Raw genomic sequence first — 41,399 nt, forward strand, 5'->3', positions numbered from 1 at the left:
CTGATAATACTGCACCTTTCAGGTGTGGAAACGTAGGTCTCTGCCAGCTCTTGAGTTTTGTTTTTACTTTTTACTAAGCCTTTATCTATAACAACTTTTCTCTTGTTATTGATATGGGCTTTTTTTTTATACCACTTTCTTATCCCCTTTTTTCTTTTTCCCATTACTTTTTATTTTTTTAGTCTTTTTTATTTCATTTCTTTTTTATATAATATTTGATTAATTTATTAAATTATTACATTTTTATAAGTTTTATATTATATAATCATAGACTTTGTTTTAAGGAAATATATGTTAGGTATGATTAGGAATAAAAAGATTAAATTTTCAATAAAGCATTCTGTTTCGAAATTTATTCTTTCTTTTATAATTGCTTTTTTTATTGCAATAGTTCCAGAATATGTTGGACTATCTAAAGAGGCATCTTTAATGCTATTTATTTTGTGCTTTTCTGCACTATTGTGGATGACGGAGGCAATACCAACATTTGCTGTTTCATTTCTTATTATAGTTTTGGAAATATTCCTTTTAGGTTATCATGATTTTAATTTTGATAGTAATTCTAAAGATTGGATGTATTATTTAAAACCATGGTCCTCACCATTAGTATTTTTATTTTTATCAGGATTTATTCTTGCAATTGCTGCATCCAAAACAAAACTAGATTTATGGTTAGCAAAAAAAGTAATATTTTATTTTGGTTCTAAACCACACAATATATTAAGTGGATTAATGCTTATTACATTTGTTTTATCAATGTTTATTTCAAATACTGCTACTACAGCAATGATGATGACAATGTTATTACCATTATTGAAAAATATGAAAGATGATAACCCTTTTCAAAAAGCTATTTTATTAGGTATTGTTGTTGCTGCAAATATTGGTGGGATGGGTACAATTATTGGAACTCCTCCAAATGCAATTGCAATTGGAATATTAGGAGATAATGCCCCTTCTTTTGTAGAGTGGATGATGCTTGCTCTTCCTCCTAGTATTATTATTGTATTTATATTAAGATTTATACTTTTAAAAAAATATCCTTCAACAGAAGAGAAAATTAATATAGATAAATTAAAAAAAGTTTCACATTATGATGATACAACAACTGATTTTAATAAAATACCATCTATTCCTAGTTGGAAAAAGTTACTCGTAATTGCAGTATTTACATTTACTATTTTACTTTGGCTTACAGGTCCATTTCATCATATTCCAACTCCTGTTGTATCACTATTGCCAATTGTAATTTTTACTATTTTTGGTATTATTGATACAAATGATATTAGACAAATTAGGTGGGATGTAATTATATTAATTATTGGTGGACTTTCATTAGGTTCTGGTGTTGTTAAAACAGGGCTTGATCATTGGCTTGGTATGCAAATTGATTTGGAAGGACTAAATATATTTTTAATTGTATCTTTATTTGCATTTATAGTAATAGTAATTTCAAATTTTATGAGTAATACTGCAGCTGCAAATATTATGCTTCCTTTGGTTATTGCATTAGGAAGTACATTAGGAACTGGTGTAGTTTCATATATGATAATAACTATTGCTTTATCTGCTTCATGTGCTATGGTTTTACCAGTGTCAACTCCTCCAAATGCAATTGCATATGCAAGTGGCCATTTGGAATCAAAAGATTTTCTATTTATTGGTCTAATAGCAGGTGTTGCTGGACCATTCTTTATTATTACTTTACTTAGTTTTTATTCATAGATGATTAGCTTTAAAGCTAATCATCATTTTTACTTGACAGTATAAATATAATATGATACAATCATCATATGATAAAAATATCATATGAAAGGATTGTAATATGAAAAAAACATTTAAATCAGAGAAAATTGCTTGTTCAAATTGTTCAAATATGATTAAAGCATCTTTAGAGGATACTTTTGGTGAGATTGAAGTAAATTTAGATACAAATCCAAAAGAAGTAACAGTTGAAATTAACAATGATGAACAAGAAAAAAATTTTAAAAAAGAGATGAAAGAACTTGGATTTGAAATTATAGAAGATTAATATGTCAAATTCAAAAAAGTTAATAAAATCATGTTGTGAGGGAATTAGCCATATTCCTGAAATAAAAGAAGTTCTTCCTTCTGATGAATCTTTAATTCAAATTTCTTATATTTTTAAAGCATTAAATGATCCAACAAGATTAAAAATGTTGTATGCGTTATTAGATTATGAAATATGTGTTGGAGAGATGTCAAATTTACTTGAAATTTCACAGTCCCATGTATCACATCAATTTAGAATATTAAAAAAATATGGAATTGTTGATTTTAGAAAAGAGAAGAAAATGTCATTTTATCACATAAAAAATGAGTATATTGAAGAACTTCTAAATATGATTTTAAAAAATGTAAAGGAGTAATATGTCAAAAGAAAAAATAAATTTAAATATTTCTGGAATGACTTGTGTTAATTGCTCTAATGGAATTGAAAATTTTTTAAAAAGAAAAGAAGGAGTTTTAGATACAAAAGTAAGCTTTGCTTCAAGTGAAGGTGAATTTACGATTGATTCTGAACTTTTTACAAAAGATAAACTAATTGCAAATATTGAAAAACTGGGATATAAAGTTGAAGAGGATTTCAAAAAATTAGAACAAGAAGAGTTAAAAGGTTTTGAAAAATTAAAACAATTATTCTTTTCTTCTTTATTTTTTACTGTATTGATATTTATTTTCTCTTTATCAAATATCTTTGAGGATAATACAAAATTTATTGTATTTGTATTAGCAAGTATTGTTCAGTTCTATGGTGGTGGTAGATTTTATAATTTAGCATACAAATCACTTAGTAATAGAAACTATGATATGAATGTATTAGTTGCACTAGGTACAAGTGCTGCATATTTTTACTCTACATTTGTACTTTTTTTACCAAGTATTTTTCCTGAACATTTAAGATTCATATATTTTGATGGGGCAGCTGTAATAATTACATTTGTTTTACTAGGAAGATATTTAGAAGCTAGATCAAAACAAAAAGCCAGTGATTTTTTGAAAAAACTTATGAATTTAGTTCCACAAGAAGCAAATATTATTTTAAATGATGGGCAAATTGATACAATTTTAGCTTCAAAATTAAATATTGGAAATATAGTTTTAGTTAAATCTGGTGAGAAAATACCAAGCGATGGTAAAATTGTAGAAGGTAAAGCAGATATTGATACTTCTATGATTACAGGCGAATCAATGCCTGTGTTCAAACAAGTTAATGATGAAGTTTTATCAGGTACTTTAAATACAAATGGAGTTATAAAAGTTGAAGTTTCAAAACTATCGCAAGATACAACTCTTTCTAAAATTATTACCTTATTAAAATCAGCACAAAGTAAACAGATACCTATTAGTAGATTTGCAGATAAAGTTGCAAATATTTTTGTTCCTACTGTTATAATTATCTCTATTATAACATTTATAGTTTGGGCAATGCTTGGTAATATTCAAAATGCAATTTTGACTTCTATTAGTGTACTTATTATATCTTGTCCTTGTGCACTTGGCCTTGCAACTCCTATTGCAATAGTAAGTTCAGTAAGTAGAGGAGCTAAAGAGGGACTTTTAATAAAAAATCCTGAAATACTAGAGATTATAAAAGATATAAAATATGCTGTATTTGATAAAACAGGTACTTTAACTAAAGGTGAAATAAGCGTAGAAAACACAGATATTGAACTTAAATATTTTGAAAAAATTGCTTCAATTGAATCAATGAGTGAGCATCCAATTTCAAAAGCAATTGTTAATTTTATTAAAGAAAATAAAACTTTTGAAAATACAACTATTGATGAAATTGATATTATTGCAGGAAAAGGAATAAAAGCTAAAATAGGAAAAGATGACTTTTTACTTGGAAATGAAAAACTATTAAATGAAAATAATGTAAATATATTATCTAATCATAAAGAGTTTTTTAATAAAGAGTTAGAAAAAGCAAATGGTGCAATTTATGTAGCTTTAAATAGCGAAACAATTGGTTCTTTTTCATTAGTTGATAGACTTAAAGATACAGCAAAAGAGTTAATTGAAAATATTAAAAAAGATGGAATTATTCCAATATTATTAACTGGAGATAATAAAATTACTGCTTCTAAAATAGCAAATGAATTAAATATTGAAGAAGTATATAGTGAAGTTATTCCAACTGAAAAATATGAAATTATACAAAAACTGCAAAAACAAGGAAAAGTTATGTTTGTTGGAGATGGAGTTAATGATGCTCCTTCAATAAAACAAGCTGACATTGGAGTTACTTTAAATTCAGGTTCAGATATTACAAAAGATGCAGGAGATATTATTTTAATAAATAATGAATTGTCTTCAATAAATAAAAGTATTCACTTATCAAAAGAGAGTATAAAAGTAATTAAACAAAATCTTTTTTGGGCATTTGCTTATAATGCAGTAGGGATACCTTTATCAGCTGGAGTATTTTATCCTGTTTTAGGGCATATGTTAACACCAATGTATGCAGGAATTGCAATGAGTTTTAGTTCTGTATCGGTTGTTTTAAATTCATTAAGATTAAAAATTAAAAAAATATAGATATAAAAAAAGGGTCAGTTGAAAACAACTGACCCTTTTTATTTGGAATAACGAAATATTACAGTCTAGATTCGTATCTTCTAAGCATGTATAATCTCTTAAGCATTTTCTTTCTAGCGTTAATTTTTTGTTTTTTTCTAACTTCTGTCATTGGTTCAAAAAATCTTCTAGCTCTAGTTTCAGTAACAATAAGATTTCTATCGCATTGTTTCTTGAATCTTCTATATGCTTCGTCAAATGATTCGTTATCTTTAACTTTAATGCCTGGCACTAAAATCACCCACTTTCTTTTTAAATTTTGAACTCGCATTATATTTAAAGTTAACTTAATTACTATTTAATTTATTTAAGATATAATAGTAAAATTTAAAAAAAGGCTTAATAATTGAATTTAACGCACTTAGATGATAAAAATAGACCTAAAATGGTAGATGTTTCAGCAAAAGACGATACATCAAGAGTAGCAGTTGCTTCAGGTACAATTTCTATGTCTCAAGAAGCATTTGATGCAATAATTTCAAATAATACAAAAAAAGGGCCAGTTTTACAAACAGCAGTAATTGCAGCTATTCAAGGCGTAAAAAAAACTTCTGATTTGATTCCAATGTGCCATCCTTTATTATTAAGTGGAATTAATTGTGATATAGAAGAAGTTCCTAGTCTTCCAGGATTCAAATTATATGTTACTGCAAAATTAAATGGACAAACAGGTGTTGAGATGGAAGCATTAACAGGTGTTAGTGTAGGATTATTAACTATTTATGATATGGTTAAAGCGATTGATAAATCAATGATTATTTCAGAAGTTCAACTTGAACACAAATCAGGTGGTAAAACTGGAACTTTTGACAGAAAAGATATGTAAGGTTTAATATGATTGATTTAAGTAAAGAGACTTTAAAATTAAATTATCCTTGTAATTGGATTTATAAATTAGTATGTCATCATGATAAAAATATTAAAGATATTATGAAAGATGTATTAAATGATAGAGAACATAGTGTTAAAGAGTCTAAAACTAGTAGTAAAGGTAAATATAAAAGTTATGCATTAGAACTGTTGGTTCATAATGAAGATGATAGAAAAGAGTTATATAAACTTTTAAGCGATCATGAACATATAAAAATGATTGTATAAGATCTACCATGAATAGAAGAGATTTCCTTGATAAAATTAAAACTGTCACTATTATAGGGTTATCATATCCTACAATTTCTAGTGCACATAGTAGAATTAATGATTCTATAATTACAAATAGTGATAAATACACAGATCATAAAGATATCTTTATTCCTAATGATGAGATGAAAGATTTTATAAGTGTAAGAAGAAAACTTAGACAAGTTCAACGATATGTTGGATATGGAAATTTTAATATTATTTCTTTTGATTATATGTTAAAAACTGCAAAATATGCTAGTAAAATTGAGCAGTTTTCAAAAGAAGAAATAGATTTTATGGAAAAAACATTTTATATAAATCCTTCTCAATATGGTTTTTATGGTAAAAAAGTATCAACAAAAATTACTGATGCAATAAATAAAAAAGATGTTGTAAAAATTCCTAGAACTGGTCACTATTTATTTAAAGGTAAACCAGAAAAAACATATTATGAAATGAAAAAAGATATAGGTGATACAATGGTTTTAACTTCTGGAGTTAGAAGTGTTGTTAAACAAATGAAACTATACTTGGATAAAGTTTATAGAACTGAAGGTAATATTACAAAAGCATCTAAATCTTTAGCTCCTCCTGCTTATACATATCACTCAAATGGAGATTTTGATGTTGGTAAAAAAGGTTTTGGATATAACAATTTTACTTCAAGATTTGCTTTAACAGAAGAGTTCTATCAAATGAAAAAATTAAAATATATAGAGATGAGATATACAATCAATAATAAGGATGGTGTAAGATATGAACCTTGGCATATTAAGGTTATCTAGTTTTTTATTAATTTGTTTATTTATAACAAATTTGAATGCTAGTATAAAAGATTTAGATTTTGATTTGATCAAAAAAGGAGATAATTCTAAAGATAATACACTACTTATTGTTGGTGGAATTCAAGGTGATGAACCAGGTGGATTTATGGCTGCATCACTAATTGTAACACATTATAAAATAAAAAAAGGTTCTGTTTGGGTTATTCCTAATTTAAATTTTTATTCAATAATAAAAAGAAATAGGGGACCATTTGGTGATATGAATAGAAAATTTGCAAAGATTTCTAAAAATGATCCAGATTACTCAAAAATAGAAAGAATAAAAAGTTATATTTTAAAAGATAATGTAAAACTTGTAGTAAATTTACATGATGGAAGTGGTTTTTTTAGAAAAAAGACAGTAAATGGAATTTATGCTTCTTATAGATGGGGACAAAGTTCTATTATTGATCAAAAAAAAATTGATGTAAAAAAATATGGACATTTAGAAGAAATTTCATCTAATGTATGCAAACATGTAAATGAGAATCTAATAAGAAAAAGAGATAAATATCACATAAAAAATACTCATACTAAAATGGGTGATAAAGAGATGGAAAAAAGTCTTACTTATTTTGCTATAAATCATGGTAAGCCTGCATTTGGAAATGAAGCAAGTAAAAATTTACCATTACACGAAAGAACATATTATCACTTGTTAGCAATTGAAAAATATATGGATACTATGGGTATTAAATATGAAAGAAATTTTGATTTAAATCCAAAAACTTTAAAAGATGTAATTGACAATGATATTTATATATCTTTTTATAATAATAAAATTAAATTACCTTTAGGTGAAATTAGAAATAGCATTGGATATTTCCCTGTTAAAAAAGATGGAAAAATTGATTTTACTCCAAGTAATCCTTTGATGGTTATAATTAAAAATACAAATTCATATAGTATCCATTATGGAAATAGAAGATTAGCAAAACTATTCCCTGATTATTTTGATATGGAAAATGAGTTAAAAATTGTTCATCTAAAAGTAGATGGAATTGAAAAAAAAGTAAAAATTGGTACAATAGTTAATGTTAAAAATGACTTTTTAGTAAAAAAAGAGAAAGGCATTAGAGTTAATATTATTGGATATGTAAACAATTCACATGAAAATGAATCTGGATTGAAAGTATCAAAAAAACAAATTATTAGAAGATTTTCTATAGATAAAAGTAGTAACCTTTATAGAGTCGAATTTTATAAAGGTAATAAGTTTGCAGGAATGATAATTGTTAACTTTGATAATAATAATCCAATAAGAGATCATAATTTATCAGTAACAAATAATGAAAAACTAAGCTCAACTAATATTTAGTGAGCTTAGAATTGTAAATCAATAAGTTCTTTTTTAAATAGTTCTTGGTTCAATTTTTTACAAGCATTTTTATAAAGCTCTTCAATTCTTTCTTTATCATCATTCATAGTCTGTACTAAACTCTCAATTGTTTCACCAGACTCAATAGCAACGTAAACTTTATACTCTTTTTTTGTAAATTTTCTTTTTAAAACTTCTTGTAACTGCTCTTCTGATTTTAATGTTCCAACAAGTTTATCAATATTATTTGTAATTGATTGTGTAAAATTCATTACTTTTAATCCTTTATTTTTATAAGTGGTATTATATATTAATGGTGCTTTATTTTAAATTTCTATCCATTCTTTTAATTCATTAATATCTTCATATGCTGTCATGTCAAGTTTTATTGGAGAGATTGATACATAGTTTTCTTTTATTGCTTCAAAGTCACAATCTTTATTTTTACTTTCTTGCCATCTAAGAGGGTGTAATCCAATCCAATAATATTCTTCTCCTCTTGGATTTATATGTCTTGATGTGTCATTCCCATACTCCCTATAGCCAGCTTTTGTAATTTTTATACCTTGGCAATCTATTTTTTTAACAGGAGGAATATTTATATTTAAAAACTTTCTTTTTCCAAGAGGAAATTCATCTTTTAATATTTTTTTTGCAATTTTTGCAATAACATCTTTTGCAAGTTCAAAATCCCAACCATTTTTTATATCATTGCATCTATCTTTACACACTTGTGATATAGCGATTGCAGGGATTCCATGTAACACTGCTTCCATGGCTGCTGCTGCAGTACCACTATATGTTATATCTTCTCCCATATTTGCACCAATATTTATTCCACTTACAACTAAATCAGGCTTATATCCATCTTTGAATAGATTATGAATAGATATAAACATACAATCAGTTGGACTTCCATCATCTATTTTATAAAAATCATCTTTTACATTTTCCATTCTTAATGGTTTATCAAGTGTAAGTGAGTGACCACATGCTGATTTATTTCTTGCTGGTGCAACTACAGTTAGTTTAGCAATAGGAGAGAGTGCTTTTATTAAAGCTTTTATTCCTATTGCATCAAAACCATCGTCATTTGTAATTAATATTTGTTTCATTATTCTACTTTATAAACCCCATCTATTGTATTTAATAGTGATTCTACATTGTTTGCTACTTTAAAACCTGTATCTAGTTCTATATCACCAAGTTTTGATTTTACTAATATTCTAAAATCTCTTTTTCCTTGGTTATTTGCAATAACTTCAAAAAGTTTATACATTATCTCTTCACTATTAGAAAAAGGTACTGCAACAGTTAATGGAGGTTCTATCTTTTCTACTCTTTTTAATCTTTGTTTATCTTTTTTAGCATCATTTAAATCTTCTATTTTTCTAAGACTCATTCTTGTAAATTGATCATCTTTTGAAATTCTCACTTTAAAAGCAAGTGGTTCATCTTCATATTTAAAATCACTTCTTAACTCATTTAATTTATCTTCAAACATCATTAATTCAATATTTCCATGTAAATCCATGATATTTAAAATTGCAAATTTATTACCTTTTTTAGAAATTCTTTCATTTATTGTTTCAACTTTTCCAACAAATAAAACTTCACTTCCATCACTTAATTCATCAATTTCAGAACTTAATGTATAACTAATGCCATCTAATTGTTCTCTATATTCATCAAGAGGGTGACCAGATACATAAAATCCTAAAGTATTTTTTTCAAATTCCAAAATCTCTTTTGAACTGTATTCAGGTAAATGTTCAAGTTCAACTGTTACAGTTGTTAATTCTTCATCATCTCCAAAAAGCGAACCAGTTGCTAACTTTTTAGCTTGCATTGCTTTTCCAGCACCTTCAACTATTAATTCAATTTGTTCAAGTAGTGCTTTTCTACTATATTCAAAGCAATCAAGTGCTCCTGCTTTAACAAGTGATTCTATTACTCTTTTATTTACTTTACTAGCATCAATTCTAGAAATAAAGTCACTTAAGTCTTTAAATTCACCACCTTCTTTTCTTACTCTTAAAATTGATTTGATAGCCACATCTCCTGCACCTTTGATGGCACCCATACCAAACATAACTACTTCTTTTCCATCAATATTTTTAGCTGAGAATACTAAGTCTGATTTATTAATATCTGGTGGGAATAGATCAAATCCTAATCTTTTTACTTCATCTACATATTTTACAACTTTATCTGTATTGTCTTTTTCTAACGTAAGAAGTGCAGCCATAAACTCAGAAGGGTAATAACACTTTAAATATGAAGTATAAAAAGTTACCATTGCATAAGCAGCTGAGTGTGATTTATTAAATCCATAACCGGCAAATTTAACAATTAAGTCAAATAGTTCTTCACAATGTTCTTTAACAAATCCTTTTTTTACTCCACCTTGGGCAAATTCACCTTTTAGTCTATCCATCTCTTCTTTAATTTTTTTACCCATTGCCCGTCTAACAAGATCCGCACCACCAAGTGAGAATCCACCAACACTTTGAACAATTTGCATAACTTGTTCTTGATAAACAATTACTCCATATGTTGTTTCAAGAATCGGTCTTAATGGAGCATCAAATTCATCATAAAAATAGCTAATTTCAGCTCGTCCATGTTTTCTATCAATAAAATCATCAAGCATTCCTGATTCCATTGGACCTGGTCTATAAAGAGCAAGTACGGCAATAAGGTCTTCAAAACTTGAAGGTGCAAGTCTTTTACATAAATCTTGCATTCCATCTGATTCAATTTGAAATAATCCAATTGTATTTCCAGTTTGGATTAAGTCATAAACACCTTTATCATTTTCATCAACATGAATAAAATCTATTTTTTTTCCGTGTCTTTTTTCTACAAGTTTATTTGCTTCGTCAATTACTGTTAATGTTTTAAGACCTAAAAAGTCAAATTTAATTAAGTCAACATCTTCTACAAATTTACCATTATATTGTGTGGCAAGTGTTTCCATCCCTGAAGGTTTGAATAATGGAGTCTTTTTCCATAAGGGTTCATTAGAAATAACAACACCAGCTGCATGAGTACCTGCATTTCTATTTAATCCTTCTAATGCAATTGCAAATTCCCATACTCTTTTTGCTTGTGGGTCTGATTCGCAAAGCTCTTTTATTTTTGGTTCTTTTTCCCATGAGTCAGTTAAATTAATTCCAAGTTCATCTGGAATAAGTTTGGCCATGGCATCTGCTTTTGAATATGGCATATCAAGAACTCTAGCAACATCCCTAATAACACCTTTTGCAAGTAATTTACCAAATGTAATAATTTGTGCAACATTGGCTCGACCATATTGTTTAATAACATAGTCAATAATTTCACCCCTTCTACTTTGACAGAAATCCATATCAATATCGGGCATTGATACCCTTTCTGGATTTAGGAATCTCTCAAAAAGTAATCCATAAGGCATTGGGTCAAGATCTGTAATAAATAGACAATATGCAACTAAGCTTCCTGCTGCTGAACCTCTTCCTGGTCCTACTGGAATCTGCATTTTTTTAGCAACAATAACAAAGTCCCATACAATTAGCATATAACCTGGAAACTTCATTCCATTAATAATATCTATTTCTGTTTGTAATCTTTGTCTATATTCTTCATGTTTTTCTTTTGGAACAATTTCCAGCCTTTTTTCAAGTCCTTCCCAACACTTAGTTTCAAACAGTTTAATGTCATTTAGAAGTGAGTACTCCTCTTCAGGTTCAGGGATTTCAATGTTCATCTCTGTTAATTTTTGTCTTGTAAATTTAAAGTTTGGTGGAGTAGGGTTACCAAGTTTGATCTCTAAATTACATTTTTCTACAATTTCTTGAGTATTTTCTATTGCTTCTGGAATATCTGCATATAGTTTTGCAATTTGTTCAGGAGATTTAAGATAAAACTCATGAACTGAGTGTCTTAATCTATTTGGATCATCAAAAAGTTTATTCATTGCAATACACATAAATGCTTCATGTGGTTGAGCATCTTTTTTTTCTAAATAGTGTGTATCATTTGTAACTACAACTTTTATTCCTGTCTCTTTTGAAATTCTAAGAATTTGGTCATCTATGAATAACTGGTCACCAATTCCATGTCTCATTATTTCCAAATAGAAATCATCTCCAAAAATTTCTTTATATTCTAAGGCTATTTCTTTTGCTTTTTCATAACCTTTTGCACCATTTCTTACATTTCTTTCATTTTTAGTATTTAAATGCCAGTTTACTTCTCCTTGTAGACAAGCTGCACTACAAACTAATCCTTCAGAATTTTCTCTTAGAAGTTTTTTATTTATTCTTGGATAGTAATAAAACCCATGCATATAAGCTTGAGAGCTTAAGAACATTAGATTTTTATATCCTGTATCATTTTTTGCATATAAACATAAGTGATATCTTTGTTTTGTTGTTTTATCCTCAAGTTCTTCACTATTATGAATATATGCTTCCATCCCAATAATTGGTTTTATTCCTTCTGCTCTCATTGCATTATAAAAAGCAATAGCGCCAAACATATTTCCATGATCTGTCATAGCAACGCTATCCATACCAAGGGCTTTGATTTTTTTTGCTAATGGTTTGATTTTATTGGCACCATCAAGTAGTGAATATTCTGTATGTAAATGTAAATGTGTAAATTTTGGAGTATCTGACATGTTAAAATCTCTATTTATTAGTTTTATTTCATTATATCTAAAAAATGATTTTGAGCCTCTTTAAAACCAAGATTAAAACAATCTTCAAGCTGTTTAAAAGTAAATAGAGAAAAACTCCTAATATGGGCACTTGTGAGGTAATGGTTTGAGAATTTTATTGAGTAAGAATGGTTTTCATATAGTGTTTTTAAAAAATTTCTTTTAAAAATTTTAATTGGATTAAATTTTTTAGATATTGTAAATTCTCTTTTTGGAAGTAGATCAATTGTTATTATTTCATAATCTTTATTTTCAAGCGGTTTTATAGGTATATTGTCAAAAAAACCTCCATCTATTAGGCTCATATTTTCATATTTTATGGGTCTAAAAAGAGGTATTAATGCACTTGAAGCAAGACATAAAGGTAAAATATCACCTTTTTCAAAGTAGTGAAGCTTTTTTTCTCTTAAGTCATATGAGCAGATATAAACAGGCTTTTTTAATTCTTCTAATCTTTTAATAGGTAATAATTTTTCAACAATTTTACTTGTTTGTTCAATTCTAAATAAACCATTTCTAAAGTAATTAAATTTGAATATTTTTTTTAAATCTTTTGATGTGAAAATTTCAAGTTGTTCTTTTGCTCTAACTCCACTTGCGTGTGAAGAGGCAATTATACTTCCAATAGATGAACCACTATATGCATTTATATTTATATTGTGCTGTTCACAAAAGTGTAATACTCCAAGATGAAAAGCTCCCCTTGCTGCACCTCCACCTAGTGCTAATGCAAAGTTATCTTTTGAAATTTTATTCATTCTTTTTCTAACCAATCAATTATTATAAATTTACCTTCATATGTTTCTGCAATTGCAGTGCAATTTTCAACCCAATCCCCACAATTTAAATATTCAATACCATCTATTTTTCTCATTTCAGCTTTATGAATATGTCCACAAATAATACCATTGTAACCTCTATTTTTTGCATGAGTTGATAGAACTTTTTCATAGTCATTAATAAAAGAAACCGATGATTTAACACTATCTTTGACATATTTTGAAAGTGACCAATATTTTTTGATACCAACTCTTTTTCTAATAAAATTTAGAAATGAATTAATATATAATAATAAATCATAACCATAATCACCTAAAATTGCAAGCCATTTTTTGGTCATAGTAATTGAATCAAAAAAATCACCATGGGTTATATAATATTTTTTGCCATTTATAGCATTATAATCAAGTTCATTTGTTATTGTTAATGAATTACCTAAAATTAGAGGTACAAATGGTCTTAAAAATTCATCATGATTCCCTGTTATAAAAGTTACGTTACATCCTTTTCTTGCTTTTTTTAGAATCTTTTGAATAACATCTGAGTGTGTTTGGGGCCAAATAAGTTTTCTTTTTATTGCCCAGCCATCAATTATGTCGCCTACTAAGATGAGGTTTTCACTTTGATTTTCTTTTAAAAATTCTAATAAAGCTTTCGCTTTTGAAAAGCGAGTTCCTAAGTGAATATCTGAGATAAATATGCTTTTGTATTTCATGCATAGATTATAAGTTAGAATGATTACAGAGTAATTACAAGATAAACAATTAATACAAATCTTTTAAAGATTTGTATTAATTGAAGTTTTTTTAATAAAGTCCTATTATTTTCCACCACGCTAAACCAGCAATTAAGAATATTACTTGATTTAATAGGTTAATGGCAAAACCAGCACTCCACCACTCTTTAGTCGTTACAAATCCAGAACCAAATAAAATAGGCCCTCTTGCATGAGTATATTGTGTTAATGAACAATATAAACTACTTGTAAAACCAAGTAATAATGCTAATGGGTAAGCAGGAATTCCAAGTTTAATACCTACACCTAAAAATACCGAATAAAGTGCGGCAACTTGTGCAGTTCCACTTGCAAAAAAGTAGTGTGTATATGTATAAATCATAGTTAAAACACCTAAAATTATAATCCAATTTACTGAAGCCATGAATTTTAGTTCTTCACCGATTGTATTACCAAACCATTGTGTGAAACCTAATTTATTTAAAAAAGTTGCCATCATAAGAAGAGCTGAGAACCAAACTAATGTATCCCAAGCTGCTTTTTCACCTTTAATATCATCCCAAGTTAAAACACCTGTAATAATTAAAGAAGAAAGACCTATTAATGCTGTAGTTGTTGAGTGAATACCTAATTGTTTACCGAAAATCCAAAGTATTAATACACCAATAAAAGTAAGTGCCATAACTTTTTCATCTCTTGAAACTGGCCCTAATTTTTCTAATTCTGCTTGGGCAAACTCTTTTGCTTCCGGAGTATGCTTTATTTCTGGCTTTATAATAAAATATAAAGCTATAGGTACAAGAATTAATGAAATAATTGCTGGTCCTACTGCTGCTACAAACCATCCAATCCATGAAAGTTTTACCCCAAACCCTTCTGCTAGTTTAACAATAAGTGGATTTGCAGCATATGCTGTAATAAACATTGCAGCAGTTATATCATTAATATTCCCAATTGAAGTAATTAGGTATGTTCCCATTTTTTTTCTACTAGGATCATTTGGTAAAGATTTAAAACTTTGAGATAATGCATTTGCAATAGGATATATTACTCCTCCACATCTTGCTGTATTACTAGGTGTTGCAGGTGCTAAAATTAAATCTGCAATTGACAATCCATATACTAAACCTAAAGTTTTTTTACCAAAGAACTTAACCATAATTAGTGCAATTCTTTTCCCAAAACCAGTTTTAATAAAACCTTTTGCAATAAAAAATGCAACAACAATTAACCAAATTAAGTAACTATCAAAACCACTTAATGCATCCATAATTGCCTGTTTTGAAGTTTGTGCACCAGCTGCTGCTGTTAATGCAAATACTGTTACCCCTAATAACCCTACAGCACCAATTGGCATAACATTTAGAACAATCCCCACAATTGTACATAAAAACACGATTAATGTGTGCCAAGAATTTGCATCTATACTTTGAGGTGGAAAAAACCACGCAATCAAACCAACGAAAAATATTCCACACAGTGGAATAATTTTAATTTGTTTATTCATTTATACTCCTTTTTAATTGAACGTATATTACTTTTTTTATACTTAAACAGGAATATAATTTATAAAAAATGACATAAAAAAAACAATTGTAATTAAATTGTAATATTTCTTTAAGTTTTGTATATTATATGTAGATGTTGAGCTAAGTATTATAGCTCAACTTATAATTTATACTATTTCTGTAGTAAACCGTTTTTAACTTCAGTATACTTTTCTTCATTTAGTAAAATTTTAACAATTTCTAATGCAAAGTTCATAGCTGTTGCTGGGCCTCTTGAAGTAATAACTTTATCATCAATAACAATATCATCTTCATTATGGTAACCATCTTGTCTTATTTTTTCTTCGAAACTAGGATAACAAGTAAAATTTTTATTTAGAACATTTGCTTTGTGTAATGCAAATGGTGCTGCACAAATTGCACCAATATGTTTATTTTGCTCTTTCATCTGTTTTAAAAGATTTTGAACATTTGCATTTTCTGCTAATGTGAAAGCATTTGGTAAGCCACCTGGAAGAATAATCATATCAAATTCTTCTGCATTAATTTTTTCTATTTTACAATCAGCAGTTACTTTAATATCATGAGCTCCAATTGTTTGAATATCTTCAACTGCTGCTATTGTTACATTTATATCTGCACGTCTTAATACATCAATGATAGATATAGCTTCAATCTCTTCAAAACCATTTGAAATAGGTACTATTACTTTAGACATTTTAACTCCTTTTTTATTAAATATTATTTTAAATATTACAATTGTTAGGCTCAATATAAGATAAATAATATAAAAATATTAAGAAAGTACTATTTTAAGGGATTTAAAGCTTTACTTTTCAAGAGTTTATAAGCTTGTTTTAAATAAAATTTAAATAATTATACAAAGGGGAATACATGCTTAAATCTTTTATTAAGACTTGCTTTAGTGTTTCAGCGGTAGCACTATTAGCTACTGGATGTACTGCACTTAACAATAACAATACTTCTACTCCAACATTTAGTTCAACTTCTTCAAATGCACAATATGATCCAAGTGTACAAAAAGAGAATAAAAAAGTTCAAGTAACAAAAGAGTTTTTAAAAGTTGCACAAGATAAACAATATCATGTAACTACTCAAAATACGCTTGAGGGTACAATTGATTCATTAGCAACACAAATGATGAGAAATACAAAAGTTTCTTCTAGCAGACCAGTTTTATTTACGTCATTTGTTAGACTTGATGATCTTAAAAAAACAACAGAATTTGGTAGAGTAATTAGTGAAAGTTTAATAAATGAACTTTCAAATAGAGGTTTTAATGTAATTGAATTTAGAGGTCAATTAAATGTTTCTATTGATAAAAATGGTGAATATTTTATCTCAAGAGATATAAGTAAATTAAAAGACAAAATTCCTAATACTTATGTTGTTGTTGGGACATACTCAAGACAATTTGGCAAAGTTGTATTAAATGCAAGAGTAATAGATAATATCTCTGGTAGAATTATTTCTAGTTCTAGGGCTATTTATCAACATAATAAAAGAAATGATTGTGTAATTTTTAAAGATTGTAAACCTCCAAGAACAATCAAAATTATAAAAGAGAGTAAGTAAGTATATTAGATGAGTAAATTCTCTTTTAATTTAGTAAAACAAATAGTTGTTCTACTAATTTTAGCATTTAGTCTAAATTCATGCCTTTATATGAACATTGATGGTTCAACTAGTTTTAATAGACTAGTTGACTCAATGGTTCAAAAAACAGTAAAAAAATTAAAAAAAGAGCTTTACTTAACGGATACAGTTTTAGTATCAGACTTTGTAAATATAGATAGATTAAAGAATAGATCTAAATTAGGTTTTTTATTATCTTCAACTTTGAAAGATAGATTATTAGCCAATAATATTACAGTAAAAGAAATTGAACTAAGAAAACATTTTGCCTTAGGTCCAAATGGTTTTACTGCATTAAGTAGAGATACAAATGAAATAAATTCTACAATTAATGATGCAAGATACGCTTTTGTCGGTACATATTCTATAACAACTAAAACATTGATTGTTTTTATTAAATTAATTGACTTAGAAACTGGGAATATTCTTTTATCTTCTCAAGAAAGTACAATTGTAACTGATGAAATTTTAGACTTAGAAAGAAAAAATCAAATTGAAGATGTATATACTCCTATAGTTTTATAAGAGTATATCCTCTATTAAAAATTGAGCAGAAACCTCTCCTCTAAATTCATTTTTATTTATTGATACAATTAAATCAATATTTTGTATATTAATCTCTTCACTATGGTGAAATTTTAATGCTTCAAATATAAAACCATCACTATTTAATAAAAGTTTTAAATGATTTTTATCTTTACCAATAAATTGTACTTTTAAAACTTTTGCATTTGATATTTTGAATATTGGCTTTTTATTTTCAAGTCCATATGGCTCAAACTTTTCTATTATTGAAAGAAAATCTAGATCAACACTAGAAACATCAAGTTCCCCTAAACATTCATAATCAATATGCAAATCACCTTTTGGAGTATCTATTAAAAGTGAATTTATTTTCTCTTGGAATACTTCAAGATTTTCTTCTTTCATAGCAAGTCCAGCTGCATTTTTATGTCCACCAAATCCAAGAAGTAAAGAAGAACATTTTGTAATCAAAGTGTGAAGATTAATCTTGGCATTTGCTCTTGCACTACCTTTTGCAATACCATTAGTAATAGAGAATACAAATGCAGGTTTTTTATATTTATTTGATAATTTTGAAGCAACAATGCCAATTACCCCTTCATGCCATTGCTCTCCCCAAACAACTATAACATTATGTTCATGGATGATTTTTTGTGTTGCTTTTTTTGTAATTTCTTCTTGTAATGTTTTTCTATAGTTATTAAGTTCATCTAATAAACTTAATGAATTTTCTGCTTCAAATTCATTTTTTGATAATAAAAAAGATAATGCAATTGAAGCATCATCCATTCTTCCTGCACTATTTATTTTAGGAGCAATCATAAAACCAATATCATCAGAAACATAGAAATTTTTTGATAATACTTCATTTAATTTTTTAAAAGCTGGTCTTTTAGATGATTTGATGCTTTTTAATCCATGTCTTACTAATGTATAGTTTAAATCAGTCATAGGCATTATATCTGCTACAATTGCAACACTTAATAAGTCAAAAAAATCAGACATATTTATATCTAAATTTAACTCTTTTTTTATTCCTGCACATAAATACCAAGCAACTTGTGCTCCACAAATATCTTTAAATGGAAAAGTACAATCATGTTGTTTTGGATTTACAATTGCAAATGCATGTGGTAACTCTGTACCAACTGTATGATGATCTGTGATAATTAAATCAATCCCTTTTCTTTCTAACTTCTTTGATGCTTGTATTGCACTAATTCCATTGTCAACCGTAACCACTAGTCCACTATCGATTAAGTCTACAATTTTTTCAGATAATCCATATCCATGTTCAAACCTATTTGGAATTATATGCTTTATTTTGTATCCTACTTTATTAAAAAAATCAACCATTATTGTTGTTGATACTACACCATCAACATCATAATCACCAACTATAGTTATTTGTTCATTATTTAATACAGCTTCTTTGATTCTTTTTACAGCTTTTGGTAAGTCTTTTAATAAAAAAGGATTAGGTATATTTGATAGCTTTGCATAAGGGTTACCCTTATGCCTTGCTAGTAGAAGTTCAAAAAGTCTATTTTTAGTAACTTTTTGCATTATATATTTTTAGTTGCCTGCTCTACAAATTTTAAAATAATTGGGTTTGGAGTTTCTAAGTGAGAAGTAAATTCTGGATGGAATTGAACACCTACAAACCAAGGGTGATCTTTTATTTCAACTGCTTCAATTAGTCCATTTGATTCACCTGAAATAATCATTCCAGCTTTTTCTAACATCTCTTTATATTTTGGATTTGCTTCATATCTATGTCTATGTCTTTCATAGTATACTTCTTCATTTCCATAAGCTTTTTTAAGATTTGTACCAGTTTTTGGTGTAAATGGATACTCGCCAAGTCTCATAGTTCCACCCATTGGTGATTCATGTGTTCTTAGTTGTTTTTCTCCACTTTGGTCAATAAATTCATCAATTAAGTAAATTACTGGATCTTTTGCTTCTGGATTAAACTCTACTGAGTTTGCTTCTTCTAATCCTAAAACATTTCTACAATACTCAACGATTGAAAGTTGCATACCTAAACAAATACCTAAATAAGGAACTTTATTCTCTCTTGCATATTTAATTGCATCAAGTTTCCCAAGAACTCCTCTATGCCCAAATCCACCTGCTACTAAAATTGCATCAGAGTTTCCAATTACTTCATAAGCGCCAACATCTTCAATTCTTTCACTATCGCACCAGTTAATATTTATTTTAGTATTTAAATGTGCTCCAGCATGAGTTAATGCTTCAGTTAATGATTTATAAGACTCTTTTAAATCAAGATATTTCCCTACAAATGCAATATTAACTTCATTTTGAGGTAGAATAATATGTTTTACTAAAGTACTCCATTTTTCCATGTTAGGTTTTAATTTTATATTAAAGTGATTTGAAACAGGATTTAAAATACCTTCTTTAATAAAATTTAATGGTACTTGATAAATTGATGCGGCATCGCCACACTCAATTACTCCATCATATTCAATATCACAAGACATTGCAAGTTTTCTTTTTAAATCTTTTGGAAGAGGTTGCTCTGTTCTACAAACTAACATATGAGGAGTAATACCAATTCTTCTTAACTCTTGTACTGAGTGTTGAGAAGGTTTTGTTTTTAATTCTCCAGCTGCAGCAATATAAGGAATAAGTGTTACATGTATGTTCATAGTATTTGTTTTTGGCAGTTCATGTCTTATTTCTCTAATTGCTTCCATAAATGGTAAACCTTCGATGTCACCAACTGTTCCACCTAATTCAACAATTAAAAAATCATAACCTTCACTTGCACTTATAATTCTATTTTTAATTTCATCTACTACATGTGGGATTACTTGGATTGTTTTACCTAAGTAACCACCTTCTCTTTCTCTTTTTATTACTGATTGGTAAACTTGACCTGTAGTAAAGTTGTTTTTTGCACTTAAAGTTGCATCTATAAATCTTTCGTAATGTCCTATATCAAGGTCTGTCTCTGCACCGTCTGCTGTTACAAAAACTTCTCCATGTTCTAAAGGACTCATTGTTCCTGGGTCAACATTTAAGTAAGGGTCAATTTTAAGCATACTTACTTTGAGGCCAGACTGTTTTAATATTGTTGCAATTGAAGCTGAAGTAATTCCTTTTCCTAAAGAACTTAGAACTCCACCCGTTACAAAAATGAATTTTGTCATTAATAACTCCATAAAAATTGATAATAATAATTTCGCGATTATATCGCAGATTGAATTAAGAAGAAGTTAAGCAAAAGAGGATTTAACCTCTTTTACAATTATTTTAGTTTGTCAGCTCTTGGGTATACAAATACCGCTTTTCTTAATACACTAATTTTAGGATCATCAACAGCATAAGCTCTGATTGTAAGTGTAATAGGAGTGTCTTTTGTATTATCATTTACTAATTGTTTTGTAGTACTTAATATAACTACTTTTTTTCTCATTCTATGAGGTGATAATAAGAAAGGGTTAAATCTTTCAATTTTAATATCTTTATTATCAACAATTTCTAAATTATATTTGTGTTTTTTAGAATCAGTATTTTGGAAAAGGAATAAATAGTTATTTGATACTTTATTGTTATCTTCAATTTTGTATAGTTCAGTTGTTTTATTTACATTTAACAACATATGCTCTTTTTCTCCACCCATTACAAATAGTAAACTTAAAACTATTAATAATGCAACAAAATACATAATTGTAGATCTTCTGAAAAATTTAGTCTTTTTATTATATTCAATTTCATTTGTACTTGACCATTGAACTAAAGAAGGTTTACCAAGTTTACCCATTACTGTTGTACATGCATCAACACACTCTAAACAGTTAATACATTCAAGTTGTAATCCCTTTCTAATATCAATATGAGTAGGGCATACAGTAACACATGATTCACATGTTGTACATTCATCTTGCTCATTTGGTAAATCTTTTTGTTTGAAAATTATCTTCTCTTTATTTTCATTGTAGATATTACCTCCTCTATTTGTAGAGTAGATAGCTTGTAATGTATTGTTATCATATAAAACTGATTGAACTCTTGAATAAGGACAAATATATGCACAGAAATCTTCTTTTAAGAAAATTGTATCATATACAATAAATGCAGCAATTGATAGTACAAATCCAATTAAAAACATATGTTCTGTTGGATCTTGTAAATAAGCAAAGAAATCTTCTGGTGGAATAAAATACCACATAAAATCAGATGCTGCAACAATAGCAATTAGCGACCATAAAATTATAGCAATAACTCTTTTTGTAGCATTTTCTGGTTTTTTCCAGTCAGGTTCTTTTTGTTTATTTTTTATTCTTCTTAGTTTTAAAAGTTTTGTTTCTATTAAATCTCTATATATAACTCTAAATATAGTTTGAGGACATGTCCACCCACACCATGCTCTACCTCCAATTGCAGTAACTGCAAAAATACCTAAAAATAGAAGCATTAATAAAAAAGGCATAAGATAAAGTTCTTGCATATCAAATGCAACACCCATCAAATGAAGTTGTTTTTTATCAAATGATAGTAAAAATATATGGTTATCATTGATTCTAATGAAAGGTAAAGATAGTCCTACAATAGTAGCTAAAATATATGCGTAGTATCTTTTAATTCTAAAAGGAGTTTTTTTTAGAAACTCATTCTTTTTTTCACTCATATTCTTCCTTTGTTAAATAATAACTGAATTGTTACAATTATTGTATATAAATTCGCCTTATATTAAACATAAACAAATATAAGTACAACTTATATATAAAATATTAATTTTTAGAATTATTAATATTTATTTCCCATACATAGTCTTTATCATCTTAATTGCAGTAAAAATAACTTTTTCATTTTCTTGGTTATTAAGTTTATTTGATCCATAAAGTTGAGGGAAAAATACAAATGATTTTATTAGACCTATAAATTGTCTTGAAACAAAACAACTTGAATCAAAGTTAAGTTTATTGTCTTTTTTTGCATCTTCAAACCATTGTACAGCCATGAGATAAAAATCATCATTCATATTTTCTAAAACTTTTAAGCCAATTTTATTTTTTTGAATCATAACTACAGTGACAAGTTCTATTAATATAATATTTTGTTCATCTGATAAAAAATCAATTTCTTTTCTTGCAATATCATAAAGCTGTTCATCTATAGATTTATCTTTATTATACGGGTATTGAAAACATTCATTAACTCTTTGTTTTAAAATATTAAAAATACTTAAAAACAACTCTTCTTTATTTTTAAAGTGTTTATATACTGTAGCTTTTGATACATTTGCTTCTTTTGAAATTGTATCCATGCTAGAGCCTTCAAACCCTTTTTCATAAAATTGTTGGATTGCAGCTTTTAATATTGATTTTCGTTTTTCTTCATTTAATGGTCTTTTTTTTCGCATAAGATTATTTTAACAAATTAAACATTAATAATGATATAAACTAAACTATGCAGTTTAGTTTATATTAAGATTTTTTTACTAAACTAAAATAAACAACACAAAGGAATAAAATGTCTTTTAAAATAAAAATAAATGATAAAAATTATAATTTAGATATTAATCCAGATACACCATTACTTTGGGTTTTAAGAGATCACTTAAATCTTACAGGTACAAAATTTGGATGCGGAGTAGGACAATGTGGAGCCTGTACTGTGCTTTTAGATGATGAAGCCGTACGTGCCTGTCAAACTCCTATTAGTACAGTAGGTAATAAAAAAATAACAACAATAGAAACAAAAACAGATAAAACTGTACAAAAATTACAAAAATTTTGGGTAAAACAGGATGTTGTTCAATGTGGATATTGTCAATCAGGACAAATTATGAATGCAGCAAGTCTTGTTAAAACAAATCCAAAGCCAAGTGAAGAAGAGATAATAAAAGCTATGGATGGTAATATCTGTAGATGTGGAACTTATAATAAAATAAAAACAGCAATAAAAGCTGCGACAGCGGAGGTGTAAGATGAAAAGAAGAGATTTTTTAAAAACAACTACAGCTGTAAGTGCAGCATATGTTATTGGATTTTATATTCCAACTAAATCAAGAGCTAGTGAAACTAAAAAAGATGAAAAAGCATTACAACCAAATGCTTTTGTTGAAATAACACCAGATAATAATATTAACTTTATTGTTGGACAAGTTGAGATGGGGCAAGGTACATATACAACATTGGCTATGTGTATAGCAGAAGAGTTAAATGTTGATTGGAAAAATATCAATATTGTACCTGCAAAAATAGCACCAGTATATTATAGTGTTTTTGGTCCATTGATGATAACAGGTGGTTCTTCTTCTGTATTTAGTAAACAATTAGAAATGAGAAAAATAGGAGCAGCAGTTAATGAGATGTTAATCAAAGCAGCTGCTAAAAAATGGAAAGTAAGAGCTTATGATGTTTATACAAAAGACTCAAAAGTATTTAATAAAAAGACAAAAGAGAGTTTTAAATTTGGTGATTTAGTAAGTGATTTATCAACTATGAAAGTTCCTACTAATCCTAAAATAAAAGAGTTAAAAGATTGTAAGTTTGTTGGAAAACCACACTCTAGACATCCAAAAGAGATGTGGGAAAAAGTTACTGGAAAAGCAGAGTTTGGGATAGATGTAAGAGTTCCAAATATGAAATATGCAGCAGTTTACCATCCAACTATTTTTGGAGCAAAGGTTAAAAGTTATGATGCAAGTAAAGCTTTAAAAAAAGATGGTGTTATAAAAGTAAAACAAATCCCTTCAGGAATTGCTGTTATTGCTGAGCATTGGTGGATAGCAAAAGAGGCATTATTAGACATTGATGTTGTTTGGGATAAAGATGAGTTTAAAAATACAAGTGATAAACAGTTAAATACACAATATTCAAAAGCAATGGAAAAAGATGGTGCTTCAATGAGAAAAGATGGAGATTCAAAAAAAGCTTTTGAAACTGCAGATAAAACAATTGAAGCTGAGTATGATTTTCCATTTTTAGCACATGCTCCAATGGAACCATTAGGAGTAGTAGTTCACCATGAGAAAAATAAAGCAACAGTTTGGTCATCATCTCAATCACAAACTATGGCTTTAAAAGCTATATCAAAAGTATTAGGTGTAAAAGGTGAAAATATTACATATAATACTCCTTATTTAGGTGGTGCATTTGGAAGAAGAGGGACAATTAACCTTGATTTTATTTTAGATGGAGCTTATGTTTCAAAAGATGAAGATTTTCCAATTATGACTTTATGGACAAGAGAAGATGATATCAAAATGGGTAACTATAGACCAAAATATAAAAATAAAGTAAAAGTTGCTTTAGATAAACATGGTGATATTACTGCATTTGATGCAAAAGTAGCTTCACAATCTATTTTTAAAGGTTCTCCTTTTGCAGCCTTTGGATTTAAAAATGGTGTAGATGGAGCTCAAAAAGAAGGATTGGTAGATCATCCTTATGATATAGATAGTCATGATATGCAAGCATTTACGATGGATTCAGAAATACCAGTATTATGGTGGAGATCAGTTGGTCATACACAAAGTGCACCAACAGTTGAAGGTATAGTTGATGAAGCAGCATTTGCAGCTGGTGTTGACCCTATTGAATATAGAATAAATATGTTAAAAGACCATAGATTTATAACAATACTAAAAGATGTGGCTAAAAAAGCAAATTGGGAAAATAGAAAAAAAGAGAAAAATGTTGGTTATGGTGTGGCTATTCATGAATCATTTGGAACAATCTGCGCTCAAATTGCAAAGGTGAGAGTTACAAAAGATGATTTCAAAGTAGAAAAAGTATGGGCAAGTGTTGATTGTGGATTTGCATTTAATCCACAAAATGTGAAAAACCAAATAGCAGGTTCTATTAACTTTGGTATTGCAGCACTTAAATATAGTGAAATAACGATAAATAATGGTGAAGCTACACAGAATAACTTTTATGATTATAAAGTAAGTAGAATTTCAGATGCTCCAGAAATAGAAATAAACATCATAAATTCAGGAGAAAAAATAGGTGGTATAGGAGAACCAGGTGTACCTCCAATCTTAGCAGCAGTGCCAAATGCACTATTTGATGCTACTGGAAAAAGATATCACTCAATGCCTATTAAAATAGGTTAACAGATGTTTGAAAATAAACAGTATTTAAAATTTATTGAAAAAAGTAAAAAACAAGGTCTTGACTTAGTAGGAGTTAGTGTTATACAAACACTAGGTTCTACTTATGCAAAGGCTGGAAATCTTATGCTTATAAACTCTAACTTTGAGTTTGTAGGTGTTTTTGGAAGTAAGCACTTGCATAAACAAATATTAGAGTATGCAAAAATTGCTTTTAAAAATCAAAAATCAAAATACTTTGAAAACATCCCAAAAGATGAATCTTCTGGACATGGCACAAGTAAATATTTTCTACAAGTATTTTTAAAAAAAGATGATTATGGAGTATTAGGTCTTGCACTAAAAAATTTCGATAAAACATTAGTTCGAAATATAAAAAATGATGACTATGAATTTACAAATAGAAATACAGTAACAAAATTTGAAGATGATAAATTTTATCAAAAAATTAAATTGCCATATTCACTTTTAATATTTGGTTCAGGTGCACATGTGACTTCCTTAATAAGTATAGCAAACCTTATGGGGTGGAAAACTACAATTATAGATATAAATATTAATAAAGATTATGTGAGTGAAGCTGATGATATTATAAAGTTAGAAAAATTTGAAGATATTTTAACTATGGATTTAAGTTCATACAATGCTTCAGTTATATTAAGTCATAGTCCAAAAACAGACGATACTTACTTAAAAGCTTTAATTAATTCAAATGTTGAATATATAGGACTTATGGGAAATAAGAAGAAGATGAAAGAGAAAAAAGAAGAGTTTAAATTAGAAAATGACAAAAGATTTTTTGCACCTATTGGTTTTGAAATAGGTGGCTATACTCACCAATCAGTAGCTTTATCAATATGTGCACAAATAGAAGCAAGAAAAAATGGAAAAATTTAATAATCTAACTATATTAATATTAGCTGCTGGAACTTCAAGTCGTCTTGGAGAGCCAAAGCAACTATTAAAATTAAAAGACAAAACTTTAATAAATATTGCAATTGAAAAAGCTTTTGAATTAACTTCAAATGTTACAGTAATTTTAGGACACAAAAGTAAAGAGATAAAAAAAAATATAGAAAATAAAAAAATAGATATATTAATAAATCCAAATTATAAAGAAGGCATGGGAAATACTATTGCATTTGCAATTTCTAAGATAAAACAACAAAAAGTTTTAATAATGCTTTGTGATCAACCTTTGATACCAATTGAACATTATGAAAATTTGATAAAACTATCAAATAAAAATGAAGATAAAATAATTTGCTCAGAATATAAAAATCAATATGCAGTACCTACAATATTCCCTACGAAATATTTTGAAGAATTAAAAAAACTAGAAGGGAATAAGGGAGCAAAGAAGCTTTTTTTTAAATATCAACCTATAAGTCTTACTTTAATTGATAATTATTCAATAGATGTAGATACAAAAGAGGATTGGCAAGAGTTACTAAAAAACTCTTAATTTTACCAATTCTTTACCCATTGTCTTTGTTCTTCCTTTGAAAGGAATGTCCAAATGACGATTCTACTTATTTTTTGTCCTTGCTTCATCTGTATAGTTTTATATTCCATAGGTTTTACATAATCTAAAGTATCATATATAAATCTTAAATTGTCTTTTTTTGATACGATTGTACTAAACCAAAAACAGTTTTTAGCATACTTTTTACTTTGTTTTATCATAGTTTTTATAAAGGCTACTTCTCCACCTTTACACCAAAGTTCATTACTCTTACCACCAAAATTCAAAGAAGCTTTTTTTACTACTTGTTTTGTAAGATTTTGAACCTTTCTTTTACTTCCTGCTTGTGCTTCTTCTTGTGATTTATGAAAAGGAGGATTACATAAAGTAAAATCAAATTTATCATCTTTTTTTATTATACCTGTAAAAATATTATCAGAATTTGTTTGTAGTCGACACTCAATATTTCCATTTAAAGAGTCATTTGATTCTATAATTTTTTTAGATGATTCAATAGATTTTTTTTCAATATCACTACCTACAAATGACCAACCATAAACACTATTTCCTACAATTGGATAAATACAATTAGCCCCAATTCCAATATCAAGTCCTTTTATCTTAGAACCATTGGGTATTTTATTATTATTTGACTTTGCTAAAATATCTGCTATATAGTGAATGTAATCTGCTCTTCCAGGAATAGGAGGACATAAGTATCCATTTGGTATTGACCACTCTTTTATATTATAAAAATGTGAAAGTATCGCTTTATTTAAAGTTAAAACAGCTTTTGAATCTGCAAAATCAATTGACAAATCATCATATTTATTTTTAAAAACATAATCTGCAAGTTTTGGTAAACTTTGTATAAGTTGTGGGAAATCATATCTTTTATTGTGAAAGTTTCTTGGATGTAAATTTTTTTTATGCTCTTTATCTGCCATTTTAATTATCTTATTATTTATATTTTAGTCCAAGAATTTCATTAAATTTAAAACTAGAAAGATTGACTTTTTAAGTTCATAAAATTTGGGTCAATTTTCTAGTTAAAATATACTTTTAAATTCTTAGTAATCAGGTGTTTTATGCTTATTTTTTTATATTAATATACATATGAAGTATATCAATAGCAGCTGGTGTAATTCCTGAAATTTGGCTTGCATTGAAAAGTGTTGGTGGATTAAATTTTTGAAGTTTTTCAATCACTTCATTTGATAATCCTGAAATTTTTGAATAGTCAAAATTTTCTGGTATTTTCATTTTAAGCATTTTTTGCATTTTTTGTATCTGTTTTTGTTGTTTTACTATATATCTATAGTATTTTGCTTCTATAATAATTTGTTCTTTTAAATATGGATCAATATCTTTTAATGAAGGAACTAATTCATCAAATTTTTCTGCAGTTACTGTACTTCTACCTACAATATCAATAAGTAAAGCTCTATCTTTAATCTTATCTTCTCCTAATTTTTCTAGAAGTTCAAGATTCTCTTTTTTAGATGTAAACCATTCATTTGCCATATATTCAACAGCATCATTGATAACTTTTCTTTTATTTTCAACTTTTTGCATAGTTTCATCATCAATTAAACCAATATCATGGCCATATTGACTTAGTCTTAAATCAGCTGTTTCTTCTCTTAAAAGAAGTCTATACTCTGCACGACTTGTAAACATTCTATATGGTTCATTTGTACCTTTTGTAACTAAATCATCAATAAGTACACCAATATATGCTTCATCTCTTCTTATAATTAAAGGCTCTTTGTTATCAAGTGCTAATCCTGCATTAATAGCTGCCATAAGACCTTGTGAAGCTGCTTCTTCATATCCAGTAGTTGCATTTATTTGTCCTGCAAGATATAAATTTTTTATTTTTTTTGTCTCTAATGTATGTTTTAACTCTGTTGGATCAATATAATCATACTCAATTGCATAACCATATCTTATGATTTTTGCATTTTCAAGACCTTTAATTGAGTGAATCATCTCTTTTTGAACATCAATTGGTAATGAACTACTAAGTCCATTTATGTAATATTCTGTACACATTGCTGTTTGAGGTTCTAAAAATAATTGATGTCTATCTCTTTCACTAAATCTATTTACTTTATCTTCAATACTTGGACAATATCTTGGTCCACTTCCTTGAATTTGTCCTGTAAATAAAGGTGCTCTATAGAAGTTTGAGCTAATAGTATCATGTGTTTTAATATTTGTGTAAGTAATATAACATGGATACTGTTTTGGATTAAAAGTTGATTTATCAGTTCTAAATGAGAATGGATTTGGTTTTTCATCTCCTCCATGTTGTTCCATTTGTGAAAAATCAATAGAGTTTGAGTCAATTCTTGCTGGAGTTCCTGTTTTTAGTCTTCCTACATTTAATCCTAACTCTTTTAATTGAGTTGATAAAGTACTTGATGGTAATTCCCATGCTCTACCTGCTTCATATTTATGATCACCAATATGAATAAGACCTTTCATAAATGTACCAGTTGTTAAGATTACTTTTTTTGCAGTAAACTCTTCTGTAAGTTTTGTTTTTACACCAGCAACATCACCATTTTCATCAATGATTAAAGATGTAACTTCATCTTGATAAACTTCTAAGTTAGGTGTGTTATGGCAAACTTTTCTCATATAGTGTCTATATTCATCCATGTCAATTTGGGCACGACTACCTTGAACAGCTGCTCCTTTTGAAGCATTTAAAATTCTAAATTGAATTCCTGCAGAGTCAGTACATAGACCCATCTCTCCACCTAAAGCATCAAGTTCTCTTACAAGATGACCTTTTGCTAGACCACCAACAGCAGGATTACATGATGCTGCACCAATTTGTTCAACAAGCATAGTAATAAGAAGAGTTTTTTTACCCATTCTTGCACTTGCTAAAGAGGCTTCAATACCTGCATGTCCGCCTCCAACGACGATAATGTCATAGTTCATTTTATCTCCATAAAATTTGTGTTTTTTTGTTTTAAAACAGTTAGTTTCAACTATATTTTAAGGCTTATCTGTTTTCACTTAAGTTCTATTTGAAAGGAAGCATTTTGAATAGTATAATTTATTAAATATTTGCTTCTCAATATTTTTTCGGTATCATACCAAAAAATTCAAATTATTCCAAATATTTTGAACCATATTTAATATTTATTGAAGGATTTATGTGTTTACAGGATTAATTAGAGAGATGGCTGAAGTTATTAGTTTAAAAAATGACTACTTAACTATAAAAGCAAAATACAAACCAGGTATTGGAGATTCAATTGCAGTAAATGGTGCATGCCTTACTGTAGTGAGAGTTGCAAGTGGAACTTTTACTGTTGAATTATCATTAGAGTCTCAAAAAATCTTAGCAATGGAAAATTACAGAGGTTCTGTACATATTGAACCAGCAATGATGATGGGTGATAGGTTTGAAGGACATATTGTCCAAGGGCATGTAGATTGTTTAGGAACTATTACTTCAATAAAACAAAATGGCAAATCAACAGATTTTATTATTTCCCTTCCTAGTGATTATTCAAGATATATAATTCCAAAAGGTAGTGTTACAATTGATGGAGTATCTCTTACTGTTAATGAAGTTTTTGAAAATAGTTTTAGACTTACTATTATTCCACATACAGTTGAAAATACTCTATTTAAAACATATAAAATTGGAACAAAAGTAAATTTAGAAACAGATATGTTTGCTAGATATATTTTTAATATGTTTAAACCAAAAGATGAAAAACTTACATGGGATAAGGTTGAAAGTATAATGTCAAGATATTAGATGAGGTTAAAGATCAATTTTTCTTTTTCTTCTCATCTTCTTTTTGAATTTTTTCAGGTTTAGCCTCTATATCTTGAGTAGAGTTTTTATATATAAAGAAAAATCTTCTTTTTAGAACTTTAGCATAAGGTTCAATTACAGCTTCTTGCATATCAGGTTTTTTATTTATTGATACAACTTTACCTACTTTTAGCCCTTTGTAAAAAATGTTATCCATTCCAGAAGTTATAACTTCATCTCCTATTTTTATATCAATCCAAATAGGAATATATTTTGCAAGGATATATTTGCTTTTACCTAAACTATGAATAATCCCAGGAGCTTCATTTTCTCCTATAAATACTGCATAATTTGCTTTTTCATTACCATTTAATAAGCCAAGAGCCTTATTGTCTTTTTTTACAACTATTCCTGCTGCAAAATCATCAATAATTAGACCTTCTATCTTATCATCTTTTTTTTCTTTATCTAGCCATACTTTTGTAAAATCATCAAATGATATATAAGATAAAACTCTTGTTTGAAGAACTTTTTCATCTATTTGATTAATACTATTAATACTATTTTCAATATCTTTTAATTTCTGATTTTTGCTTTCATATAAAAATTTGTATTGTCTTAATTCTTGATTTTCAGATTCTAATTTATCTATGCTTTTTGCTTGATAAAAATACATATTTAAGTAGTCATTTGCAGTTTCGACTTTGTTTATATAAAACTGTTTGATATTATTTACAAGAGTGAATTTTTCACCAAATAGTTTGTTTACATCTAAGATGTATAACAAACTAATGATTAAAAAAAGAATAACAAAGATAAGTTTATTCATTACTGATTAATTTTAAAAGCTCCGCTTGATTTAATACATTACTAGTACCATATGCAACAGCTAATAATGGCTCATCTGCAACTTTTACAGGAAGTTTAATGATATCAGCAAGATAAGTATCTAAACCTTTAATTAAGGCTCCTCCACCAGTTAAAATAACACCATTATCAACAATATCACTTGCTAAATCAGGTGGCATGTCCTCTAATACACTTTTAACAGCTGAAACAATTTCTTTAAGTGGTTCTTTTATTGCAGTTCTTACACCTTCGCTACCTAATTCAATAGTTGAAAGTAAACCAGAGTTATCTCTACCTTTTACTTTTATTTTTAGTTCTTTATCAAGTTTTATTGCAGTACCAATTTCAATTTTAATATTTTCAGCTGTTCTTTCACCGATATATAAATTATAGTTTTGTCTTACATAGTCCATAATAGCTTTATCAAATCTATCACCTGCTACTTTGATTGATTTACATAAAACTAGTCCACCAAGTGAAGTTACACCAATTTCAGTTGTTCCTCCACCAATATCAACTACAACATAACCAGATGGATCTGAAACTGGGATACCAGCTCCAATTGCTGCTGCCATTGGCTCTTCTACTAAAAATACTTCTCTTGCACCAGCACTTAATGCTGATTCTTTTACTGCTTTTTTCTCAACTTGAGTAATTCCAAAAGGAATACAAATTATAATTCTTGGTCTAATAAATGATTTTCTTGCATGAGCTTTTTCAATGAAATATCTAATCATTCTTTCAGTCATCTCAAAATCAGCTATTACACCATCTTTCATAGGTCTAACGGCTTGAATATTTAAAGGAGTTTTACCAATCATCTGTTTGGCTTCTTGTCCAACAGCTAATATCTTATCTTTACCGTATCTATCATGTTGTACTGCAACAACAGAAGGTTCATTAATAATAATACCTTTCCCTCTTATAGAAACAACAGTATTTGCTGTTCCTAAATCTATAGCCATATCATTTGAAAATAGACCTATTAATTTGTTTAACATTTTTTTCCTTTATGCTACTTCTACTTCTTTTTCTTTTAATACTACTTGCTTTGTAATTGTAATTTTCTTATCTTTATAATTTGGTAAATCATACATTATATCTAACATAATATCTTCCAATATAGATCTCAACCCTCTTGCCCCAGTTTTTCTTTCAATTGCTTTTTTAGCTACTTCTTTTAAAGCATCTTTTTTAAAGCTAAGCTCAACATTATCCATTTTAAATAGTTTTGTATATTGTTTAACCAATGCATTTTTAGGTTCAGTTAAAATATGTATCATATCATCTTCACTGATTTCATTTAGAGTTGCTATCATATGAAGTCTTCCTATTAATTCTGGAATAAGACCATATTTAACTAAATCATGAGCTTCAACATCAGTTAATATATCTTTTTCTTCTTTAACACTTCTTTTTTCTTGATTAAATCCAAGAACATTTGCACCTTTTTTCTTTTTGATGATATCTTCAAGACCATCAAAAGCTCCACCACAAATAAATAAGATATTTGTTGTATCTACTTGAATAGCATCTTGCCCAGGATGTTTTCTTCCACCTTTTGGTGGAACATTTACAACTGAACCTTCAACTATTTTAAGAAGTGCTTGCTGAACACCTTCTCCTGAAACATCTCTAGTAATAGATCTGTTTTCACTCATTCTTGCAACTTTATCAACTTCATCAATAAATATAATACCTTTTTGTGCTTTTTCAACATCACCATCTGCTGATTGAAGAAGTCTTGTAATTACATTCTCTACATCATCACCAACATACCCAGCTTCTGTTAAAGATGTAGCATCTGCAATTGCTAAAGGCACATCTAAATGCTTAGCAATAGTTTGAGCAAGTAGTGTTTTACCACTTCCTGTAGGACCTATTAATAAAACATTTGATTTATTTATTTCTGTATCATCTTCGCTATCTAAATCTTTTCTAAAGATTCTTTTATAGTGGTTATATACTGCAACAGAAAGAACTTTTTTAGCATTATTTTGTCCAACTACATAATCATCTAAGATTGATTTTAATTCTGCAGGTGTTCTTAATTTAATCTCTTCTGCCTCTTCAGCTTGATTATTTTGAGAGTCTTCTTTTTCAGTAGGCTCATTTCCATTTAATATATCATTTGCTGCTGTTACACAAGCTTTACAAATATATCCATTATCTCCCGCAATTATAGGATTATCTTGTGTCTCTTCTACTCCACAAAAATCACATACTACTTTACTCATATTTATACTTCTCTCTTTATTTTCTGTTAAAAGGAATTCCTCTTTTTGTATCTATTACAAATTGAGCTAATTCCTTTACATAAATATTATTACTATTTTGTATTAATTCTTTAGATACATCAGAAATAGACTCTTTTGAATTAAAAATCGCTTTGTAAGCTTTTTTAATTTCATTTATATCTTCTCTATTATCTAATCTTCTTCTAAGACCAGTCAAATTAAGACCTCTAAGAACTGCACGATTACCTTCTGCTAAACAAAATGGAGGGATGTCTTGTGTTACAACTGAACCTCCTCCTACCATTGCGTAGCTTCCAATTTTACAAAATTGATGAATAGGTGTTAATCCACCAACTACAACTGCATCTCCACATTCTACGTGACCTGCTAAAGTTGCAACATTTGCAAATATACAATTATCACCAATTATACAATCGTGAGCGACATGTGTGTAACCCATAAATAGGTTATTGCTTCCTATTACTGTTTTACTACCTCCACCAATTGTTCCTGGATTAAATAGAGTGTATTCTCTAATTTTATTATTGTCTCCAATTATAAGTTCAACATCTTCACCTTGAAATTTTAAATCTTGAGGAATTGACCCAATTGTTGCATGAGAAAAAATTTCATTATTTTTTCCAATTGTTGTTTTACCTTCGATTAGGGAGTGAGAACCAATAGTTGTGCCATCATCAATTTTTACATTTTTACCAATAAATGTAAATGCACCAATAGTGATATTATCACCTAGTTGTGCACCATCTTCAATTATTGCTGTTTTGTGAATATTATTCATATTAAACCTAAATTTATTTATCTACAACCATTGCTTTTAATTCAGCTTCTGCAACTAACTTATCATCTACATAAGCTTTCCCATCTAATACAATTAAAGTACCTCTTAATTTTAAAACTTCAATTCTATATTCTAGTCTATCCCCAGGTTTAACTGGATTTCTAAATTTAGCTTTATCAATACTCATAAAGTAAATAACTTTATTTTTTAACTCTTCTGTTGATAAGTTATTGCTTTTTAATGCTAATACCCCACCAGCTTGTGCCATACCTTCAAGAATCATCACTCCTGGGTAAATAGGGTGCCCTGGAAAGTGTCCCATAAATGCAGGCTCACTTATAGAAATATTTTTAAATCCAGTGATACTCTTCCCTGGTTCCATATTAGTTATTCTATCAACTAATAAAAATGGGTATCTATGTGGTAAAATCTCTTGAATTTCCATAACGTCTAACATTCTTAATATCCTAATTTTGTATCTTTTTAATAGTCATACATTTTATCGAAAAAAAAATTAGTTTTGTATTATTTGAGCAACATTTTTTGAACTACCATTTTGTAAGTAATCTCTTAGCACTTTCGAATTATTTAAAAACTCTTTTTTATTCATATTTTTATATTCATCAAGCAAATTTTTACTTGTAACTTCTTCTTGGAAAAATTCTTTATGAATTGCATCTTTCCCCATTTTGTCAAAAAATATATTTGCAAGACCAATATATGGAAGTTTTACAAACATTCTTCCTATAAAATAATCAAATTTTTTAGCTATATAAGACATAACAAAAGGAGTTCCTATTAAGCTTGCTTCTAATGTCGCAGTTCCTGAGCAGATAAATCCAAATTCTGCATCTATTAAACTTTGATGTGCATCATTTGAGATGGTAAAATTACTTATGTCTCCATATGTTTTTTTTATATAATCTTGATCAAATTTTGAAGGAATAATTAAAATATGCTCTTTGTTTGGAATTTCTTTTATTATTTGTCTGAAAACAGGCATATGATTTATTATCTCTGTTTTTCTACTTCCTGGCATAAAAACTATTTTTTCTGTTTGTTCATAAGCGTGTTTAAATTCAGAAATTTCATCTAAAAGTGGATGACCTACATAACTTATCATATCTTTTTTTGAATACATTTCTTGTTCAAAAGGAATAATAGAGCAAAGTTTTGTGCAGTATTGTTGAAGTTTTTCAACTCTTTTTTTCTTCCATGCCCAAGCTTGAGGAAGTATATAGTAAATAATCTCTTTATTTGGATAAGTTTGTTTAAGTTTTTTTGCTAAAGGTAGATTAAATCCTGAGCTATCCATTAGTAAAACTTTGTCACAATCTTTTGCAAGTTCTACTAGTTCATCTCTTAATTTAAAAAAAAATCTTAATTTTTTCAAAGCATCAATAAAACCCATAATAGCAAGTGCAGTTAAATCATATAAAGGGTTTCCTAACTCTTTGTCAAATACTCCTACAAACTCAACATCATCATCTAGGTGTTTTTTCAACTCTTTTAAGTGAATATTTGAAGAAGTTTCAAGTGCACTTACTAATAATTTCATATAATTTCTTCCTTTACATCATCATATGTTATGGCATTTAATTCTATATCAAACTTACCTTCAAAAACTTCATCTAAGATGATAACAGCACTTAAATCATAAGGGTTATTTATGATTTTATCTCTTATTTTTAGTTCATCTTCAATTTTTAGTGGATTGAAAATAAGCTCTTTTGTATTATTATAAGAAGTTTTTGCAAGTGAGTTGAAAGTTTTAATGTCTAAAACTTTTACTTCATCTCTATTTAAATAGCAAATGCCATCTTTTTCGTATTCCACCCTTCCATTTGTCTTTGTTCTATTTATAGTTGAATAGTAAAGAAAATAAGATGGAACCAATTGTTTATTTATAGCAACTTTTCCATTAAATAAACGATAATTTAAAAATCTTTGTTTGATAATTTTGTATTTTTCACCTTTTTCTTCAAGTTCATTCCTTTTATTATAAAGTTCAAGTCTTTGTTCAATTGATTCTGGTAATACTTGATTTGAAATAGGATTAAACATCTCATCCATGACTTTTTTTTGAGCTTCTCTTTGAGGAGTTAAACCAAATAAACAACCACAATAATTTTGTCTATATAAAGAGTGCTCTTTTACAATTTGACCTTGAATTTGGGTACCATTTCCTGCTCTGTAATCTCTAAAAATAAACTCTAAACCTGTCTCTTCTTGCAGTTTTGCCCCAATTTTTTCAAGTTTTTCTTGGGATTTTTTAGGAGAAATTAGAAGTGTAGTTGTAAATTTATCATGTCCCAATTCGATAGCTTTTTTTACACTAGTTTCTAGTCTATCATCATAACAAACTGTACATCTATCTCCTTTTTCAGGAAGATGCTCCATCCCTTTTACTTTTTTTAACCATGTTTCAAGATTGTAAGGACCTTCAATAAGTTTAATTCCTAACTTTTTACATGAATACTCTACATCTAAATATCTTAATCTATATTCTCCATAAGGATGAATATTTGGATCATAAAAATATCCAACAAGCTCTTCATTTGGATACTCTTCTTGGATTCTTTCTAAAAAGTAGTGGCTATCTACTGAACAACAAATATGAACTAACAAAGCAAACCTTTAATCTTATTTTTTCGCAATTATAGTAAAATAATCCAAAACAAAAGGAAAAGCTATAAATAAATATATTTTTTTAATCATTACTTTACTTTTTAGTGCTTGTGCAGTAAAACAACCAGTTAAAAGTAGCAGTGCTACAATTCTTATAAAAACTCCAACTATGAGATTTTATGATACAGGTTTTATAAATAAATACAAAGACTATACACAAGTTCAGATTTTTACTGCTGGTAAAAGTATATTAAATCTAAAAATGTATAAAAATCAAATATGTAGTGATACTTTTAGTTGTCTAGATTATAAAAGTTTTAATAAACAATATTTAAGTAGTAGCTATGAAAATGGCTTTATCAAAAAACTTTTTGAAAAAGATGATAAGAATATCATCTTTAGAGATAGACAAAACAGTATTTTGATAAAAGTTAGAAAGAATTAGGTTATATATTTGAATGTAAACTAATAAGAAATTGTCCAACGTTACCACCACTAGAAGTAGTCAAAGAAAACCAAAGACTTAAAAATAAAGATAGTATTGTGATGATTTTCCACTTAGTTCTCCACCAACCTTTTCTTTTATTAAACTCTTTTATATATTTTTCACCTTTATCATCTTTTTGACATAATATTACGTCTGTTGTAAATGCTAAAATATATGTAACTGTTAGAACATAACCAAAGCTATCTTCAAATGTAGGTAAAAAAGAGTATTTAAATATATGATAAATTCCAATATAAAATAATACAAAAGTAAATTGGGCTAAGCCTGCACCTATTATTGTTCCATAACCTAAATTGGTATTTTCTAAGAGTTCATTTTTAAATTTCTGTTTATGCCATTCTAGAGGATCATTTATACCTTTATTGTTATAATACTGCCTTATTTTAGGTATTTTATATATGTATTTATAAATAAAGAATATTGGTTTTGCAATAAAGTTTGCAAACTTTATAGAAGCTCTATAAAAAAAGTAATATATTATATTGTAAAAATATTCTATTTTTTTCAATTTTCTTCCTTTAGTGGATAATTATTTATTATTGTACTTCCTTTGCTATCTTGAATAAACTTAATTCCTTCTTCTCCCACTTTTGAAAATATCCAACCTACAGCTCCTCCAATTAGAATAGAGCCTCCTAAAACAACTAAAATAGATGAAACAGGTAATGCTATTATACCAATCAAAATACTTGTAACTGTTCCACCTGCAAATCCTAAAGCAGTACTTCCTATTTGCTGCTCTGTTTGTTGTCCAAATCCATCTATATAACTTGATGTTTTTATTCCTCTTTTTTTTAGTTCTATTACATCTTTTTCTTGTGCAGAATTTATTTGATAAGCACCTATTACTAAACTTATACCAAAAGTACCTTTACTAAGTCCATTAGCCCACTTAGACATGCTATAAGTTTTTACAGGTCCATTTCCTTTCCATCCACTTTCATAATACTTTATATGTATGCCTTTTGAATTTGTTAATGCAAAGCTTCCTTTTTTATATTTCATACCTTCTACTAATCCACCTAAGCCATTATTTATATTACCAAATGCACTTGCGATTTCATTTTGTGTAGTACTTGCTACATTTTGTCCTTCAATGTCTTGAAAGATTATATCATTACCTTGCTTTTTTGCTGTAAGTTTTGCTTCTATTTTACCTGTTGAGGCATTTGTAATATATGCACTTTTTATATATGTTTGATAGTGAGATAATCCAATAGTATTCATATCATCAACTTCTAGTGAAGATTGATAATTGTCTTTTTTTATTTCACCTTTTAAAATAAGTTTTTCTCTTTTTATATCATGACCTAATTTTGGCATAAATTTATTTATAAGACTTTTATAATCCTCTATATTTTTAGGACGTAAAGTTATTGGAGTTATTGATTGACCATTTTCATCAAATGTTACATCAAATTCATTTATTTCTTGTTCTTCTTTTAGAAAGTTAAAGTTTGAATTATTTGCAAGAATTTTTATTTTAGCTTTTGAACCTTTGGTTCCTTGTGCTATAACATTTACTTTAGTTCCTAAAGGAATAAAAGTATTATTAAGTTTAATACTATTTATCTCTTCTTGATTTATATTATGAATAAGAATAGTTTGTTCTGGATATATAATATTTGCATTTACAAGCTTATTTATTGATACAAGTTCTTCTACGGTTGTATTATATTTTTGGGCAATTAAAGAAAGATTCTCACCTTCTTTTACTTCATGAATAATTGGCTTAGAAGGTTGATTATAAGAAAAATAAAGAGCTGTTATTTTTTCTTCAATTACTTCAATCCAAACTTCTTTTTCATACTCTCTTGTTATCTCTCCATCATCATCTGCATCAATCCATCCAGATACACATTTAACTTTTGAAGAGTCTATTTTTAACTCATCTGCTAAGCCTAAGATTGTAAAGTTTTTCTCTACTTTTGTATCTTTTTGTACTTTTTCTTCATACGCTTTTTGTGCTAATACTTTTTTATTTTTATCATAAAGTTTTAAAATTACTTTTACTTCTTGTCCTATTTTCACATTTACTGTTTTTGCTGTTAGTTTTATCTTATCATCTAGTTTTTTAGTTATCATCTTCAAATCCTAAACTGCTTATATATTTCCCTTTTTCATCATATGTAAGCCTTGTATTAGCACCATCTTGAATTTTTCCATCAATATATGCTAAGAAGTTAATTTCATAAACTTTTTCTTCTTTTAGATTATGAATAATTGTCTCTTTTCCATTATAAATATCTTTTGGTGTATCTTCAATTTGCCATCTAATTTGTGCTAACTCTTCTTGCCTTGGCTCTTCTACATTTAATACAGCTATACATTCACCTTCTTCTTGTGATACATGAGAACTAACTATATCTTCAACTTCTAAATATCTTGCAAGTTGTGTTTGTGTATAACCCTCTTCTTCACTATTACTTACAAAACAGTGTGCATGTCCTACTTTAAAGATATTTTCTTCTTCTAAAGTAACACTCATTTTTAATTTATTAATAGTGATATTATCATTTGTTGGATTATCTGTTAAAATATCTTTGTCTGCTTCATCATTGTTTTTAATAAAATACCATTGTAATTGAGCTTCTTGAGTAGGAGTTAAATCAGTAGTTTTACTCCAAACACCATTATAAAACTTCTCAACAATAGCTTCATACTCTAAAACTTGTGTTATATCATCTTGTTTTGTAATTGTAGGAACTAGTTCAACTACTCTTACTTTTTCATATAGTGGTTTAGGTATCTCTATTTTTACTACATCTTTTGCACTTACTCCACCATTAGCACTATTATCTACAAAGTTTGAAGTATTAAAGTGAATACCACTTGCATCTACTGTTAGGATATTACTTCCACATTTAAAGCTTATGCCATTTGCTCCATCAAATAAGCAGTTATCTGATGCTTGTACTTTCAAATCATTTGTATTTAGATGAAAGCCATCTTCTATATCAACTCTTAGTTCTTTTCCTATTTTTACAAATAGATTTTGTAAGAATTTATCTGTTACATCTTTTTGAATATATGTATGCAAGATATTTTTGATTCTAAGTTCTACATCTCTTTCTAAATATGTCTTTTCATCTTGTTTTATAAGCGTTTCTAGGTTTTGTTTATAGTGTTTTTCACAATCATTTTTAACAGTAGTAATAGATTCTTTCTCAACAGTTAAAATTTTATTTGCTTTTATACTCTTTCTTTCTTCTTCTCCTACTGTTATAATCGAGTCTTTTTGGATTGTCTCTT

The 41,399-nt window shown here is 27.9% G+C and carries 39 protein-coding genes and 1 pseudogene; 16 read left to right on the forward strand and 24 right to left on the reverse strand.

Annotated features, from left to right (window positions below):
• Window positions 1-291 precede the first annotated feature (291 nt).
• The 4 genes from CRU93_RS10690 to CRU93_RS10705 all read left to right on the forward strand — a co-directional run bounded on the left by CRU93_RS10690 (window position 292) and on the right by CRU93_RS10705 (window position 4,566).
• Window positions 292-1,725, forward strand: coding sequence for a DASS family sodium-coupled anion symporter (locus CRU93_RS10690; RefSeq protein WP_129104191.1), 1,434 nt, complete (start codon window positions 292-294; stop codon window positions 1,723-1,725).
• Window positions 1,726-1,825: 100 nt separating this feature from the next.
• Complete coding sequence (locus CRU93_RS10695) at window positions 1,826-2,032, forward strand: heavy metal transport/detoxification protein (RefSeq protein WP_129104192.1); 207 nt, start codon at window positions 1,826-1,828, stop codon at window positions 2,030-2,032.
• 1 nt (window position 2,033) lies between these two features.
• The gene (locus CRU93_RS10700; RefSeq protein ID WP_129104193.1) at window positions 2,034-2,390 is read left to right on the forward strand and encodes a helix-turn-helix transcriptional regulator; all 357 of its coding nucleotides are present in this window, start codon (window positions 2,034-2,036) and stop codon (window positions 2,388-2,390) included.
• Window position 2,391: 1 nt separating this feature from the next.
• Complete coding sequence (locus tag CRU93_RS10705) at window positions 2,392-4,566, forward strand: cation-translocating P-type ATPase (protein ID WP_129104194.1); 2,175 nt, start codon at window positions 2,392-2,394, stop codon at window positions 4,564-4,566.
• A 58-nt stretch (window positions 4,567-4,624) separates the two neighbouring features.
• Here CRU93_RS10705 and rpsU read toward each other — a convergent pair whose 3' ends face one another.
• Window positions 4,625-4,837, reverse strand: a complete 213-nt coding sequence (gene rpsU, locus CRU93_RS10710) for a 30S ribosomal protein S21 (RefSeq protein WP_129104227.1) — start codon at window positions 4,835-4,837, stop codon at window positions 4,625-4,627.
• Between the two features lie 114 nt (window positions 4,838-4,951).
• Here rpsU and moaC point away from each other — a divergent pair, with 114 nt between their 5' ends.
• Genes moaC through CRU93_RS10730 form a run of 4 tightly spaced genes read left to right on the forward strand, consistent with a single transcriptional unit; the run spans window position 4,952 to window position 7,869 of the window.
• The gene (gene moaC / locus CRU93_RS10715) at window positions 4,952-5,431 is read left to right on the forward strand and encodes a cyclic pyranopterin monophosphate synthase MoaC (RefSeq protein ID WP_129104195.1); all 480 of its coding nucleotides are present in this window, start codon (window positions 4,952-4,954) and stop codon (window positions 5,429-5,431) included.
• Window positions 5,432-5,439: 8 nt separating this feature from the next.
• Window positions 5,440-5,703, forward strand: a complete 264-nt coding sequence (locus CRU93_RS10720) for a YbeD family protein (protein WP_129104196.1) — start codon at window positions 5,440-5,442, stop codon at window positions 5,701-5,703.
• Between the two features lie 8 nt (window positions 5,704-5,711).
• Window positions 5,712-6,512, forward strand: a complete 801-nt coding sequence (locus CRU93_RS10725; protein WP_129104197.1) for a D-alanyl-D-alanine carboxypeptidase family protein — start codon at window positions 5,712-5,714, stop codon at window positions 6,510-6,512.
• Window positions 6,513-6,543: 31 nt separating this feature from the next.
• Window positions 6,544-7,869, forward strand: coding sequence for a M14 family metallopeptidase (locus CRU93_RS10730; protein ID WP_258238897.1), 1,326 nt, complete (start codon window positions 6,544-6,546; stop codon window positions 7,867-7,869).
• A gap of 5 nt (window positions 7,870-7,874) precedes the next feature.
• Here the strand turns inward: CRU93_RS10730 and CRU93_RS10735 are convergent, their stop codons facing one another.
• The 7 genes from CRU93_RS10735 to CRU93_RS10765 all read right to left on the reverse strand — a co-directional run bounded on the left by CRU93_RS10735 (window position 7,875) and on the right by CRU93_RS10765 (window position 16,313).
• On the reverse strand, window positions 7,875-8,141 hold the full coding sequence (locus tag CRU93_RS10735; protein ID WP_129104199.1) for a hypothetical protein: 267 nt from the start codon (window positions 8,139-8,141) through the stop codon (window positions 7,875-7,877).
• Window positions 8,142-8,195: 54 nt separating this feature from the next.
• A complete protein-coding gene (surE, locus tag CRU93_RS10740) occupies window positions 8,196-8,984 on the reverse strand; it encodes a 5'/3'-nucleotidase SurE (RefSeq protein ID WP_129104200.1) in 789 nt (262 codons plus the stop codon).
• Window positions 8,984-12,532, reverse strand: coding sequence for a DNA polymerase III subunit alpha (gene dnaE / locus CRU93_RS10745; protein ID WP_129104201.1), 3,549 nt, complete (start codon window positions 12,530-12,532; stop codon window positions 8,984-8,986). Before dnaE ends, surE begins: the two co-directional genes overlap by 1 nt.
• Window positions 12,533-12,555: 23 nt before the next feature.
• On the reverse strand, window positions 12,556-13,329 hold the full coding sequence (locus CRU93_RS10750) for a patatin-like phospholipase family protein (RefSeq protein WP_258238898.1): 774 nt from the start codon (window positions 13,327-13,329) through the stop codon (window positions 12,556-12,558).
• Window positions 13,326-14,066 (reverse strand): UDP-2,3-diacylglucosamine diphosphatase, encoded by a 741-nt coding sequence (locus CRU93_RS10755; RefSeq protein WP_129104202.1) that lies wholly within the window; start codon window positions 14,064-14,066, stop codon window positions 13,326-13,328. The genes CRU93_RS10750 and CRU93_RS10755 overlap by 4 nt, the downstream gene beginning before the upstream one ends.
• 91 nt (window positions 14,067-14,157) lie before the next feature.
• Window positions 14,158-15,594 (reverse strand): DASS family sodium-coupled anion symporter, encoded by a 1,437-nt coding sequence (locus tag CRU93_RS10760; RefSeq protein WP_129104203.1) that lies wholly within the window; start codon window positions 15,592-15,594, stop codon window positions 14,158-14,160.
• A 173-nt stretch (window positions 15,595-15,767) separates the two neighbouring features.
• Complete coding sequence (locus tag CRU93_RS10765; protein WP_129104204.1) at window positions 15,768-16,313, reverse strand: DJ-1 family glyoxalase III; 546 nt, start codon at window positions 16,311-16,313, stop codon at window positions 15,768-15,770.
• A gap of 176 nt (window positions 16,314-16,489) precedes the next feature.
• On the opposite strand from CRU93_RS10765, the gene CRU93_RS10770 reads away from it, so the two are divergent.
• Together CRU93_RS10770 and CRU93_RS10775 are read left to right on the forward strand one after the other, a co-directional pair.
• Window positions 16,490-17,191 carry a FlgO family outer membrane protein gene (locus CRU93_RS10770; RefSeq protein WP_129104205.1) on the forward strand — a complete coding sequence of 234 codons (702 nt, stop codon included), beginning with the start codon at window positions 16,490-16,492 and terminating at the stop codon, window positions 17,189-17,191.
• Window positions 17,192-17,200: 9 nt separating this feature from the next.
• Window positions 17,201-17,776, forward strand: coding sequence for a FlgO family outer membrane protein (locus CRU93_RS10775; RefSeq protein ID WP_164967669.1), 576 nt, complete (start codon window positions 17,201-17,203; stop codon window positions 17,774-17,776).
• Here the strand turns inward: CRU93_RS10775 and recJ are convergent.
• The 4 genes from recJ to CRU93_RS10795 all read right to left on the reverse strand — a co-directional run bounded on the left by recJ (window position 17,771) and on the right by CRU93_RS10795 (window position 23,174).
• A complete protein-coding gene (recJ, locus tag CRU93_RS10780) occupies window positions 17,771-19,342 on the reverse strand; it encodes a single-stranded-DNA-specific exonuclease RecJ (RefSeq protein ID WP_129104206.1) in 1,572 nt (523 codons plus the stop codon). The two genes, CRU93_RS10775 and recJ, sit on opposite strands and share 6 nt — an antisense overlap.
• Entirely contained in the window at window positions 19,342-20,958 is a 1,617-nt protein-coding gene (locus tag CRU93_RS10785) for a CTP synthase (protein WP_129104207.1), read from the reverse strand. The genes recJ and CRU93_RS10785 overlap by 1 nt, the downstream gene beginning before the upstream one ends.
• Before the next feature lie 98 nt (window positions 20,959-21,056).
• Window positions 21,057-22,439, reverse strand: coding sequence for a cytochrome c oxidase accessory protein CcoG (ccoG, locus tag CRU93_RS10790; RefSeq protein ID WP_129104208.1), 1,383 nt, complete (start codon window positions 22,437-22,439; stop codon window positions 21,057-21,059).
• Between the two features lie 126 nt (window positions 22,440-22,565).
• A complete protein-coding gene (locus CRU93_RS10795) occupies window positions 22,566-23,174 on the reverse strand; it encodes a TetR/AcrR family transcriptional regulator (RefSeq protein WP_129104209.1) in 609 nt (202 codons plus the stop codon).
• Window positions 23,175-23,284: 110 nt separating this feature from the next.
• On the opposite strand from CRU93_RS10795, the gene CRU93_RS10800 reads away from it, so the two are divergent.
• The 4 genes from CRU93_RS10800 to CRU93_RS10815 are packed head-to-tail and all read left to right on the forward strand — an operon-like array spanning window position 23,285 to window position 27,339.
• Window positions 23,285-23,740, forward strand: a complete 456-nt coding sequence (locus CRU93_RS10800; protein ID WP_129104210.1) for a (2Fe-2S)-binding protein — start codon at window positions 23,285-23,287, stop codon at window positions 23,738-23,740.
• A 1-nt stretch (window position 23,741) separates the two neighbouring features.
• Window positions 23,742-25,877: a molybdopterin cofactor-binding domain-containing protein gene (locus CRU93_RS10805; protein ID WP_129104211.1), complete on the forward strand. Its 2,136-nt coding sequence runs from the start codon at window positions 23,742-23,744 to the stop codon at window positions 25,875-25,877.
• A 3-nt stretch (window positions 25,878-25,880) separates the two neighbouring features.
• Window positions 25,881-26,771: an XdhC family protein gene (locus tag CRU93_RS10810; RefSeq protein WP_129104212.1), complete on the forward strand. Its 891-nt coding sequence runs from the start codon at window positions 25,881-25,883 to the stop codon at window positions 26,769-26,771.
• Entirely contained in the window at window positions 26,758-27,339 is a 582-nt protein-coding gene (locus tag CRU93_RS10815; protein WP_129104213.1) for a nucleotidyltransferase family protein, read from the forward strand. Before CRU93_RS10810 ends, CRU93_RS10815 begins: the two co-directional genes overlap by 14 nt.
• A 2-nt stretch (window positions 27,340-27,341) precedes the next feature.
• Here the strand turns inward: CRU93_RS10815 and rlmF are convergent, their stop codons facing one another.
• Together rlmF and mnmG are read right to left on the reverse strand one after the other, a co-directional pair.
• A complete protein-coding gene (gene rlmF, locus CRU93_RS10820; protein WP_129104214.1) occupies window positions 27,342-28,286 on the reverse strand; it encodes a 23S rRNA (adenine(1618)-N(6))-methyltransferase RlmF in 945 nt (314 codons plus the stop codon).
• 145 nt (window positions 28,287-28,431) lie between these two features.
• The gene (gene mnmG, locus CRU93_RS10825) at window positions 28,432-30,294 is read right to left on the reverse strand and encodes a tRNA uridine-5-carboxymethylaminomethyl(34) synthesis enzyme MnmG (RefSeq protein WP_129104215.1); all 1,863 of its coding nucleotides are present in this window, start codon (window positions 30,292-30,294) and stop codon (window positions 28,432-28,434) included.
• 220 nt (window positions 30,295-30,514) lie between these two features.
• Between mnmG and CRU93_RS10830 the strand changes: the two genes are divergently transcribed.
• On the forward strand, window positions 30,515-31,126 hold the full coding sequence (locus CRU93_RS10830) for a riboflavin synthase (protein ID WP_129104216.1): 612 nt from the start codon (window positions 30,515-30,517) through the stop codon (window positions 31,124-31,126).
• A gap of 13 nt (window positions 31,127-31,139) precedes the next feature.
• Here the strand turns inward: CRU93_RS10830 and mreC are convergent, their stop codons facing one another.
• The 7 genes from mreC to CRU93_RS10865 are packed head-to-tail and all read right to left on the reverse strand — an operon-like array spanning window position 31,140 to window position 37,639.
• Complete coding sequence (mreC, locus tag CRU93_RS10835; RefSeq protein WP_129104217.1) at window positions 31,140-31,955, reverse strand: rod shape-determining protein MreC; 816 nt, start codon at window positions 31,953-31,955, stop codon at window positions 31,140-31,142.
• Window positions 31,948-32,976 carry a rod shape-determining protein gene (locus CRU93_RS10840; RefSeq protein WP_129104218.1) on the reverse strand — a complete coding sequence of 343 codons (1,029 nt, stop codon included), beginning with the start codon at window positions 32,974-32,976 and terminating at the stop codon, window positions 31,948-31,950. Before CRU93_RS10840 ends, mreC begins: the two co-directional genes overlap by 8 nt.
• A gap of 9 nt (window positions 32,977-32,985) precedes the next feature.
• The gene (gene clpX / locus CRU93_RS10845) at window positions 32,986-34,212 is read right to left on the reverse strand and encodes an ATP-dependent protease ATP-binding subunit ClpX (RefSeq protein ID WP_129104219.1); all 1,227 of its coding nucleotides are present in this window, start codon (window positions 34,210-34,212) and stop codon (window positions 32,986-32,988) included.
• 16 nt (window positions 34,213-34,228) lie between these two features.
• Window positions 34,229-35,011, reverse strand: coding sequence for an acyl-ACP--UDP-N-acetylglucosamine O-acyltransferase (gene lpxA / locus CRU93_RS10850; protein ID WP_129104220.1), 783 nt, complete (start codon window positions 35,009-35,011; stop codon window positions 34,229-34,231).
• 13 nt (window positions 35,012-35,024) lie between these two features.
• The gene (fabZ, locus tag CRU93_RS10855; protein ID WP_129104221.1) at window positions 35,025-35,468 is read right to left on the reverse strand and encodes a 3-hydroxyacyl-ACP dehydratase FabZ; all 444 of its coding nucleotides are present in this window, start codon (window positions 35,466-35,468) and stop codon (window positions 35,025-35,027) included.
• Between the two features lie 57 nt (window positions 35,469-35,525).
• Window positions 35,526-36,569 carry a lipid-A-disaccharide synthase gene (lpxB, locus tag CRU93_RS10860; RefSeq protein ID WP_129104222.1) on the reverse strand — a complete coding sequence of 348 codons (1,044 nt, stop codon included), beginning with the start codon at window positions 36,567-36,569 and terminating at the stop codon, window positions 35,526-35,528.
• Window positions 36,566-37,639, reverse strand: coding sequence for an epoxyqueuosine reductase QueH (locus tag CRU93_RS10865; RefSeq protein ID WP_129104223.1), 1,074 nt, complete (start codon window positions 37,637-37,639; stop codon window positions 36,566-36,568). The genes lpxB and CRU93_RS10865 overlap by 4 nt, the downstream gene beginning before the upstream one ends.
• A gap of 169 nt (window positions 37,640-37,808) precedes the next feature.
• On the opposite strand from CRU93_RS10865, the gene CRU93_RS10870 reads away from it, so the two are divergent.
• Window positions 37,809-38,084 (forward strand): hypothetical protein, encoded by a 276-nt coding sequence (locus CRU93_RS10870; RefSeq protein ID WP_129104224.1) that lies wholly within the window; start codon window positions 37,809-37,811, stop codon window positions 38,082-38,084.
• A 1-nt stretch (window position 38,085) separates the two neighbouring features.
• Here the strand turns inward: CRU93_RS10870 and CRU93_RS10875 are convergent, their stop codons facing one another.
• From CRU93_RS10875 to CRU93_RS14180, 3 genes and pseudogenes are all read right to left on the reverse strand, one after another.
• Window positions 38,086-38,655, reverse strand: a complete 570-nt coding sequence (locus tag CRU93_RS10875) for a hypothetical protein (protein WP_129104225.1) — start codon at window positions 38,653-38,655, stop codon at window positions 38,086-38,088.
• Window positions 38,652-40,232 carry a LysM domain-containing protein gene (locus CRU93_RS10880; protein WP_129104226.1) on the reverse strand — a complete coding sequence of 527 codons (1,581 nt, stop codon included), beginning with the start codon at window positions 40,230-40,232 and terminating at the stop codon, window positions 38,652-38,654. Before CRU93_RS10880 ends, CRU93_RS10875 begins: the two co-directional genes overlap by 4 nt.
• A pseudogene (locus tag CRU93_RS14180) lies at window positions 40,222-41,399 on the reverse strand (type VI secretion system tip protein VgrG); the annotation flags it as partial. The gene CRU93_RS10880 and the pseudogene CRU93_RS14180, both read right to left, overlap by 11 nt.

The sequence above is a fragment of the Arcobacter sp. CECT 8985 genome (genome assembly GCF_004116495.1).
Classification (GTDB): Bacteria; Campylobacterota; Campylobacteria; order Campylobacterales; family Arcobacteraceae; genus Malaciobacter.

What these genes read in the sequence shown, in the direction of transcription:
- CRU93_RS10690 (WP_129104191.1), top strand. Translation starts at nt 292, where the DNA reads ATGTTAGGTATGATTAGGAATAAAAAGATTAAATTTTCAATAAAGCAT.
- CRU93_RS10695 (WP_129104192.1), top strand. Translation starts at nt 1,826, where the DNA reads ATGAAAAAAACATTTAAATCAGAGAAAATTGCTTGTTCAAATTGTTCA.
- CRU93_RS10700 (WP_129104193.1), top strand. Translation starts at nt 2,034, where the DNA reads ATGTCAAATTCAAAAAAGTTAATAAAATCATGTTGTGAGGGAATTAGC.
- CRU93_RS10705 (WP_129104194.1), top strand. Translation starts at nt 2,392, where the DNA reads ATGTCAAAAGAAAAAATAAATTTAAATATTTCTGGAATGACTTGTGTT.
- CRU93_RS10720 (WP_129104196.1), top strand. Translation starts at nt 5,440, where the DNA reads ATGATTGATTTAAGTAAAGAGACTTTAAAATTAAATTATCCTTGTAAT.
- CRU93_RS10725 (WP_129104197.1), top strand. Translation starts at nt 5,712, where the DNA reads ATGAATAGAAGAGATTTCCTTGATAAAATTAAAACTGTCACTATTATA.
- CRU93_RS10735 (WP_129104199.1), bottom strand. Translation starts at nt 8,141, where the DNA reads ATGAATTTTACACAATCAATTACAAATAATATTGATAAACTTGTTGGA.
- surE (WP_129104200.1), bottom strand. Translation starts at nt 8,984, where the DNA reads ATGAAACAAATATTAATTACAAATGACGATGGTTTTGATGCAATAGGA.
- dnaE (WP_129104201.1), bottom strand. Translation starts at nt 12,532, where the DNA reads ATGTCAGATACTCCAAAATTTACACATTTACATTTACATACAGAATAT.
- CRU93_RS10750 (WP_258238898.1), bottom strand. Translation starts at nt 13,329, where the DNA reads ATGAATAAAATTTCAAAAGATAACTTTGCATTAGCACTAGGTGGAGGT.
- CRU93_RS10755 (WP_129104202.1), bottom strand. Translation starts at nt 14,066, where the DNA reads ATGAAATACAAAAGCATATTTATCTCAGATATTCACTTAGGAACTCGC.
- CRU93_RS10760 (WP_129104203.1), bottom strand. Translation starts at nt 15,594, where the DNA reads ATGAATAAACAAATTAAAATTATTCCACTGTGTGGAATATTTTTCGTT.
- CRU93_RS10765 (WP_129104204.1), bottom strand. Translation starts at nt 16,313, where the DNA reads ATGTCTAAAGTAATAGTACCTATTTCAAATGGTTTTGAAGAGATTGAA.
- CRU93_RS10770 (WP_129104205.1), top strand. Translation starts at nt 16,490, where the DNA reads ATGCTTAAATCTTTTATTAAGACTTGCTTTAGTGTTTCAGCGGTAGCA.
- CRU93_RS10775 (WP_164967669.1), top strand. Translation starts at nt 17,201, where the DNA reads ATGAGTAAATTCTCTTTTAATTTAGTAAAACAAATAGTTGTTCTACTA.
- recJ (WP_129104206.1), bottom strand. Translation starts at nt 19,342, where the DNA reads ATGCAAAAAGTTACTAAAAATAGACTTTTTGAACTTCTACTAGCAAGG.
- CRU93_RS10785 (WP_129104207.1), bottom strand. Translation starts at nt 20,958, where the DNA reads ATGACAAAATTCATTTTTGTAACGGGTGGAGTTCTAAGTTCTTTAGGA.
- ccoG (WP_129104208.1), bottom strand. Translation starts at nt 22,439, where the DNA reads ATGAGTGAAAAAAAGAATGAGTTTCTAAAAAAAACTCCTTTTAGAATT.
- CRU93_RS10795 (WP_129104209.1), bottom strand. Translation starts at nt 23,174, where the DNA reads ATGCGAAAAAAAAGACCATTAAATGAAGAAAAACGAAAATCAATATTA.
- CRU93_RS10800 (WP_129104210.1), top strand. Translation starts at nt 23,285, where the DNA reads ATGTCTTTTAAAATAAAAATAAATGATAAAAATTATAATTTAGATATT.
- CRU93_RS10805 (WP_129104211.1), top strand. Translation starts at nt 23,742, where the DNA reads ATGAAAAGAAGAGATTTTTTAAAAACAACTACAGCTGTAAGTGCAGCA.
- CRU93_RS10810 (WP_129104212.1), top strand. Translation starts at nt 25,881, where the DNA reads ATGTTTGAAAATAAACAGTATTTAAAATTTATTGAAAAAAGTAAAAAA.
- CRU93_RS10815 (WP_129104213.1), top strand. Translation starts at nt 26,758, where the DNA reads ATGGAAAAATTTAATAATCTAACTATATTAATATTAGCTGCTGGAACT.
- rlmF (WP_129104214.1), bottom strand. Translation starts at nt 28,286, where the DNA reads ATGGCAGATAAAGAGCATAAAAAAAATTTACATCCAAGAAACTTTCAC.
- mnmG (WP_129104215.1), bottom strand. Translation starts at nt 30,294, where the DNA reads ATGAACTATGACATTATCGTCGTTGGAGGCGGACATGCAGGTATTGAA.
- mreC (WP_129104217.1), bottom strand. Translation starts at nt 31,955, where the DNA reads ATGAATAAACTTATCTTTGTTATTCTTTTTTTAATCATTAGTTTGTTA.
- CRU93_RS10840 (WP_129104218.1), bottom strand. Translation starts at nt 32,976, where the DNA reads ATGTTAAACAAATTAATAGGTCTATTTTCAAATGATATGGCTATAGAT.
- clpX (WP_129104219.1), bottom strand. Translation starts at nt 34,212, where the DNA reads ATGAGTAAAGTAGTATGTGATTTTTGTGGAGTAGAAGAGACACAAGAT.
- lpxA (WP_129104220.1), bottom strand. Translation starts at nt 35,011, where the DNA reads ATGAATAATATTCACAAAACAGCAATAATTGAAGATGGTGCACAACTA.
- fabZ (WP_129104221.1), bottom strand. Translation starts at nt 35,468, where the DNA reads ATGTTAGACGTTATGGAAATTCAAGAGATTTTACCACATAGATACCCA.
- lpxB (WP_129104222.1), bottom strand. Translation starts at nt 36,569, where the DNA reads ATGAAATTATTAGTAAGTGCACTTGAAACTTCTTCAAATATTCACTTA.
- CRU93_RS10870 (WP_129104224.1), top strand. Translation starts at nt 37,809, where the DNA reads ATGAGATTTTATGATACAGGTTTTATAAATAAATACAAAGACTATACA.
- CRU93_RS10880 (WP_129104226.1), bottom strand. Translation starts at nt 40,232, where the DNA reads ATGATAACTAAAAAACTAGATGATAAGATAAAACTAACAGCAAAAACA.